General features: G+C 37.1%; 60 protein-coding genes and 1 pseudogene. 16 read left to right on the top strand and 45 right to left on the bottom strand.

What is annotated here, in order from left to right:
* Nucleotides 1–129: 129 nt before the first annotated feature.
* On the bottom strand, nt 130–621 hold the full coding sequence (locus ACXAD6_RS20335) for an ArsR/SmtB family transcription factor (protein WP_474970551.1): 492 nt from the start codon (nt 619–621) through the stop codon (nt 130–132).
* A gap of 1,240 nt (nt 622–1,861) precedes the next feature.
* Here ACXAD6_RS20335 and ACXAD6_RS20330 point away from each other — a divergent pair.
* Nucleotides 1,862–2,548, top strand: a complete 687-nt coding sequence (locus tag ACXAD6_RS20330; RefSeq protein WP_474970550.1) for a toll/interleukin-1 receptor domain-containing protein — start codon at nt 1,862–1,864, stop codon at nt 2,546–2,548.
* A gap of 210 nt (nt 2,549–2,758) precedes the next feature.
* Here the strand turns inward: ACXAD6_RS20330 and ACXAD6_RS20325 are convergent, their stop codons facing one another.
* Nucleotides 2,759–3,880, bottom strand: coding sequence for a DUF5677 domain-containing protein (locus ACXAD6_RS20325; protein WP_474970549.1), 1,122 nt, complete (start codon nt 3,878–3,880; stop codon nt 2,759–2,761).
* Between the two features lie 379 nt (nt 3,881–4,259).
* Between ACXAD6_RS20325 and ACXAD6_RS20320 the strand changes: the two genes are divergently transcribed.
* The 3 genes from ACXAD6_RS20320 (at nt 4,260) to ACXAD6_RS20310 (ending at nt 5,463) form a co-directional block, all read left to right on the top strand.
* Nucleotides 4,260–4,535, top strand: a complete 276-nt coding sequence (locus ACXAD6_RS20320; protein WP_474970548.1) for a hypothetical protein — start codon at nt 4,260–4,262, stop codon at nt 4,533–4,535.
* 316 nt (nt 4,536–4,851) lie between these two features.
* Complete coding sequence (locus ACXAD6_RS20315; protein ID WP_474970546.1) at nt 4,852–5,052, top strand: hypothetical protein; 201 nt, start codon at nt 4,852–4,854, stop codon at nt 5,050–5,052.
* A 3-nt stretch (nt 5,053–5,055) separates the two neighbouring features.
* On the top strand, nt 5,056–5,463 hold the full coding sequence (locus ACXAD6_RS20310; RefSeq protein WP_474970545.1) for a type II toxin-antitoxin system PemK/MazF family toxin: 408 nt from the start codon (nt 5,056–5,058) through the stop codon (nt 5,461–5,463).
* A gap of 121 nt (nt 5,464–5,584) precedes the next feature.
* On the opposite strand, the gene ACXAD6_RS20305 is transcribed toward ACXAD6_RS20310, so the two are convergent.
* From ACXAD6_RS20305 to ACXAD6_RS20275, 7 genes and pseudogenes are all read right to left on the bottom strand, one after another.
* Complete coding sequence (locus tag ACXAD6_RS20305; protein WP_474970544.1) at nt 5,585–5,833, bottom strand: hypothetical protein; 249 nt, start codon at nt 5,831–5,833, stop codon at nt 5,585–5,587.
* 53 nt (nt 5,834–5,886) lie between these two features.
* A complete protein-coding gene (locus tag ACXAD6_RS20300; RefSeq protein WP_474970543.1) occupies nt 5,887–6,576 on the bottom strand; it encodes a hypothetical protein in 690 nt (229 codons plus the stop codon).
* Nucleotides 6,577–6,835: 259 nt separating this feature from the next.
* Complete coding sequence (locus tag ACXAD6_RS20295; protein ID WP_474970542.1) at nt 6,836–7,486, bottom strand: hypothetical protein; 651 nt, start codon at nt 7,484–7,486, stop codon at nt 6,836–6,838.
* A gap of 185 nt (nt 7,487–7,671) precedes the next feature.
* Nucleotides 7,672–8,247 carry a recombinase family protein gene (locus ACXAD6_RS20290; protein ID WP_474970541.1) on the bottom strand — a complete coding sequence of 192 codons (576 nt, stop codon included), beginning with the start codon at nt 8,245–8,247 and terminating at the stop codon, nt 7,672–7,674.
* Between the two features lie 355 nt (nt 8,248–8,602).
* The gene (locus ACXAD6_RS20285; protein ID WP_474970540.1) at nt 8,603–9,586 is read right to left on the bottom strand and encodes a DNA/RNA non-specific endonuclease; all 984 of its coding nucleotides are present in this window, start codon (nt 9,584–9,586) and stop codon (nt 8,603–8,605) included.
* Between the two features lie 255 nt (nt 9,587–9,841).
* Nucleotides 9,842–10,285 carry a hypothetical protein gene (locus ACXAD6_RS20280; protein ID WP_474970539.1) on the bottom strand — a complete coding sequence of 148 codons (444 nt, stop codon included), beginning with the start codon at nt 10,283–10,285 and terminating at the stop codon, nt 9,842–9,844.
* A 145-nt stretch (nt 10,286–10,430) separates the two neighbouring features.
* Nucleotides 10,431–10,715 (bottom strand): annotated as a pseudogene (locus ACXAD6_RS20275) (transposase); the annotation flags it as partial.
* A gap of 421 nt (nt 10,716–11,136) precedes the next feature.
* On the opposite strand from ACXAD6_RS20275, the gene ACXAD6_RS20270 reads away from it, so the two are divergent.
* The 5 genes from ACXAD6_RS20270 to ACXAD6_RS20250 all read left to right on the top strand — a co-directional run bounded on the left by ACXAD6_RS20270 (nt 11,137) and on the right by ACXAD6_RS20250 (nt 14,987).
* Nucleotides 11,137–11,775 (top strand): hypothetical protein, encoded by a 639-nt coding sequence (locus ACXAD6_RS20270; protein WP_474970538.1) that lies wholly within the window; start codon nt 11,137–11,139, stop codon nt 11,773–11,775.
* 754 nt (nt 11,776–12,529) lie between these two features.
* On the top strand, nt 12,530–13,033 hold the full coding sequence (locus ACXAD6_RS20265; protein WP_474970537.1) for a GNAT family N-acetyltransferase: 504 nt from the start codon (nt 12,530–12,532) through the stop codon (nt 13,031–13,033).
* 236 nt (nt 13,034–13,269) lie between these two features.
* A complete protein-coding gene (locus ACXAD6_RS20260; protein WP_474970535.1) occupies nt 13,270–13,827 on the top strand; it encodes a GNAT family N-acetyltransferase in 558 nt (185 codons plus the stop codon).
* A 161-nt stretch (nt 13,828–13,988) separates the two neighbouring features.
* Nucleotides 13,989–14,459: a GNAT family N-acetyltransferase gene (locus tag ACXAD6_RS20255; RefSeq protein WP_474970533.1), complete on the top strand. Its 471-nt coding sequence runs from the start codon at nt 13,989–13,991 to the stop codon at nt 14,457–14,459.
* Nucleotides 14,460–14,531: 72 nt separating this feature from the next.
* A complete protein-coding gene (locus ACXAD6_RS20250; protein ID WP_474970532.1) occupies nt 14,532–14,987 on the top strand; it encodes a GNAT family N-acetyltransferase in 456 nt (151 codons plus the stop codon).
* Nucleotides 14,988–15,398: 411 nt separating this feature from the next.
* On the opposite strand, the gene ACXAD6_RS20245 is transcribed toward ACXAD6_RS20250, so the two are convergent.
* On the bottom strand, nt 15,399–15,557 hold the full coding sequence (locus ACXAD6_RS20245) for a YvrJ family protein (protein WP_474970531.1): 159 nt from the start codon (nt 15,555–15,557) through the stop codon (nt 15,399–15,401).
* A 246-nt stretch (nt 15,558–15,803) separates the two neighbouring features.
* Here ACXAD6_RS20245 and ACXAD6_RS20240 point away from each other — a divergent pair, with 246 nt between their 5' ends.
* The 4 genes from ACXAD6_RS20240 to ACXAD6_RS20225 all read left to right on the top strand — a co-directional run bounded on the left by ACXAD6_RS20240 (nt 15,804) and on the right by ACXAD6_RS20225 (nt 20,081).
* Nucleotides 15,804–16,421: a sigma-70 family RNA polymerase sigma factor gene (locus ACXAD6_RS20240; RefSeq protein WP_474970530.1), complete on the top strand. Its 618-nt coding sequence runs from the start codon at nt 15,804–15,806 to the stop codon at nt 16,419–16,421.
* Nucleotides 16,418–16,648, top strand: a complete 231-nt coding sequence (locus ACXAD6_RS20235; RefSeq protein WP_474970529.1) for a helix-turn-helix domain-containing protein — start codon at nt 16,418–16,420, stop codon at nt 16,646–16,648. The genes ACXAD6_RS20240 and ACXAD6_RS20235 overlap by 4 nt, the downstream gene beginning before the upstream one ends.
* 149 nt (nt 16,649–16,797) lie before the next feature.
* Nucleotides 16,798–19,377: a peptidoglycan recognition protein family protein gene (locus ACXAD6_RS20230; RefSeq protein WP_474970528.1), complete on the top strand. Its 2,580-nt coding sequence runs from the start codon at nt 16,798–16,800 to the stop codon at nt 19,375–19,377.
* A gap of 95 nt (nt 19,378–19,472) precedes the next feature.
* Nucleotides 19,473–20,081, top strand: coding sequence for a hypothetical protein (locus tag ACXAD6_RS20225; RefSeq protein ID WP_474970526.1), 609 nt, complete (start codon nt 19,473–19,475; stop codon nt 20,079–20,081).
* A 1,006-nt stretch (nt 20,082–21,087) separates the two neighbouring features.
* Here the strand turns inward: ACXAD6_RS20225 and ACXAD6_RS20220 are convergent.
* The 24 genes from ACXAD6_RS20220 to ACXAD6_RS20105 all read right to left on the bottom strand — a co-directional run bounded on the left by ACXAD6_RS20220 (nt 21,088) and on the right by ACXAD6_RS20105 (nt 43,417).
* Entirely contained in the window at nt 21,088–22,032 is a 945-nt protein-coding gene (locus tag ACXAD6_RS20220) for a DUF3991 domain-containing protein (RefSeq protein WP_474970525.1), read from the bottom strand.
* Nucleotides 22,033–22,044: 12 nt separating this feature from the next.
* Nucleotides 22,045–24,141, bottom strand: a complete 2,097-nt coding sequence (locus ACXAD6_RS20215) for an ArdC-like ssDNA-binding domain-containing protein (RefSeq protein ID WP_474970524.1) — start codon at nt 24,139–24,141, stop codon at nt 22,045–22,047.
* A 13-nt stretch (nt 24,142–24,154) separates the two neighbouring features.
* The gene (locus ACXAD6_RS20210) at nt 24,155–24,439 is read right to left on the bottom strand and encodes a hypothetical protein (protein WP_474970523.1); all 285 of its coding nucleotides are present in this window, start codon (nt 24,437–24,439) and stop codon (nt 24,155–24,157) included.
* Nucleotides 24,440–24,444: 5 nt separating this feature from the next.
* The gene (locus ACXAD6_RS20205) at nt 24,445–24,870 is read right to left on the bottom strand and encodes a hypothetical protein (protein WP_160839938.1); all 426 of its coding nucleotides are present in this window, start codon (nt 24,868–24,870) and stop codon (nt 24,445–24,447) included.
* Entirely contained in the window at nt 24,867–26,030 is a 1,164-nt protein-coding gene (gene mobP2 / locus ACXAD6_RS20200) for a MobP2 family relaxase (RefSeq protein WP_474970522.1), read from the bottom strand. The genes ACXAD6_RS20205 and mobP2 overlap by 4 nt, the downstream gene beginning before the upstream one ends.
* Nucleotides 26,030–26,287, bottom strand: a complete 258-nt coding sequence (locus tag ACXAD6_RS20195) for a hypothetical protein (protein ID WP_160839936.1) — start codon at nt 26,285–26,287, stop codon at nt 26,030–26,032. Before ACXAD6_RS20195 ends, mobP2 begins: the two co-directional genes overlap by 1 nt.
* Nucleotides 26,288–26,544: 257 nt before the next feature.
* A complete protein-coding gene (locus tag ACXAD6_RS20190) occupies nt 26,545–27,264 on the bottom strand; it encodes a hypothetical protein (RefSeq protein WP_474970520.1) in 720 nt (239 codons plus the stop codon).
* Nucleotides 27,265–27,389: 125 nt separating this feature from the next.
* Nucleotides 27,390–27,995, bottom strand: a complete 606-nt coding sequence (locus tag ACXAD6_RS20185; RefSeq protein ID WP_474970519.1) for a hypothetical protein — start codon at nt 27,993–27,995, stop codon at nt 27,390–27,392.
* Between the two features lie 18 nt (nt 27,996–28,013).
* Nucleotides 28,014–29,129, bottom strand: coding sequence for a lysozyme family protein (locus tag ACXAD6_RS20180; RefSeq protein WP_474970518.1), 1,116 nt, complete (start codon nt 29,127–29,129; stop codon nt 28,014–28,016).
* A gap of 4 nt (nt 29,130–29,133) precedes the next feature.
* Nucleotides 29,134–31,092: a VirB4 family type IV secretion system protein gene (locus ACXAD6_RS20175; protein WP_474970517.1), complete on the bottom strand. Its 1,959-nt coding sequence runs from the start codon at nt 31,090–31,092 to the stop codon at nt 29,134–29,136.
* A gap of 1 nt (nt 31,093) precedes the next feature.
* Nucleotides 31,094–31,750, bottom strand: a complete 657-nt coding sequence (locus tag ACXAD6_RS20170) for a hypothetical protein (RefSeq protein WP_160890315.1) — start codon at nt 31,748–31,750, stop codon at nt 31,094–31,096.
* On the bottom strand, nt 31,750–32,076 hold the full coding sequence (locus ACXAD6_RS20165; RefSeq protein WP_160839932.1) for a DUF5592 family protein: 327 nt from the start codon (nt 32,074–32,076) through the stop codon (nt 31,750–31,752). The genes ACXAD6_RS20170 and ACXAD6_RS20165 overlap by 1 nt, the downstream gene beginning before the upstream one ends.
* Before the next feature lie 12 nt (nt 32,077–32,088).
* Nucleotides 32,089–35,016 carry a pLS20_p028 family conjugation system transmembrane protein gene (locus ACXAD6_RS20160; protein ID WP_474970516.1) on the bottom strand — a complete coding sequence of 976 codons (2,928 nt, stop codon included), beginning with the start codon at nt 35,014–35,016 and terminating at the stop codon, nt 32,089–32,091.
* 207 nt (nt 35,017–35,223) lie between these two features.
* The gene (locus ACXAD6_RS20155; RefSeq protein WP_474970515.1) at nt 35,224–37,704 is read right to left on the bottom strand and encodes a VirD4-like conjugal transfer protein, CD1115 family; all 2,481 of its coding nucleotides are present in this window, start codon (nt 37,702–37,704) and stop codon (nt 35,224–35,226) included.
* Between the two features lie 57 nt (nt 37,705–37,761).
* Nucleotides 37,762–38,865, bottom strand: a complete 1,104-nt coding sequence (locus ACXAD6_RS20150; protein ID WP_474970514.1) for a hypothetical protein — start codon at nt 38,863–38,865, stop codon at nt 37,762–37,764.
* A gap of 67 nt (nt 38,866–38,932) precedes the next feature.
* Nucleotides 38,933–39,202, bottom strand: coding sequence for a hypothetical protein (locus ACXAD6_RS20145; protein WP_160890311.1), 270 nt, complete (start codon nt 39,200–39,202; stop codon nt 38,933–38,935).
* 20 nt (nt 39,203–39,222) lie between these two features.
* Nucleotides 39,223–39,444, bottom strand: coding sequence for a hypothetical protein (locus tag ACXAD6_RS20140; RefSeq protein ID WP_160890310.1), 222 nt, complete (start codon nt 39,442–39,444; stop codon nt 39,223–39,225).
* Between the two features lie 14 nt (nt 39,445–39,458).
* The gene (locus ACXAD6_RS20135; RefSeq protein ID WP_160890309.1) at nt 39,459–39,884 is read right to left on the bottom strand and encodes a hypothetical protein; all 426 of its coding nucleotides are present in this window, start codon (nt 39,882–39,884) and stop codon (nt 39,459–39,461) included.
* Nucleotides 39,885–40,178: 294 nt separating this feature from the next.
* Nucleotides 40,179–40,424 carry a hypothetical protein gene (locus ACXAD6_RS20130; RefSeq protein WP_337194118.1) on the bottom strand — a complete coding sequence of 82 codons (246 nt, stop codon included), beginning with the start codon at nt 40,422–40,424 and terminating at the stop codon, nt 40,179–40,181.
* Between the two features lie 26 nt (nt 40,425–40,450).
* Nucleotides 40,451–40,702: a hypothetical protein gene (locus ACXAD6_RS20125; RefSeq protein ID WP_160890308.1), complete on the bottom strand. Its 252-nt coding sequence runs from the start codon at nt 40,700–40,702 to the stop codon at nt 40,451–40,453.
* A 133-nt stretch (nt 40,703–40,835) separates the two neighbouring features.
* Nucleotides 40,836–41,747, bottom strand: coding sequence for a helix-turn-helix domain-containing protein (locus ACXAD6_RS20120; protein WP_474970513.1), 912 nt, complete (start codon nt 41,745–41,747; stop codon nt 40,836–40,838).
* A gap of 346 nt (nt 41,748–42,093) precedes the next feature.
* A complete protein-coding gene (locus tag ACXAD6_RS20115) occupies nt 42,094–42,363 on the bottom strand; it encodes a hypothetical protein (protein ID WP_160890306.1) in 270 nt (89 codons plus the stop codon).
* Between the two features lie 11 nt (nt 42,364–42,374).
* Complete coding sequence (locus ACXAD6_RS20110; RefSeq protein ID WP_160890305.1) at nt 42,375–42,620, bottom strand: hypothetical protein; 246 nt, start codon at nt 42,618–42,620, stop codon at nt 42,375–42,377.
* Nucleotides 42,617–43,417 (bottom strand): ParA family protein, encoded by an 801-nt coding sequence (locus ACXAD6_RS20105; protein ID WP_160890304.1) that lies wholly within the window; start codon nt 43,415–43,417, stop codon nt 42,617–42,619. Before ACXAD6_RS20105 ends, ACXAD6_RS20110 begins: the two co-directional genes overlap by 4 nt.
* A 502-nt stretch (nt 43,418–43,919) precedes the next feature.
* On the opposite strand from ACXAD6_RS20105, the gene ACXAD6_RS20100 reads away from it, so the two are divergent.
* The 3 genes from ACXAD6_RS20100 to ACXAD6_RS20090 all read left to right on the top strand — a co-directional run bounded on the left by ACXAD6_RS20100 (nt 43,920) and on the right by ACXAD6_RS20090 (nt 45,240).
* The gene (locus ACXAD6_RS20100) at nt 43,920–44,045 is read left to right on the top strand and encodes a hypothetical protein (RefSeq protein ID WP_272917365.1); all 126 of its coding nucleotides are present in this window, start codon (nt 43,920–43,922) and stop codon (nt 44,043–44,045) included.
* Between the two features lie 107 nt (nt 44,046–44,152).
* On the top strand, nt 44,153–44,623 hold the full coding sequence (locus ACXAD6_RS20095; protein ID WP_474970512.1) for a hypothetical protein: 471 nt from the start codon (nt 44,153–44,155) through the stop codon (nt 44,621–44,623).
* Between the two features lie 41 nt (nt 44,624–44,664).
* Nucleotides 44,665–45,240 carry a Crp/Fnr family transcriptional regulator gene (locus tag ACXAD6_RS20090; RefSeq protein WP_160890302.1) on the top strand — a complete coding sequence of 192 codons (576 nt, stop codon included), beginning with the start codon at nt 44,665–44,667 and terminating at the stop codon, nt 45,238–45,240.
* A 60-nt stretch (nt 45,241–45,300) separates the two neighbouring features.
* On the opposite strand, the gene ACXAD6_RS20085 is transcribed toward ACXAD6_RS20090, so the two are convergent.
* From ACXAD6_RS20085 to ACXAD6_RS20035, 11 genes are all read right to left on the bottom strand, one after another.
* Entirely contained in the window at nt 45,301–46,587 is a 1,287-nt protein-coding gene (locus ACXAD6_RS20085) for a helix-turn-helix transcriptional regulator (protein ID WP_160890301.1), read from the bottom strand.
* Between the two features lie 640 nt (nt 46,588–47,227).
* Nucleotides 47,228–48,199 carry a hypothetical protein gene (locus ACXAD6_RS20080; protein ID WP_474970511.1) on the bottom strand — a complete coding sequence of 324 codons (972 nt, stop codon included), beginning with the start codon at nt 48,197–48,199 and terminating at the stop codon, nt 47,228–47,230.
* A gap of 5 nt (nt 48,200–48,204) precedes the next feature.
* The gene (locus ACXAD6_RS20075) at nt 48,205–51,066 is read right to left on the bottom strand and encodes a thiopeptide-type bacteriocin biosynthesis protein (RefSeq protein WP_474970510.1); all 2,862 of its coding nucleotides are present in this window, start codon (nt 51,064–51,066) and stop codon (nt 48,205–48,207) included.
* 389 nt (nt 51,067–51,455) lie between these two features.
* Nucleotides 51,456–51,587, bottom strand: a complete 132-nt coding sequence (locus ACXAD6_RS20070; RefSeq protein WP_474970508.1) for a hypothetical protein — start codon at nt 51,585–51,587, stop codon at nt 51,456–51,458.
* A gap of 24 nt (nt 51,588–51,611) precedes the next feature.
* Nucleotides 51,612–51,743 carry a hypothetical protein gene (locus ACXAD6_RS20065; RefSeq protein ID WP_474970509.1) on the bottom strand — a complete coding sequence of 44 codons (132 nt, stop codon included), beginning with the start codon at nt 51,741–51,743 and terminating at the stop codon, nt 51,612–51,614.
* A gap of 65 nt (nt 51,744–51,808) precedes the next feature.
* Nucleotides 51,809–51,940, bottom strand: coding sequence for a hypothetical protein (locus tag ACXAD6_RS20060; protein ID WP_272917362.1), 132 nt, complete (start codon nt 51,938–51,940; stop codon nt 51,809–51,811).
* A gap of 66 nt (nt 51,941–52,006) precedes the next feature.
* The gene (locus tag ACXAD6_RS20055; protein WP_272917362.1) at nt 52,007–52,138 is read right to left on the bottom strand and encodes a hypothetical protein; all 132 of its coding nucleotides are present in this window, start codon (nt 52,136–52,138) and stop codon (nt 52,007–52,009) included.
* A 66-nt stretch (nt 52,139–52,204) separates the two neighbouring features.
* On the bottom strand, nt 52,205–52,336 hold the full coding sequence (locus ACXAD6_RS20050) for a hypothetical protein (protein WP_272917362.1): 132 nt from the start codon (nt 52,334–52,336) through the stop codon (nt 52,205–52,207).
* Nucleotides 52,337–52,402: 66 nt separating this feature from the next.
* On the bottom strand, nt 52,403–52,534 hold the full coding sequence (locus ACXAD6_RS20045) for a hypothetical protein (protein ID WP_272917362.1): 132 nt from the start codon (nt 52,532–52,534) through the stop codon (nt 52,403–52,405).
* A 66-nt stretch (nt 52,535–52,600) separates the two neighbouring features.
* On the bottom strand, nt 52,601–52,732 hold the full coding sequence (locus ACXAD6_RS20040; protein ID WP_474970508.1) for a hypothetical protein: 132 nt from the start codon (nt 52,730–52,732) through the stop codon (nt 52,601–52,603).
* A 452-nt stretch (nt 52,733–53,184) separates the two neighbouring features.
* On the bottom strand, nt 53,185–54,314 hold a 1,130-nt coding region (locus ACXAD6_RS20035), incomplete at its 5' end, for an MFS transporter (protein WP_474970507.1).

Raw genomic sequence — 54,314 nt, 5'->3', positions numbered from 1 at the left:
CGCTTCCACTCAACTCCAAAACTAGCAACATCCCTGCAACTGAGTAAATACCACTTCCAAGTCCATTTATAAAGACTCCTGATATCAATATTAAGAAGTTTCTTTCCATTACGAAGGGCTTTATTTTTTTCATTCTTCCTTCTCCTCCTCATTGAACTCTTTAATGATATATTCTACAGAATAAGGTGATTGTTCTTCAGCATCCTTTTCGTGATAAGATAAGTTACCAAACTTTAAGAAAAGATTTTCAAGTTCTTCATTTAATTGATTTAAAAGCTTGTCCGATAAATAAATGTTTGCAGATTTACCATCAATAAGCCCTGGAGTGTCCACTTTTTCAGGGTTCTTAAATGAGACAGCCTTAGACCTGTAAAATTTCTCCACTACCCCCTTGTCAGTGTTTATGCTTTCCACTTTTATGATTTCATACTTTAAAAGTTGTTGAATGTGATAGTAAACAGTTCCAGGATTTTTCCCTACTAGGTCAGCTACTTGTTTAGGTGTCATAGCTTTTTCGTAGAGAAGAGCTACTATTCTAGATCGCAAGGGATTAGATAATACTTTTTGTTGGTTCCAATTAATTTCCATGATATCTGGGTTTCTTTTAGTTTCTTGCATCATTCTTAGACCCCTTTGTTATTCGTTTGGATTCACAATTTAATTTGTAATTATAATACGATTTGTAAATGCAAATGTCAATGTATGGGGCGAAACTAAAGACGATTTTCTTATTGTGTTGCAGACGAAAATAAAAAGTTCGGGACTGCCAGAAAAACGCAGATAGCGTACGTAAAGAATTAAAAACTAACCCTACGCTTCTTATTTTCCTTGAGTTTTCGCCGTTAATAATACTCTTATGCAACATAATTTTTAATGTACGTATTCTACGTTTTACTCTCTGGACCTCGGCAATTGTGCATCATTGTAGTAAATACTACAATGATGCACAATAGGTAATGAATTATTACGTAATTCAAGAACTCACTACCCCTTTTTAATGAGCATCTTTATTTTTCGACCATATCGTAGTTGCTACTAAGTAATTACTCGAATGTAAATTTAAAACATACATGAAAGAAACGTATCTACATTAACCAAAAAGTTGCATTAAACAAATGCGGTCCTAGTCATTTATTAGTAGTAATGAATTAACCAATACAATACTACATATGGAATATAGCTCAATAATACAAAAAGTAATTAAACCAAACGATGATATCAGTTATAAGCGCCCGTACTTGATAGATCCTACTGTAAGTTCTTTTTATTTGAGAATTGGTCTTATGCAATCATGAATTGTTTATTCGAGCAGACTAATGTATCTAAGTTTTCGCTTTAATTTAAAAATATATACACAGTAAACAGATATATTAGAAGAATTGGTGTTTCTCATGTACTCTGTGTTGCATCGAAATATAATTTATCGAACTATCCCCTATTTCAATGGAACACAGAGTACGTAAAGTACTAGGATTTCCAGGGTATAGTTTACCTTTCTTTGGGATAGCGTAAGGAACGAGTAGATTTACAACGCTAAGTACCAATTTCATTTTAGGTGAGTCAGGTGAAAGTACAGTTTTGGACACTAATTTACGTGTTAATTAGTGTTGCAGCATTATCATTCTTTTACTTTGTCTTGAAACTGAGTCTTTAGCTAAAGGGCAGGTTTGTTGAAGACTCAGTTTCGAGATAATAGCCATTTTTGAAACGATTTATGTACTCATTCGTATATGGATTATGGGGTCTTATTTAATAAAACAAATAAGACGGAAATATCGAAATTAACTATAAATTAAGGAGGCAACTGATATGGGTATTGTAAAAGGATCAGTACTACTCATTCAATTAGGAGGGATTAGGCATGGCTAGATGTACGGCTCCAGTAAAGGGGCATCGAACAGCCAGTGCCAGGGCCAACTGCCCAGCGTGCGGTGGGCGTTATAGTAGTTACAGGTCGTACTCAAGCCATTCTTATTCCCCAGCCCTTAGAAGTGGAGGCGACCGAAGCAGTACCAGAAGTTCCGGGAGTAGTACAAAACCAAGTTGGTCGAGTGCAGGTTCTTCCGTCTCGTACACGACAGAAGAAGTTAGGGCTCTCACACCAGTCCGCAGTAATGTCGAGAAGTTGGCAGAGCGACCTGACCTTCGGGACGTATTCCTGTGCCATGCGTGGGACGACCGGAAAGGGATCGCCAAGGAACTCCACGATTTGCTCGAGTCGCGCGGTGTCTCCGTCTGGTTCAGCGAGAAGGACGTTGCACTCGGCGTGCCGTTACTTCGCGCAATAGATAAGGGCTTGGCGAACTCGAAAGTTGGGCTTGTGCTGGTGACTCCTTCGATGCTACGCCGCCTTCCAGCAGAGGGCATCGCCGACAAAGAACTTTCGGCACTCCTCTCTCGCGAGCGTCTCATTCCGATTGTGCATGACACAACTTATGAAGCTCTTCGCGATGTCAGTCCCTTGCTCGGATCCCGAAACGGTCTAAACACTGCAGAAGATCCAATTGAAGACGTCGCAACTAAGCTTGCAGAATTGGTCACCATCTAAGCTATTTGTCTACTCATTGGAAGTGAGGGAACGGCTCTAGCTCTTCCGATAAAGACATGAGAACCACTCCTTAGCTTTTATGATTTTGGATTCGATTCTTATAAAAACAGCGGCGATTGTCCAATAAAGGATAATCGCTCTAAATTGAGTCTTTATGATAAGTTAGACGTTTAGCCTAGGTTGTAAACTAAAATAACCTCTTTAAATAAATTATTCAATACTATCCTCTTGGATCAATTCTTTCTCTACATTACTGAATTCTTCGTAAACGTAATTACATAGCCTTTGTAAAAGTTTAATGGAGAACATTACTTGTAAATTATCGAGGATTTTCGTTTCTCCTGCATCTTGGATAATTCTTAGTAACATAGAGTTAAGTTGTTGTAATTCATAAACTGCCCATGAACCCGGTTCTGCAATACCAATATTGCTAACTCCAGCTATAGGAAGGCCTTCTTGAGAGCCAAGGGTGGAAATAATAGATTTTGGGGCAGCATGAATGTTATTGGAAGAAAGTTTATACTGTTCTCTACCCTTATCTCTTTTTACATCATTTCGTATTCTTCCGAAATTAGGGTGCTGACCCTTGTTTAACTTTAAATATGGTCTTGCCCATTCATAATCATTTAAGCTTTTTATATCAACAAATTTGTCTCCATACTTATCCAATAATGCAGGTTGTATTCCTTCAAAATGTTCCATTGCTTCAGTAATATTAATATTGTCTCCATACAGATACGACAAATATCTAGCGTCCTTAGCTTTCATTACTTCAGAGTAGTCTAAGTAAGCTTGCGCTGCTTTTTCACCATTTTTGAATATGAATTCGGAAATAACTGCTAGTTCATTTAACGAGCGATATCTAGACATCGCTCCTGTACCGTAGCCTCCTTTTATAAGGTGAATTATTTCTGAATATATTGAACAAGCTCTAACATGTTTCATTTTGAACAGTGTAGAAAGAGGCGAATCATTGGTAAGTACTTTATTGAAAACTAATTCCCCGAGTTTGATACTTAATAGGTAAATTAATTCTAAGTGGTAAAAGATGAAGCCGTAATGTTGTTCTATGTTTGCTTGAAAGGTTTGTTCTTGCACTCTATTGTCCTCTCTTAATCTATATCCAAAATACATTAAAGAATCGTCTATGTATTCCTGGTAATCACCTTTATCACTACTTATTTCTTTGAGTACTTTTCTTATATCTTCTTCAGCGGTATCTTCAGTAAATTTTAACTCACCATCTTTTTGGATTTTTTCTATAAATCTATAAAACACAATCGTTAATACATCTAAATCATCTAACTCTATTTCTTCGCCATTTTTACTCATAAAGTGTCCTCCTAAAGGAAATTATAGTTTTAAACTCTTCCATATTTATACTTCTATGGTACATTATTTGTATCATTTAGAACATGAAGGATATACGTTTCTATAATTAACCTAATAATACTTCAAAAAGGCTTTGAATAAAAAGGTATGAATTTGGATAAGGGAATTGTACTCGTAGAGCAGAAAGCCCATATTTTCTCAACCTGACTGGAAAATTATCTTAATATCGAGTATTTCGTTAACGGGGGCTTATCTGCAGTAATGATAAGTCTCTTTTTAGTGAGAAAGGATTGAGTTCCTCGCCCCTATTTGAAATAATTGGAATTATGTAAAAGCTGAATGTTTTAATCAACACGCTAGCATTAATTAAGGAGGTACTATGAAGAAAACATTATTAGCAATATCAGTAATTGTTAACCTGATTTATTTAATTAACGTATTTGTTGGTTTCGGAATCAGACTGTCTAATGTAATGAATGTTATTTTGGGATTGATATTTGTAGTAAGTATTTTGGGGGCAATATATTTCTTAGTACGATCAAAACAAAATTCGGGCTATCACCCTTACCTGTCACTTGCTGTGCTTACATTAAGTATAGCTTCCTTAGGATGGTTTGCTTTTATAAATTATTTATCTTTAATAATGGGAGGGTAGGTTTCGTATAATGTCTACATCTCGAAATCGAGTCTTTAAGTAACAGGGGCTTTATCTTAATAAACTAACTCAATAAATCGGTTCTAAGGCGTTGTAAAGGAACCGATTTATTATGTTCTAATTTGCTTAACTTTGTAAATCCGCATTTACCTAACGCCCTCCCTGTATGAAGTATTTCATATGTTTCAAACTTACCTTAACTCAGAATGAAGCTAATTTGTATTATTATGTCATTGAATTATATAACACATTAACTCATTACTACTCGTTTAACATGTGTTACAATGCATATAACTACAACTATGGAGGGATTCTTGTGAGTAATGATCATTTGACTGAAGAAGAAATGTGGAAAGAAATTCAACGATTGCGTGAAATAGAGAAAAAGCAAAGTGAACTCCTAAAAAAAATGACCGGTAAAGGTTTATATGAAACACGGATTAAACCTAATGAGGATGGAGTAGTCATTGTGGATCCAGATGATCCAGATCAAAAGAAATTATGGGATCTGGACTAAACGATGAATGATATAAACCCAAAGGATGTATACGGTGTGGAGATCGCTTTCTATGATAAAAAAACGGGGCAACTTAGCCCGAAGGCAAAGCGTCCTGTTTTAGTTGTTGATGTAGATGACGATGTAGCGATGCTAAGGACTCTGACATCTCAGATTGATAAATTTCCAGCCACACGATTTAGCGTAGGCGTGGAAAAGAATGAGACAAATGGATTAAAGAAGGATTCGGCAATTATGTGTACACAAGACAATACCTTCAATATGCCAGTCGAAGACCTAAAGAAACTTGAAAAATACGGTACTATAACAACCAGACAACTCTTGGAAACCATACAAATGTCTAACGCTTGTAACCGTAAAGGAATCCAGCTAAGGAAAAGTGTCCAACTTGGAAGACAGCAAGGTCTATAAGAACTATTATACATAAGGACAATCATACTCATATTACATACTTAAATCATGGTTTTTAGAATGCATAGATTGTCTTACATGACTCTCCATTTTAGCAATAGCTTGAGAACGTACTTCTTGATCATATCGTGTTTTTGTCTCGATAGTTATTTTCGACCGTCAAACTATCCACGAGCTTTTCTTCAGTTAACTTTCCTGTATTTTCTGCTTTCACTAACTGCTGGCGTCCCTTATGGTTGATTCTGTCAGCATTTTCCAAATGATGCTCCTGAGATTCATTCGATTTCAGATCTTTTAGCAACAGGGTTTGTTGATCAGAGTTATTATGTTCATAAATTACAGTGCCCAGTACGTCTTCACCGTTTCTCATTTAGACCAGCCTTTCTTTTGTATTGACCTTACCGAACGGCTGTATACAAACATTCACATAAAAGGTGGAGCTTCTTCTATTTCTCTAACTCTTCTTGTAGCCTCATTAAGGTGTGTTACTTCTTTAATATCAAAGTATTTTTCTTTGTTCATCACAATAACCTCTCTTTCAGCGTACAATCCTGTGGTAATAAATGCAGCACAACCTTTATCAAGTAATTCCTGTAGTGGACTTAAGTTCTCAAAAAAAAGGATGTTGTCAATTGGGACTTCCACAGCAACTTGGACTTCATTCGTATACAAGTCTTTATTGGTCGTAAAAGACGATAATGTATTTGTTCTCAACTTAGTTGGATCTTTATAGAAGGACTGTAACTCAGGATGGTTTAACCCCCTATAGAGTAGTACGTTATTTGTATTTGTAACACTTTTCAGATTGTCTTGAGTTATATTGTATAAGCGTAGGATTTCAGATTTCATTGTTGTTTCAATAAGGGAGTAACTTCTTTTGCTTTTAATTTTGCGAACAACATCCGTTCTATAACCAAATGAAACATCCAAAGGGAAATCAAAAATATCTGATATCATTTCAGTTAGTAAATACTTTGCCTCTTGTCTACTGATTTGATTATTATAAACCCATGAAGGTATTCCCTCAAAAAACCCCTTCAAACAAGGCCAATGACCAAATATTAGATAATCAAGATACGAGTTTTTAATATATAGTCGCTCATGATATTTCATGATTGTACTCATCCTCAAATATTGATGATGTCTACATTTTAACTTTAAAGCATTTTTGTTAAGCAGAGCATAAATGTCATTTCTAATTATCTAGTAAGACTGGCTTGTAAAGAATACACCCTTTATGAATCATACATTTCCCAAGTATTTATAACACAATAATACATATAGAATATAACTCAATAACACAGGAGTCGATTGAATTAAATACCGGTATTAATGATAAACCATTGCTGTTAGAGTTTGTTATCATTTCTTTCTATTTGAAAAATCGTCCTTCTTCAGTCATGAACTGTTTATACAAGCAGGCTGATGTATAAAAGTGTTGTCTTATGTTTTGGCATTCAGCATTTTCTTTAAGGAGCTTCTGAATATATTCCGGAACAGTAGTAAAAACATCAATCATATTGCTTTCATCATACGTCGGTAATTTTTCAGTAGGTCCTTGCAGAATGGCATAAGAAACTAATGCAGGTAATGGCACATAATTTTTTTCTGAGAATCTCATCATTTTTTCTTGAAGCTGCTTATTTAGATGAAGCATGAATTGCTTAGAATCAGTTTTTTTTTGCTTTCGGATTGCCATTTGCTTCTCAAAATGGTCTGAAACAATGTACCCAATTAAACGGTTTTTCTTCATTCCATAATCTTCAGCAAGACTTAGTATTTGTTCATGCACTTCATCATTAATTGTCATCACGAAGTGTTGACGTTCTAATGTGATATCATTTTCCATCTGTTTTAGGTCTGCCAAACTCGGAAGATCTTTCAATAGCTTTGACAACTCAAATAAAATAATCCCTGCTTGAGATGTACCCAAATTAGGAGCAGCTTTTTTCACTTGTTGTTTAGCTACAGAAGACAACCGAATACTTAACTTGTGAGCTTTCCCTCTATTGAGTTTAGCCATTGTAAAAAACCCCCTATAGCTTTTTAATTGTATTCTAGATTAAAATCATACACACATCAAACAGATATTGGAAGAAACTATGTTTCTTACGTGCACTGTGTTGCATCGAAATATATATTATTGAACTATCCCCTATTTCAATGCAACTGAGAACACATCAAATACCAGGATTTCCAGGGTATAGTTTACCTTTCCTTTAATTTAGCGTATAGAGTCGAACGTGGAATTCCTGTTGCTTTTACAATGTCAGCTACACTCATTCCAGTGACTTCCCTCTGATCGTACATCATCAAAGCACGCCTAATGCTTTTCGGGTCATGCCCGGGCCGACCCATGTGCTTCCCTTGTTTCTTCGCACGTTCTCGTCCTTCAGTGGTTCGCTCTACAATCAAATCCCGTTCAAACTGAGCAAATGAACCAAGAATGTTGAACATGAGTGTCTGCATACTGTTCACTTCAGTTCCGGCTTCAAAATACATGTTGTCTTTAATGAAATGGACACTGACATTTTCAGCTGCTAATGACTTGATGATTTTGTTAAGGTCCATAATCGATCTTGCTAGCCGATCAATTTTCGTGACGACGAGCACATCGCCTTCTCGGATAAATTCCATAGCTTCTTTCAACTGAGTTCGTTCTGCTGTACTCGTACCTGTTACCTTCTCGACAAAAACCTTTTCGCAACCTGCTTCCTGCAGAATTTCCTTCTGAGTTTCAATATCCTGTCCAACAGTCGAAACTCGGGCGTAACCTATTTTCATTTTCAGACCTCCGCGTCTAAAAGATTGTGTATTATATACATTTAATTATAGACTATGTTTTAGACGAAAAACAGTGAATTTTTAAGGTGTTTTCCTTTACAAAAAACACATGTCCAGAAGTCGAAAGTTTTGGATGAATTAAATAGCCTGCTCTTGTATAAGCAATTACAGAAAACAATAACTCATTAACACAATTGCACATCAGGTGCTTCAATATATGATTTAAACTTTACGCTTAGTATGAATTCTAAGTTAGGAGGCCATTTTGAATTGACTAATAATTCCTATAAGAAGAGGGACTTCCAACTATTGCAGAAGTCCCTCTTTAAACACTCAATCGTATATATCTATTGGATTACTCTCCAACCATCCCATCACCATCATTATCTCGCATATAAGGATATAACCAATGATCGTCTGTTATAGGCATACTGAACCCCGCATCTTTCGCTTCTTGTATGGTTACTTGCCCATTACCATTAGTATCAATGCTGGAAACATCACCTTGTTCTTCAGAATTAGAGACATCTGGCTCAGTTGATTCGTCACTATCTGTTAAACCTAAAGACTCATTCACTTCATCGGGATTTACATTTTCAAAAGTATCTATAACCTCATTACCGTTTATCGTATAAGAGTACTGATACTTAGAAGGTATTTGGGTGTTCGTATCTGAGTAAGAAATGACTGCTTCAAAATTAGTTGCTCCGTCTGCTTTACTTATTGCGTTTTCCATGTATGATTGGTCACCATGCCGGTTTAAAGCACTTTCTTGAGGAGTAATATTATAAGCGTTTGATACCCCTCCTAATGAGTCAGCAATAACATGTCCTTCATCTAATACATCACTTTCTACACCTGGAACTTTAGCTTCGTCAGAGAAGTATCTTCCACTCGATAGGACAGGTTCATTGCTATCATTTTGTAGAATAATCTCGTCAGCTACGACTCTCACTAATTGACCATGATCATTAGTAAATGCCCAGTACTCTCGATCCCCAAATCCTATGTCCACTACAACGTTCGATTCTCGATCACCACTTAGATCACCGCCGTCCACCTCAATGAGTTCATAACCCTCAAACTGGTCATCATTTGTTTCTGGGGATGTTTCCTCTATTGACGGCTCATCCTCCGTATTTATTGATGTATCTTTTTCCAGATCATCACCGGCTGTAGAATCAGCTTCTTCCTTTTCAGCATCTTGATTTGTATCAGTTGCAGCTTCTTCTTGTGGATACGCTTCCTCATCTATCATGGATGCATCTTCAACGTCGGTACATCCAACGATAAAGATGGTTATTAAGAGCAAGACAAAAACCTTTATTTTCTTTCGCATTTAGGACCTCCACTTTGATTTTCTTTATGTATCCTTTTTACTATATCATCTTCTAACATGTGAAACAGATCCTTCATATAGTTATCTTCAATTTAAGGCTTTAGTTAACAGAAAGGCTCTGTTTAAGTTCGTTGTTGATATTTATAGAAAAAAATAGGACTACCTTATAAGGTAGTCCTATGCAGAATGATTGTCTTATTTAAATAGCCCACAGAGAGCGCTAATTATGGGATAGTATATTTTCCTAAAAAACCTTTAAGCTACGATTATAATGGAATAAGCAAAAACAAGGATGTTAATTGACATTAACATTAACCTCTTCCAACCTCTTCCTCCTATGGCGCTAATGAATCCTAATAAAGGTAACACAAAGAGCCCTATGAACATCATTTCCCCTGGTATTGTAATGAAAGACTGATTTATAAAAACGGTTAATAAAATCAACCCATAGACAATAACGAAGAAGGAAGATATTTTGTGGTTGCTGCTATATAAATCACCAACCCACTGTTTAGCCACCTGAAGGTAAAAATCATCTTCATTACGATAATGACGCAGAGATTCAAATGCAGAAACTAAACTGCCAATAATTGAATACTTGGGTGTTTCAGGTCCTTTTGACAAGTCATCGTTCAAGTATCCTTTACTAATAAAACGCTCTCGGAACTTCTCTATTACTTTAATAGGTTCTTTGTACATATTCCTTTTTAACATTAGTCTCATTAAGAAACGAAGAAACATTAGCTGTGTGACATCAAAAACACTTCGCATTATAAAAACCTTCCTTTGCATACTATCTCACACTTTTTCTTATTTAACTATTGTGGGTAACGTTCCCAATCTACTCCGCTGATTTGCGGAGCGAATCACCCTCTATCATACATTCAATAAAATTCATCCAGGTATGGAGGTGGCGCATTCGGTATAGCGCGGTATTGGTGAGGTCGGTGAACGTTTTACGGCAAGCTTTACAACGGTAACGCTGTTTCTTCACCGTCCACCATCGTGGAGTATTTTCCAAATAGCACAATGATTACGAAGTGAGAGCATCAATTAAGTATTCTCGTAAGCGATGCTTTTCAACTGGATTCAACGTTTGAATGGCTTTAAAGATATCGGTTGCTCTCACAATCGTCCCCCCCCCACTTATATTTGATAACCTCATTATAGAACCCTTGTTTGAATTGTACAAATATCAACAAAGTTTTAATAGAGCCAACAGAAAAAAAGCACCCCAAAAACACTGTCCTCTGAGGATAGTGTTTTTGGGGTGCTTTTTTCATGTTTCTAAAAGGTGGAACTATTTTGCTTTTCGCTTGTTTTTCATTGGGATTCCATATTTCTTGCCATTATCTATTGCTTTCTTCGCTAAGTTTCGAGCTTCGCTTTTCTTCATTTAATGACACCTCTTCTCTTTGTTTTCTTACAATACATCATTACCAATGTTCTGAATATTATACATACTCCCCTCTCGTCCCCCATATATATGAAATTAAAGTTAGGACAGACAGACAGTGTCCCAGACTTAATTCCAGAAAAGAGGTGCTCCTATGAGTGGGGTAGAGGTTAGAGAAAGGAAGAATAGGAAAGCGCGATCAGACAAAAAGAGAGATATCAAACCGACAGTAAATACAGAATTGAAAAGCTGTGTGTATCGTCTTTCATTTGTCACGGATACACCTGTTAAGGATGTTATAGAAATTTTGTGTATGAAGGGATTGAACAACAGAATGGTAATCGAACACCTTTCTCAGTATTTCCGGAGAGATTATCAATTTAAAAGCACCTTTTACATAGGTTCTTTGGAGAACGAATCCCTACAGAGTAAGATTCAAACAGGTAAGAATGAACGGATCACTACTCGTTTTAACCAGAAAGATTATGAAAGAATATACCTTCTATCTATAGCACTCGACGTAACTCCATCCAAGGCTACGGCTTTACTTCTTGATGCAAGCATCAGAAACAGCAACTTGCTGAATTCCTTTGTGAAATCCTATTTGCATACTCAATTGGACAAGCAACAAATGAAGGATTTGAAGTATGTCCTGAAATATATAAATAAGAACAATCCATACAATGAAGAAGTGTCCTGGTTCACTCTGGTATCCATGATTGTTGATGATTTGAAGGAAAACACGTCCAACGTGAAACAACGTATTAGCAGATGGATAGAAAGAAACAAGTAAGAAGTTATTTAGCAATTTATACTGACCTTACTTAATTACACGCTTTTAAATCCCCAGTATGATATAAAACAAAATTACAATAACTCATTAACACATTAACATATTTTTATCTTGCATAGTCTAACCAATAATGAGTATTAGTCCATTATTGGGGGATTGTCAGGAAATGCGGATTTACAACGCTAAGATACAGTGTTGCAACACTATAATTTATTTGCTTTATCTCGAAACTGAGTCTTTCGCAAAAGGGCAGGTTAGTGGAAGACTCGAATTCGAGGTATTAGGTGGAAATGGATGATTTTTGAAACCTTAAAGCGGGCTATTCGTAATATAAATAAAGGTGGTGTGAAATATGTCTCAAGAAGTTTTATTTCTCTTAGTTATTATATCTATGGCTATATGGGTTATGGTGTCTAAAGAGGCTGTAAAACCTTCAAAAAAAATAAACCGATGGAAAATGATAACATTACTGTCAGCTGGTTCATTGTCTACTTTGTTTATAACCATTACTCTCTTTCAAAGCCTGTGGTAGTTCCAATAAAAGGTGTGTTAGTAATGGATTCACAGAGCATATCTCGAAATCAAGTCTTACAGCAACGGGGGCGATTGTTCAATAAGAACTATAGCATGTTCACTACCTGGAATAATGTTGGTAATAATTAAGATTGGATAAGAATACGAATATGACCTGTATGGTCATAGATTACAAGCTAAACAGTTTCAATTACACATTCAATAGAAGGGGAATAATTACATGCCATTTGTCAAAACTGATAGATTAACTTTAGTTACTTTCACAACCGAAATGATGAAAGCCTCTTTATTCAGTTATAGAGAGCTTGAAAGAATAACAAGTTATAATGTGCCATCTGAATATCCAATGGATGATTATAAAGAATTACTTCCTTACAAAGTTGAACGATTTAATCAGTATCCCGAAGAGAATGAGTGGGAAGGAATTATTATACATACAGAAACTAACACGATTATTGGAGATATGGGATTTAAAGGTGGACCAAACGAACATGGAGAAATGGACTTAGGATATAGTATCCTCCCAAGATATCAAGGTAATGGATACGCTACTGAAATGGTCATGTCCATGGTTCGTTGGGGGTTGAAACAACCAAAAGTTAAAAAAATTACAGCAAGCTGTTCTAATGAAAACTATGCTTCTATACGAGTATTAGAAAAAGCAGGATTTTGGCAGAGTGATAATGAGGACGATGAAATCTATTGGGAAATTGACTATATCTAAAATATGCTTAATCAACGGTATAGTTAAATTATAATGAAATTCATTAGTTTATCTCGAAATCGAGTCTTCCGCATAAGGGGGCGATTATTCAATAAGGGTAATCGTCCTCTTTTTTTTGAGAACATAAGGAGAGGTAATGATTACTCGGAAAGTATTGAAAATTATGTAAAATAGCGATATGATGTCATAATATTTATTTTTTGAAAAAATTAATGTGATGTATGGAGTGTGGTCGTATGGATGTTGAAACATATTTAATAGACATGCCTGAGTTTAATACTGAAAGATTAACACTAAGAAAGCTGGCTTTTTCAGATTTAGAAGATGTGTTTAGTTTCTGCTCTAATCCTAACGTAGCACGGCCCATGACATGGGAAGTAAATGAGTCAAAAGATGTAACTGAAGAGTTTCTATGTATGGTAATTACAGGATACGAAAAAGGTGAATCTGGTGAATGGGCGATTGAATGGAATGAAACAGGCCAAGTGATTGGTGTGGCAGCCTTTATTGATTGGAGTAATAAACATAAGTGTGTAGAATTGGGATATTTTTTATCAGAAGAGTATTGGGGAAGAGGAATTGCTCCCGAAGCACTTCAGGAGCTTGTTCGTTATGGTTTTAACGATCTAAACCTTAACAGAATTGAGGGTAGGTCCGATACAGATAATTTCGGTTCTCAAAAGGTAATGAAAAAGTTAGGCATGAAATATGAAGGCACTTTAAGAAAGAATGAGCTTATAAAGGGAGAGTTTAGAGATACAGAGGTTTATTCCATATTGGAAAGTGAGTATTGATCCTTTTAAGAGTTTATTATTATCTTGGTTTCAAATCTTCAGCTAAAGGAAGCGAGAATTGAATAGTGATAGGGGATATACAGCCTTCTCTTTATTCAAGAACTGGGCAGGATTGGTGATTCAGCTTTGATGCAAAATAAGCCTTTGAAATGAGGGGTATTATGAACTTAACCATTAAGAAAATGGATATTAATTCAGCTAGAACGTTATTGAGCTGGAGATATAAAAAGCCATATGATTTTTATAATAATGAAATAAATGATGAAGAGATAAAAGAACGACTCGATGGTTCTTATCAAGCTATTACTGACGAAAATGGTAAAGTGTTTGGTTTCTTATGTACTGGTGATACAGCTCAAATACCAGCTGGACAAAAAAATGGTGTATATAATGATAAGTTTGTAGATATGGGTCTTGGAATGAACCCTGATTATGTAGGAAAAGGATACGGGTATGATTTTTGTACATTGATAATTAACTACATAAAAGAAAACTATGCTGGAATCCCTATAAGATTATCAGTTGCAACATTTAACAAAAGAGCTATTCATTTATACGAAAAATTAGGATTCAAGAAAAAGGACAAGTTCACTACTGGCTATGCAGAGTTCATTACTATGATTAAAGAATAATTAAATGCTATTCCGTAATGGAGACTTTTCTTGTAAAGAGCTTAAGTTTTTCAAGCGAAAAGGGGGAAGCTTATGTATCAATACTATAATGGACTTGTAATTAGAGAAGGTGTAAAAGGTGTTCCAGGAAAATTTGTTGAAGAACTATTTAAGGATGCAGGCTGGGTAAGAGAGATCCCAAGATGGCAAAAGGAAAAATTCACTCTCATGTTTGAGAATTCAACTTGGGCATTTACTGTTTGGGATGAAGATAAAATGATTGGGATGGTAAGGGTGATTTCTGACCAAATCATGGCTGCTAATATCATGGATTTAGTAGTTTCTTCAAACTATCGCGGTAAAGGAATTGGACAAAAACTTGTTGAACTATGTGTACAAAAACTTCCACATGGTGATTGGTTTGCCCATACCTCTTCTAATAATTTTAATTTTTACAAAAAATGTGGTTTTGAGGTTAAAGATTTATCTCAGAATGGAACATGCGCCTATTATGGATACATACAAGCTCGAATAGATGGGCATAGGTGAATACTAATGATTTTGATTACTATCTTGGTTTCAAGTCTTCATAAAAAGGGGGCTTTAGGTTAATAAACTAAATCAGAAAATCGGTTCCTGAACGTTGTAAAGGAACCGATTTTTCATGCTCTAATTTGCTTAACGTTGTATATCTGCATTTTCCTGACGCTACCCAATTATTGATTAGACCTTATGATTGGAACAATTATTTTCCAGACAGGAAATAGTCTCTTTCTAAGGGTTCCGTTGCAGATTCATCATACATACCATCTGAAATAAGCCAAAAGCTAATATATTCTAACAGGAGGTTTTTCGTCGGATCCATAAGACATATCCTTTATGTTAGTACTATCCTTTTAAATATACTCAGTTTAAACAATAACACCAAAAAAACCCTCATATGAGATATGAGGGTTTCGTTCATTTTTTGTTAAACTCATTCTCTGAATCTAACTCGTTTATCGCTTTTGTTAAAGTATCTAATTTCTTCTCAAACCTAGTTAGAAGATAAATAGCTAAGACTATCGGGAATCCCAAGTTTCCCGTAATCATTGCCCACTCAGGAAATTCTGTCATCATAATCACTCCTCCGTATACTTTTCCTCGATGCCCTGAAACACCTGCAATTTTCTCAAGTAAAAAGTTTGACTACATAGTACACCTCTCTTTGCACATATCCCAAAGATATTTCACGGGAATTTCCACAACCACGCTTGTATATTTTGTCGAAAAAAAATAAAATAAGAACATATGTTCCTATTTTGGTTGTTGTTTTGATCCTATAGGTACCTTTTATCTATAAATAATATTTCTAGGAGGTACTTTATGTTTAAGGAGTACACAGACAAATTATCTAAATTCGAGAAACTCCTTTTCCTCCAATTCCAAAAGGACCACGAAAAACTAATCAAAAATCCATTGGTAAAAAAATTCCTTGAACAAGAAGAGCATTTTAACTTATTAATACAAAATCTCAAAGATCCCAGTGACGAGAATAGGAATATGTTGGATTCGTCTTTTCGTGAATATTATACAGGTGTAAAAGTGATTAATTATCTATCTAAAACAATCCATTGGGGGGCGGTTAACTTTGATAAGAAACAACGAAGAGAAAAAAATCGTTTCCCCTTAGTTATGGATGGAACTGTCGATGACGATGAAAGTAGCTTAGTTGAAGGGATTCCGAGCTCCGAGCCCCTTCTTGATATCCAAGTCATTGAAAATGTGCATAATTCGTTGGAAAACAAGATAGAAAATGAAAGATTAAAAATTGCTTTTTCAAAATTGACTGAACGTCAGAAGAAAGTCCTTGAGTTTGTTTATGGAAATAACCTTACATTAACAAAAACAGCTCATGAGCTAGGTATTACACAACAAGGTGCTTCTAAAATACAAAAGAAAGCCTTGGAACGATTGAGGAGAGAAATGGAGGGTGCGAAATGAAAGAATGGAAGACCTTAATTGAGAAATCCCAAAACGGTGATGAGTATAGTACGCTGAAGATTATAAAGAGAATTGAACCGAAAATAAAAAAGTCACTCAAACAAACAACTTATCAAGATAGAGAAAACCTGGAACAGGAATTGATATCAAAAACCTTAAAAGTAACACATTCTTTTGATACTAATAATGTTCCAGGGTTTTGGGAGTTTCTATCAACAAATAATTAGAGATTTTTTCGATTGATTTTAAAAGAGGTTGTGATTTTTCATTTTTAAACGCTTTACCTAATATACGAAACAGATATCTGGTTTGTGGGGTGTACAAACCGATGTCTTACACCCTTTCGTAATCAATAATATATGGAAGGATGAGAATATTGAGTATTTCAGTTGGAATAGCGTTAAGTCGAGGCGATTCAGGAGAAGACGTGAGAGAACTGCAACAAGCATTAGTAGATAACAACTTTTACCCGGATAAAGATGCTTCTAATTATGGGATCGATGGAAGCTATGGCCCGGCTACTGAAGATGCGGTACGAAGATTTCAAATTGTGCGAGGTCTTACTGTTGATGGGAAGGCTGGTCCAGAAACAATCAGCGCCCTTAAGTTGTATGAAGATGATCTTGTTAAAAATAGCATCACCGCATTAGTACCTGGAAATAACGGAGAATCAGTTCGTTTCTTACAAGAGACTCTCAAAAGTGAAGGGTTTTATACAGATGTATTAGATGGAAATTACGGTCCTAATACTGAATATGCAGTTAGACGGTACCAAACCATGCATGGTTTGACAGTAGACGGTATGGCAGGCCCAGAAACGCTCTCTTCCCTTGGAATTTATTCTGGAATTTCGGTGGGGGCACAGACTACTGGAGCTTTGCAACCTGGCGACTCAGGTGATGAAGTGAGATTCTTACAACAAATTTTATCCAATCGAGGTTATTATAATAATTCTATTGATGGTAGTTACGGACCAGCTACTGAGAATTCAGTACGTACCTATCAAACAGATAATGGTCTGACCATTGACGGTATGGCAGGCCCAGGGACCCTAACATCTCTCGGAATCTATGAGGGTAAATCCGGTGCGATCGGGGCTATGCAACCAGGTGACACCGGAGAAGAAGTGAAAATCCTCCAACGACATCTGGCCAATAATGGTTTTTACTCTGGAAGTATTGATGGTAGTTATGGCCCGGGTACCAAAAGTGCTGTACGCAATTTCCAGTCTGCTAATGGTTTGACCATTGATGGTATGGCAGGTCCGGAAACACTTTCTTCCCTTGGAATTTATAACGGTAGCTTCAGTTCTGAATTGATTAATGCTGTGCAACGAGGCGATTCAGGAGAAGATGTAAGGATTCTTCAGCAAGCGCTCGTAGATAATAACTTTTATCCAGATGTAAATGCTGCTAACTTTGGTGTTGATGGCTATTTTGGATCAAAAACGGAAGATGCCGTACGGCGTTATCAGCTCATGAAGGGATTAAGTGTTGATGGTTCGGCAGGACCAGAAACGCTCTCATCTCTTGGAATTTATGGATCCGGTTCAGGTTCTTCCCGCGGTTCAGGTTTTTATGGTGATGCTTTGTTACCTGGTGATGTAGGAGATGCTGTAAGAATTCTTCAGGAAACACTGGCTGATTTAGGGTATTATTCTGACAGTATAGATGGAAGTTATGGTCCGGCTACTGAAAGAGCCGTTCGCAGCTATCAATCTTCTAATGGATTAACTGTTGATGGTAATTCTGGGCCTAAGACACTTAGTTCCCTAGGGTTAAAAGGAAGTAATGCTGATGATATCGATATAAGCGATACTATTACAGGTGGCAACTTCGCAGATGTTTCTATAGTTGAAAAAATTATTCCCTTTTACAATTCGAACCGACCAGGAACCAAAATGAATCCCACTTATATTACTATTCATGAAACAGCTAATACGAATTCTGCAGCTACTGCAGCTATGCATGCTGAATATGTAAAACGGCACGATACACCAACATCATGGCATTATACAGTAGACTCATGGCCTGTTATTTACCAGCATTTACCTCTGGACGAGATTGGATACCACGCTGGAGATACTTATGGTAATTATAATAGTATCGGCATTGAGCTTTGTGTAAATGATATGGACAATTTTCATATAACTAGAAAGAATGCGGCTGCGTTAGTAAGTTATCTTATGAATGAATTTGATATTCCACTTTCCAATGTTGTTCCACACAATTATTGGAGTGGGAAGAACTGTCCTACTAACTTATTACCAGTATTCGAAAATTTTAAAATGCAGGTAATGGAATCATTGTCTTACATTTATGAACCTGATCCAAACCTCCGTGTCATAAAATCACCTTTTTCAGATAATATCAAAGAATATTATGACTCTGATCAAATTGGAACCATCAGCTACTCAAAAGGATATACTGTTGAACTTGGACGTATCAGTGGGGAATTAACCGGGACTATATTGCTAGGCGACCCTGATAAAGCTGAATGGGATTTAGAAGCTAACAAGGCTATAGAAGGCGCTGTAATCAGCGGGGTTATTAACCAAGCTCTAAACAAAATGTTGCAAGAGGGTTTCTTGCCTGGATTTAGGGAAGTCGCTGAAGCACGAGCAGAACTTGATAGCATTGTAGGAGATAACCTTAAAGAAATTGTGGAGCTTCGAGTAAGTGAAATGGATCTAAAAACATTAGACGAAGCTCCTTTTTTCAAAATGGATTATCTCACTATTGAAGCAATGTTCGAACAGTCTACAAATGTACATTACAAAGAAAAGCTTGTATTAGATGATGTCGACTGGGACAGGAAACAACTTCAAAAAGATGCTACAGTACTCGTCTTAGTGTGCTTGTTAGCTTTCTTCTTCTCTGTTGGGTTATCAGGAGCAGCCCTGTTGAATTTATTTAGAACAGTATCTCAGACTGTATTTCGCCAAGTATTAACGTAAAGAAAACTAAATAACTAAAAACAAAGACTCTTGTACCTCCCTAATATAATTGATATTGTGTTCTGTGAATATATTCGGGGAGGTACAAGACTATCATGAATAAAATATTGTCATTTTTCTTTACAATATCCATTATCACCTTAGTTGCTTGTAGTGAAGAGGGAAAGCAAGTAGAAGAGGAACAATCTCAACAGGAGAAGACCTCTGAGGAAGGGGAAAAAACTGAGGAACAAGATACGGGGACGCCCGGAGGGGAGTTTCAGTCTGTTGCCCATAAAGAAGATATAGATACAGTAGAAGTAGGACCTTTAACTTTAACTATTGTATCTTCAAACCTAGTAACTGGTACAGTAACAGATCCTTTCATCCTCGATAAAATTGGTGAAGAGAACATTGATTATATCAATATAGGAATGGAAATCAGTACTACAGATGAAGATATCAATTTCTCTAGTGATCATTTGAAGTTAACAACCGATACAGGGGAAAGCTTTGAATCTCCTCATGATTTTATGAGTGATAAAGTGGAAATGCAATACATTAAAGAAGATTTCACAAGATCACGTATGATTGCTTATTTATTTGATAATTCAAAAGTAGAGGATATTAAATCCGCAAATCTCCTTATAAAAGCACCTACAGACCAAGACGGACAGCCATTAGGCGAAGACGAAAATGTTGAAATCGATTTTGAGGAGAAATAAATCTTCCTAGATGGGTTGTATTACATTTTACTTATTATTGTTCTAGTTGTAGGAATAGGGTACGCTAGAAAACTAGCCGTAAAACAAACCTCTTCTGTAGTGGAGACGAAAAATAAACACAATGAAATTTTTGATGAACGAATTAAAGATATGAAAATTCAACAAGAGACACTTATAGAGTAGTTAAAGGAAATAAAAGAAATAATGGAAAAATAATACAAATAACAGAAGATTATAAAGCATTTTAAATCCAATTCCAATAAAACTGGTGCCTAAACAACTAAAGGTACCAGTTTTTTGGTTTGTTTAGACACAGGTGTGTTTTTTAAATGTAAAGTAATATAGCCGACTTCTCATTGTGGTATTAATCTAGGTCTAAATTAGGAAGTAGTTTCATACCTTTTGTTAAGGTCTGCACTTTACGATCTTATCAGACCTTAACATTGCAGTATGAACAAATACTTTCTTTTTCCTTTTGATCAGCAATTCGCAACATTGATTATTAGTAAAGAATTGACGCAAATCCACTATGAAGTGAAGACATTTCAATCGAAAGCATAAAAAATCGGTCCCTTCATAACGTTTAGGAACCGATAGAAACATTCAATTATACAATAATTCATTAACACAATTACTCAGTAATACATAATAGCAATCCCCTGCTAATAGAAAGATCTAATTTCACCTGATATTCAATGCTTTGACTGACTCTCACTTCCTATTCTATAGAACAGCAATTCTTTAATTACAAGACTCCATTCATGTATCTCAAAATCTCTAGCCTTCTTAATTACATAACCGTTTTCAAATTGATTATTTACACTATAACTAATTGTCTAAAAAAATAAAATAGTGTTAATGTTTTTTTCGATTCCAAAGCTCCTATATCTTCAAACTGTAAAATCCGGATAGAGCGTTTATATAACACCCCTTTGTATTATTGTGTTTTTGATGTATTGCGTTATTGAGCAAGCGTTCTGAATTACATATCCAAAGGGGGATTGAATTACCTTCCGTAGGATTGTTTCTTAGATGAAACCTGGACTTTATTTATAATCTTGTTCAATTCGTCATTCCAATCCTTTGTGTGAGAAGGTCTGTGGTCTTCAAAAATGTTCTTATTCAGAACCCCCTTTAGTTTATTATGAAATCTTGATGCAGCATCATCCCTGTCTACGCATGACATAATCTTATTTATTGGTTGACCACCTTGCTTCATATCCTTCATCGTTTGTACCAATGTTTTTAGTTTTAAACCACTCATACTAATCATGCGAGTTCCTTGAACTTTCTCTTTCTTAATCGACCAGTACGAAAGCATATCTATAGGGGATTCAAATAAGGCAATCTTATCCGGATTCCTCCCCACATCAATCGTAAATCCTTTGTCTTCTGCAGAGTTAGGCATGATTTGCTTGAACGTCCCGCGTTTACTATCAATATGTTTGGTTCCCTGCCGATCGCCACCGATGACCTTTCCTGATCGATCTTTCCACTTAAACACGGCATTCTCTTTCTTGTCTTGAACTAACAAATCCTTTTTGATGCACCAATCAACTATGCGACCGTCGATTCCACGTTCGTTCGTTAAATAATCCTTAATGATAGCTGTTTCATTGACCTCATAATAGTCAGGATATTGAAAGCGCTTCTTCTCTACACTCTGAGTGTTCGTTAATGAACCATATTCATGACCATTAACCCGATTCACAGCTTCCGGAAAGGACAACTCATAATACGTCATGGCGAAACTAATGGATCCAAAACCACCTTCTGAACGGCTGTTCCAATAGAACTTGTTTCCCTTAATGACTAAACTATCGTGTTCCATCACACGATAGTAAGGCTCACTGCTGTTTCCTTCCTGCTGCACATCTATGCCATTCGCATTTATGAAGTCAATTAAAGGGATCTCTTTGGCTTGGTTGATTTCATCAGAAGTTACTCTCACACCTTCTCCCCCTTACATCGTTAACCCGGAGCTTTTATGGCTGGTTTTTCTCCCTTCTTTGCTGAACGGATTATCATGGTCTACGGCTTTTCCTTGCTGCTTTTGTGCCTCCCTCGTTATATCCTTTTCCATCTTTAAAACGCTCTCCTCTGATACGTATCCTTCCTGTATGGCTTGCTTTTTCGATTCAGCGTATTGATTTTCAGCTGCCATACGGCCTACGATCTTTTCTTCTGTGAGTTCACCTGTATTCTCTTTCTGAACTAAGGATTGAAACCTTTCATATTGGCCTTTTAGATTTAACATTTGGTTTTTCAATGTCGTGTGTTGGTGTTCTTCTTGGAAAGAATCGGCTGCCTTAGATCGGATTTCGTTCAAATCATCTTCAGACAGGAGATTATGGGTTACAGCGAAGTTTTCTGCATCGTGTACTTTGTGGTTAGAAACGGACAATTGGTGATCATCAAGGTTATGCCGATGTTGGAGGTGTAGGTTTTCCTTATAAATGTGTGCAAAGGCTTGTGATACTTCTTCTTTAGAGTAAACATCATCTAAATAGCCCTTATCTGCAGGGAAGTACTCACAAAGATGCGCCTGCGATTGTCTTAAGTGATCATACATGTTCCCATAGGTTCCACCTCCTAAATCAATTCGATTTAAGGCGTGAACCGAAACACCATGATTTTTGGGAATGAGAACGTTGATTTTTGTCTTATCGTAGCCATCCTCTTTTAAGGATTCCAGGTTAGCTGTAGCCAATTGTTTGTCCATGTCTTCTACAGTCATTAAGCTTTGATCCAGGGTGGATTCACTCCATACGACATAAACAGCCGGATCATTCAATTTAGGATCGATCATCTTCACATTTGGCTTATCTCCATGCCAATTCTCTTTAAGGTTGTTGAATGATTGAATCATCGATGGTACATCCAATCCCTTTAAATCAAGCTGGTTCAAAATGTTCCTATCGTGTTCATCATGGAAGACCTCCTGGAACTCACTTAAGGAAAGGCCCTCCACCTTTTTGATTTGGCCATCTGTTACCACTTGAATGGATCCATATGCTTTCTGTAGGTCCATATCGGCTTTATCAGGCGTTTCATTGGTTTGATAACCCAAACCCCTTTCTCTCAACAAATCCTTCTCCAGATGGGTTATAAACTCATATGACGTGCTTTTCACCTCTTCCATTAAAGTCAGTTTGTCATTTATGGATTGATGGTTTCTGGTGTAATGATGGAGATAATTCAAGCTGGTATCACTGGTATCTAAATGGAAGTAGGAACAAACGGTAAAGGCCGTCAATTCTGCTTGGAATTCCTTCTCATTTTTGTTTAGCGTTTTGGAGTTCTCTGTACTGGTATTGTGAAGTTTAGCATGAGCCAGCTCATGAATAAGAGTCTTAACGTTATTCAATTCACTGTTTCTTGGATTTAATTCGATGGCTTTCCTCAGGTCATAGCTTCCATCCCTATTCGGCTGTTGGTACTCGACATACACGCCTTTCGCAGCACCAAGCTCTCCCCTGGGATGATCCATCACTTTGACGTCCATTTGCTCGGCAAGCCCTTTAAGGGAACGAACCATTTCCTTATAGTTCTCGACGTCACCTTCAAGCCATTTGTTTGGAAATATCTCAGGTAAATCCTCTGCAGTAGCGCTGGTCTGTGACACATCAAAGACATGACCGGTGGTATACGCAAGCTTTTCTTTAACGGGAATGTTGCCTTGGGTCATTCCTTCCTTCTCTTTCTTGGTTGCGTATTTCACGGGTGTTTTCACTGTCCCGGATCCGTTCGTCCTTTCCCGTTCAAAGACCTTGTATTTATAAGGAACAAGAACCTTGATTCCCTTTTCTCCTTTTTGAACAGGAAAGCCTTTATCTTTCCAGAACTTAAAGCTCCCTACAGCTTCTGCTCCAAGAAACTGCTTTTGAATTAAAATCGTGTTCCTGGCCGAGTAATTATAGAACTTGCTCATGAAAGTAAGGTAAGCTTTCATCTGTTCATCTGATTCAAAGAACTTTTCAACTTCTTTATTCCGATCTTCAGTGAGCTTTTCAATTTCCTGCTTTTTATCTTTGGTTGATTTGGTTCGTTTCTTAACCATCATTTCACTCCTTTCATTCAGCTACGCCATCATCATTAACCCCTTCATGAATATCAGCCAGAGCTTCCTCATCTAATTCGGTCATGTTAAACACATCTTCGAAGACGACCTTCTCTGCTTCCGTATCAAACGCTACATATTCAAAGTTTTCTTCCAGAAGGAGAGTCTCTACTGTTTCTGCTTCTTCTTCCGAAAGCAAAACGTGGTATTCCATCCCATTGACCAGGACGATAACCTCTTGATCTCCGTACTCCTTAATTACGCCGAATTCGTATCGAGCTATTTCTTTTTCCTTCATGTCGTTCACCCCCTTTGTTGGTAATAATCAGCCCTTTTCTGCTGCTGATGTTTGATTCTTTCCTGTACAAAGGTTTTCGCTGTATGGACCGGTTTTGATTCCATATCATCCGTTGTCAGGATATCGCTGACGTTATTTTCAATGAACAGTCCATTAAGTAATTCGATAATGACCTGTGTATTTCGATCTGTATTGTTTGTTCCAAGCAGTACACGCTTAACTTCCTTCTTCACTTCTTTCGACACATTTTCACTGATCGACTGAATCATCTCTTGCTGCATCTGTGTTTGATCCTTAATCTGTTTGTGTTCCTCAATGATTAAGTTTATCGTTCGGTTATCGTAAGGAATGTTGTTCTTTTCTGCATAATCCTCAAGGTAATCACAGGATTCTTTCGTCAGCCTTAACCTTCTTACTACATCATCACTCACAACGATCCCTCTCTTTCTATATCTCTTTGCAAACGCTCATAAGCAGCTTGGTTCTTATTGTTATTAAGTTCACTGTATATCAAGCGATCAACGCCATATTTCATCTGATGAAAAGCGTAATTCTTCTTCACTTGCTTCATTTTTGGTGTGTACTTTTGATTGCCCTTACCAAATTCCGTAAGCTTCTTATCGTAGTCGATCATTTCTTTCAAGAATGCGTTGCCCATTCTCTTATAAAGATCATCGATTTTATTCTGCTTATAGTCCTTATAACGATGATGATCCCCTTCCCCATAAGCTTTCCTTAATACCTCGACTTCTTTATCAAGCCTGTCTTCAAAGTTCTGGTATTCCGCCTTATAATTCTTCTCCATATAGTCCTTGATGAGTTGGTTCAACTTAGGCTTGATATGATTGATTTTTTCGTATCCATAGTTCCAGTACCTTCGGTTTTCCGGGAGAGCACGATAAATCTCCAAAAAGTCCTTTTTGAACGTACGATTAAAAGTCCCGAAGGTCTTGTGCTGCTTTTTGTCATTCACGATTTTATTTCTAATAATATCGTTGATTTTCTCATGTTCCTTTGATCTATCCATGATCTTATTCACAAACACAGATTTCATATTTTCTAATGTTTTAAGCTTACGTTTTCCCCTCGCATTTCCATCTGGTGATAATTCCACAGTGGCTAAATGAATGTGGACGTTGTCCGTATTGTAATGAATAGCACCAGACCATACAGGATTATTATTGATGTTTCCCTTATGGAGCATATCCTTCATTGCGAGCCTAGTTATATCTTTCAATCGGTTTTCATCTAATGAGCCTGTTCTTCGATCCAACATCCCGTGATCTTCCAGCCATTGATTATCAAAAGATACAACGTCCTGCCATAAAATACTTCCTCGTTCTTGAGATAACTTAAAAGCCTCCTTCAGCCTGTCCTTTTTATCCTCACTAAGTTCGCTGTTTTCAGAAGTAAATAGCGAGGTGGCCTTTCGCTCATCACTCATATAATTGTTGTACATGGAAAAGTCCGTAGTGTCCTTGGCCTCATCACGATCCATGTAATTCACGTAGTCATTAAAACGCTTTTGGTTCCCCTTAATGAATCTGGACTTAATAATCACGGAGGCTTTTTCATAAGTGGACAGAGACATTACTCTTCCTCCTCTTCCAACAACGTGTTTAACACGACAGTACTCTTATCTAATTGCTGACCGACCATACGAAGGATTTCTGTGTTTTTTTCTAACGTATTTTTTAACTCCATTTCCCTGCTGTTCAGTTCACGTATGAGAACATGATTTTCTAAAAGATCTTTCAAATATTGCTGCCTGGAAAGTTTGCTTCTCTTCGCTTTTTCATCGATTTCTTTAACCAGAGATGGGTTTAGATCTCTTATCTTCACTTCCATAAGACTCCTCCTCTCACAAAACGTAACACAAAATATGGAAATTACCCACCAAACCTAGAAAAAAAGAGCATAAGGAAAACATGACCCCACTTGGCGTGTGGTGTTAGGCAGAGCCTAACGTTTGGATGGGTACATAAAATCTGAAGTATTGCACAGTTTGTGCATAGTGTCTTTTCTAAGATTGCATAGTTTGTGCATACCTTAAGTCAAAGAAAGCAGCTAATTCTGAATAAAAATTAGCTGCTTTTCTCTTCCATTTAATTGGTCATTTCCAGTATTTTTTCTCGTTCTTTTTGCTTGGCTTTCTCAATTTTTTCTTGATACACATCCAGGTCCATTTCCAGATTACTGTTCTCTTTTTCCAGCTCTCCAATGTCGATTTCAAGTGAATTTATATCGTTATCTGTATCAAGTTTTTCTTCATCCGTTTGGTACACTTTTTCCTCTTTTAGGGTGCGTATTCTTTGATTTAACTCATTAATTTTAGTTTCATTTTCTTCAATCATTTCTTTAGTTTCAGATACACTTTTCTCAATATTATCGATGATCAAATGGGTGGTATAAGTGATGTATTCACTGTCTTCTTTTTCAACAATATCCTCTTTATTGATTTCCCTGTGATCAGCATAAAGAGTCTTAAGAAGCTCTTCCTCACCTTTATCACCTTCACTATATCCTGTCCCGATTAAATCCAAAGCCACTTGCGTATATTCTTTAGATAATCCATTGATCCGTACGATATAATGATCTTCAAATCGGAAAATGGTTTCGGTTTTCAGTTCGCTTTCATCACTTCGTTGAAAGGAGGTAAACTTCAGATTTTCATAATCAGAATCTAGGTTTTTTGTATCAATGACAATTTCCATTCTGTTCTTATCTTGATCGTAAATCCACTTGATAATTTCAATATCTTGAGTGGATGATACTTCGATGTTTTCATTTACGGGGGAAGATAAGACCTCCACTTTCTCCTTCATGATAAAACCTGACGTTAGAAAGAAAGCCAACCCGGCGAAGACAAAGGTAATGACCGTCACATAGATCCGGCTGGATTTTCTCCTCAAGTTCACTTTATCCTTATTGAACATCTTTTCACCTCCCTTTACACACTATTGTCTTCTTCTTCCTGAAGAGCTTCTGTATCTGCGAACAAATCCTCAATATTGGTTGCAATCCATTGCTCATCCTGACGCTCGAAAGTTACGCGTAGAAACATGTGGGATTCATCTTTTTTACCACTTTCTACGTAATTGATTTCATGTTTGATTTCCATCAGGACATCAACTTCCTGTTGATTCATGTCCATATTTTCGATGTAATATTTATCGCTGAGAATCCGAGATTCCATACTGGTTTGGTTGTATTCATCTGATGGAAAGTATCGTTCCTGCAGCTCTTCATCCATTACATTCTTAGCTTCGTCTTTTCTCTCCTGATATCCGTCTACTTTTTGAACATAAACCAAATCTACAAACAAGTTCGCTTGATTCAGAAGATCTTCAAAAGTCTGTTCCCTTGCCGTGTTGGATATGTTTTTCTCGTTTTCCTTCAGGATCTCGTTCTCTTCAACGAGCCTTTCATTTTCGTCTACGATGGCTGCATACTTCTCTTCGTTCTGTCCATTTGCATAAAAAAAGTACCCGTTCATGGCTAGTAAAAAGACCAGCACGACAATGGATACATTCTTAAACAATTTTGAGCTGTTCATAGCCATTTCTCCTTATGATCAGAATCCTAATACGTCCTTAGGGTTTTGATGTCCTCCCCATGTTTCCGTCTTCGTTTCCAAGTGTAGATGAGGACCTGTAGAACGTCCTGTTGTCCCGCAAACTCCTACTCTTTCCCCGGCCTGGATCCTCGCACCTTCAGATACATCGATACTGGATAGATGGGCATAATGAGAGTACAGGTTCTCTTCATGTTTTACGATCACCACATTTCCGTACGTACCTGCACTTTGGTTATAAACCACCACCCCATCACCCACTGTGTATATAGGTGTCACACCACCTATACAGTCAAAATCAATGCCATTGTGCATGGAATATTCGCCGGTCGTTGGATGATATCTCATGCCGTAATCACTGGTTATTTCAGCACTTCCTTGAATGGGTTTAACAAACTCCCCATTAAAGGATGGAGATATGTCGGCAATCGCATCACTGGACACCGGATGATAATACTTCAAGACAGCATCCACGTATAGAACATCCCCATAACACGCCCCCGAAGGAACGGAATCCCCACGAATACAACTATAGTTCCCGGTATGCTTTAACTCTTCATACATCATTTGTGAAAATGACACGGCTAGCTTCTTCGTATATTCACCACCACGGTCCATCACATAACCGATAAATCCTCCTCCAAAGTTGTAAGATTGGAGAGTTAATTTGATGTCCCCATCAGCTTGATTCAACACGCTTTTGTAATACTTAACCCCTTGCTTTATTGACTCATTCGGATTCGTTATGCATCCAATATAGCCACATTTACTTTCGCTCGCCTGGAAAGGATCATCCCCTTTCCCTCCGGATTCCTGCATCATCATAGCGAGCAGTATATCGACGTGGCTTTCTATTCCATAGTCTTCGGCGTACATTTCAACTTCATCACGGTAGCCCTCTACGGTATCATTCAAAGGATAAGTACCTGGAGGGAGAGAAACATATTGTCCGGGTTCATCCGTTTCTCCACCACCTCCGATGATACTTTGGAAAACTCCGGCCACAAATATGAACAAGACAAAGCCTCCGACAACCACCAACAGAATGATTAATCTTGTTTTAAGTGTTGCTAGATTGGCCCCCATTCTTACCGCATTTTTTGCAAAGTTCCCCAAGGTGTCACGCACCCCCTCCAAACAAATTCAGCTCTTCTTGTGAGACATCAACGTTCATTTTGATGTTCTTCACAGACGATATGGAGAGTAAGACTTGTCCTGTCTGCAGGAAAGGAATTTGATTCAGCTCACTTTCGTTCAGCTGGCCAACAAAAACCTCTTTCAGCTTGTTTAAAGACTCACTGTCCTGTTCTCCGATGAATTTGTACTGCGTTAAGCTGAACAGCTTCTTCACTTCTTCAGCACTGCTCTGATCTGCATTTTCAGGTACGAAGTCCGTAATCAGATGACTTGCAAAGAAGATTCCACCGAAATACTTCCTGGCTTCACGCATGAAGCGCTGAAGGTACTGAACACCATGTTCCGAACCTTTCCTTGTATTGATGATGTGGTGAGCTTCATCAATCAGAATCAGGTACCTCACAGCATCTTCAAAGTCCAACCGATGCTTGTTGAAGGCCTGAAATTGAGGTTGTCCATTGTTCAGCATTCCGTCCCACAGCATGTTCATGACGTTAAACAATTGCGCCTGAAAGATTTCCGGCTTGAGTTCAGACAGGTTTCTTAAAGGGAAAGAAACGAAATACTCATTATCAAAGTTCTCAATGCTGGAGTGGCCATCAAAAAGGTGCGCGTAGTTCTGTACCAAGTTGGATATATTCAGCTCAATATGCTCCAGCCGTTCCCTTTTGACACTTCCCAGATTTTCATAGACTCGTTGACTCTCTACGTCTTCATACAGTTGAGATCGAAGGTACGCTAGAAAATCACTGAAGGTTGGATATTCCTCTGCTTTTCGATCAGTGATGTGATTCGTTTCATTGGCGTCGGTCCAAAGGCCATGTTCAACGTACAGATTCCTCAAAAGGTTCTCATACTCCTTAATTTCTGCGTTTGTCGTGTCCGGATTAAGGAAACGGTAAAACACACTCATCTTACTTAGGTGCTGGGTAAAGGACAATCTCTCATTGGCCGTCCCGTCATCATTAGAAGCTGTTTTATACACTTGCAAAGGGTTGATGATCCCATGTGACCCATCCAGAGCGATAACTTTACCACCTAAAACACGAGTGAGCTCTTCAAACTCCCCAGTGATATCTAAAATCCTTACCTTATGGCCTTTCACAGCGTTATCCAAAGCTACTTTCTTCAATAGCGTGGATTTACCGGACCCCATTTTTCCAATCATAAGAGCGTTGTAGAACTTTCTTTTCTGGTCTTTATGGAATAAGTCGAAGATTACGTTACCGTTCGTATCCGTGGTCCCGTAATGCGTACCAAAAGGGTCATTCAAGGCTGTGAAGTGGAAAGGAAACCCTGCAGCTAAAGATAAGGAAGGGATTTCCACACCTTTCCGTTTGTTCGGATACTTCTGTTGGGTTGTATAACTGGTGAACATGCCTTCCCATTCATACTCCTGTTCATTCAGAAAAACACTGCCCCTGAAGTTCAAGGATTCCAACGTATCGATGACTTCCTTCACCGATCGTTCCAACTCATCAATCGTTTTTGCACTGACAAACAAACGCAGGATGATGCGTTTCAGCACTTCTCCCTGACGTACCTCGTTATATATATCCTGCAGCTCATCATAGCTTTGAGAGGCTTCAATCAAGTCGGAAGTATCTTTGGCATTCTCCCCCCTCACCTTTTGCTCTGCCATGCTTTTATTGATGTTATCCATGACTTCTTTACGATTCGGAGTGCTGATATCCAGACTTGCTACTACGTTTGGCATGTTCATAATCTGCTCTAGCCAGAAGTCCGTCACAATGGTTTGAAAGTCGTATACATGGATACTAGTTTCATAGCCATCTCCTTTACGGATATAGGCTTCATCAAACTTGATTCCACCTTGACTTTGAATCTCAGACAATAGATATGGGTTGTAACCATACGCCTCTTTTTCATCTTTTTCTTCGACATTAGACGGTTTGATTTTGTTTATAATCGCCTGCAGCATGTTACATCTCCCCTCCTGCCGTCTTGTTCTTAGAGTTCAAATTAAACAGCTTATAAAGGATGTTGATTTTCTTTTCATCACTCAGTTTAACGACTGGTAACACCATATTGACCAGGCGATCGATATTGTTGATTCGTGAGTGTAAAGTGTACTCATCATCAGCATAGATGAACATGTAGTACTCCCGATTCGTCCGTTCCTTTTCTATAAATTGAAGTTCTTTAAGCTTTTGTTCGAGAAAGAACCTGTATTCCTTCTTCGTTGTTTTATCAAGCTTTTGTAATATGTGGCGCTGCTGAGTGCTCGTATCTACCGGGAAATTCAACGGGATGATTTTGATGTCGTTCAAATACCACTGATAGAAATAAGCCAATGTGTAGATGTTCTTCTCTTTATCAGCGTTATTCAGAGCATAAATGTCCTTTGAGGTCAGCTGTACGATATCAAAATACCCTTCTTCATGATTGAGTTGGAAGTACCCATTAGCTGTAATATCAATTAATGGCGACAGCTCTGCAAAACTGGACTTAATTTTCACTTTTCTACTCTTTTTATCCTTTTGCTCCTGGATATTCGATTCATCAAAAACGGTTGTCCTTTTCTGTTTAGGTGAACGATCCAGTCGGTTTTTGGTTTGTTTTTCATCAAATAAAGCCATCAATCTTCACCTACAATCTCGTTATTTTCATCAGTCTCATCCACTTCGTAATCGATTGCTACATAGGTGTCTTTTCTTCTCCTTAACGAAAGGTATATCGCTTCATACATTCTCTTTTTAGGGTTGGTTGCAGGCCTGACAATCATCAAACCTGCAACAATGATCATGAAACCGTAAAACAACCAGGTGAAGGAAGAGTGAACAACGTTGCTTAATACAAACGTTAGAAGGAGTAACCCAACTAATATCGCAAGATCAGTCAGGTACAAGGCTTTATTAATCTTAAGCTCACTGGTAACGTTTTTCGGGATCCTGTAGTTAGCCACATTCACACTCCCTTATTCCTTGAATTTTTTCACTTGTTTTTTGAAGTTCCGTCTTACAGCTTTTCCGGTATTTCTTCCGATTTGATAGCTTTGTTTCGTGTTTTGAACGGTTTGACTGTCGTTTACTCTTCGATGCACCTTATCTCTTACGACTTGCCCTATGTGCCTTTCTTCAACGACTTCATGATTGTTATCATTAATCACTTCGCCTTGACCTGAATCAGAACTTATATCCTTCGTAACGTGTGTAGTATTGCTTCTTGACTGCTCTATAGTGGATGAGCCACTACCACTAGATGAACCACCTCTGTTTGGTGTAGAACCTCCAGCCCCTCTATCTGAAGAATTTAGAGTTTGAGGAGAAGGTGAAGTTCCTTTTCTTTCAGTGGTGTTTGTAGATGATCTTTGTTGTGATACAGGACCTGTTTTAGCTTCCTCACCGTTCGTATAGCTTTCAGATGCCGGAGACGGCCCTTGTGAAGATCCTCCACCGGTTGCCGTTCCTCTTGTGGCCGGACGTGGCGCCGTCTGATCTACTTGAGATCCTCCAGACACGTTTGATGTCGAGGACGATCCTTCCTGGGCTGCTGGCCTTTGGGAAGATTCCCCACCGGTTGCCGTTCCTCTTGTGGCCGGACGTGGCGCCGTCTGATCTACTTGAGATCCTCCAGACACGTTTGATGTCGAGGACGATCCTTCCTGGGCTGCTGGCCTTTGGGAAGATTCCCCACCGGTTGCCGTTCCTCCTGTGGCCGGACGTGGCGCCGTCTGATCCACTTGAGATCCTCCAGACACGTTTGATGTCGAGGACGATCCTTCCTGGGCTGCTGGACCTTGGGAAGATTCCCCTCTGGTTGTCGTTCCCCCTGTGGCCGGACGTGGCGCCGTCTGATCTACTTGAGATCCTCCAGACACGTTTGATGTCGAGGACGATCCTTCCTGGGCTGCTGGACCTTGGGAAGATTCCCCTCTGGTTGTCGTTCCCCCTGTGGCCGGACGTGGCGCTGTCTGATCTACTTGAGCTCCTCCGGACACGTTTGGTGTCGAGGACGATCCTTCCTGGGCTGCTGGACCTTGGGAAGATTCCCCTCTGGTTGTCGTTCCCCCTGTGGCCGGACGTGGCGCTGTCTGATCTACTTGAGCTCCTCCGGACACGTTTGGTGTCGAAGACGTTGCATGGCCCATAGCACCATTTGAACTAATAGAAGAAGCTGATTCTGTTTCACTTGCGTCAGGGCTGTCACCAGGTGCACTTGCTACTCGTTGCCCTTCTGAATCACTCACTGAAGATAAGTTTTCGTTACTGGTTCCACCAACTTCAGAAGGAGGTTTATTGCCTTGTTGAGCTGATTGGCCATCGGAATTCTTACCTTTTGCTTTATTGGATTGTCCACCTGCATAACCTTTTTGTTTCATCTCATCATGAAGAGAGGTTGGAGAATTACTTCCTTTCCCTCCGTTCCCCTCTTCGCTCTCACTTTCATTCATTTCATCATGAATGGATGGAGCGTGTTCACCAGTTTGACTACTCTCTTCCATTCCGGCAGCCACTTCGTTCTCTGAACCTGTAGTGTTTTGTTCATTCATGCCTTGATGCTCTTGACCATTTTCATGGTTAGATTGATTGGGTTGGGACGTTGATTGATTGGTTTCAGATTCATTGCTTGGCGAGTCTTTGCTCATCAACCCTCCAACAACACCACTTGCTCCTCCGGCAGCCACGGCTGATTTACTCCCAACCGATCCAATAGCATTCTTAGTCTTATTCGCAACATTTCCAGCACTCATGGCAGCACCTCCGGCACCCTTGGCTAACGCATATGTTCCTGCCAAGGCTCCCCATCCAGACTTGAGTCCTGCATCAATTCCAAAGAGCCTTTCAACTATGTTAGGCCCATCCACAACTGCAGCTGCAAATCCAATCATGGCAATCAAGTACACAAACCCATCAAACGTTTCTCCAATCCATTCTGTTCCGATGATGTAGACTTTCATGCTTAAGAAAACCATGATGGTAACCAGGAATATATTTAAGATGTTTTGAATAACCTGCTTCATTTTCTGCCCACTGTGCATATCCGTTGGTGCTACAAAACCTGCAAGTACATAATTAAACGCCAACTCAAAGAAGAGCTTGGCAAGCTTTACAGCGATTGTTACTAATACAAAGCCCATAACTAAAAGTGTTCCGATCATATTGATCCAATCCACCGTGTAACGGTAGTAATACTCTTGAGTAATGTCTGAAATCCAGTTCCCGTCCTCCAGTTCAATCACTTTCCTCGAACCATCACCAAGAGTCTCGATTTTATTACCTAGTATTTTTTCACCTTTAGATGTTAGCTCTTTTTCGGCATTAATTTGACTCCCACTCGTCAGATAAGAGTTGATATTAATATCCGTAGCGTATTCAGATTGAATATTGTTATTATTTTCAAGGTCAGGAGATTCCCAGCCATCTAAATCATAAAGAGAGATATCAATGATGTTATCCGTAATTACTTTAGAAGCAATTTGCCCTCCATCGCTACCCGAATAATTAATGGCGTTAATGGCTTCATTAGTAAATCGATCAGCCTTCTGCATGCCAGACCCTAAAAGTACAATAATAATCAAAGCCATAACTAAATTCGTAAACACACCTTCTCGATTGAATTTCTTCTGGAAAATCATCAAGTAACCGATGTATAAAATGTTAAAGGCAAATAAGATAACCAGGACCGGTTGAAATCGATCTATAAACTCCACAAATTCAGGATGGTTATAAAATAGTTTCAACCCTAATATGGTGTCTGTAATATTCTCTAAAGCTTCTACAATCCACGCTAAACCTTTAACACACATCCACAATATCCAACGAAACATGTCCTGCATGATTGTTCCTTTTGTAAGATATTCGCCAAATTCTAATAGCTTTTCCAGAACTTCCTCATCACTCATTTCACTCCCCCTTTCTCTTAGTTTTCGTACAGGAAGTCGTCTATTGAGGAACTAACGGTTTCATCGAATTGATCGACAAGGATCTGATACTTCCTGGTTCCAGGGTCCAAATGTATCTTGCAGTACCCATCATCTAGTTGAACAATCAACTCGTTTTCCTCTAAGTGTTCTTCATGTTTCTCAATGACATCCAATACGTTTATTTCTTTATGAAGTCGATATAGGTTGTTTTTCAACGGCTTCAGCTCCTTCTTCGCTGTCCATCTCCCTTAGTTTCTCAACCTTGTCGAAGATGACATTATAAGTATTAGTTGCTAACTTATTCGAATCTTTAAGTTCTTCTAGGAGATTCAAAAATCGGGATACATCCATGTTAAACAGGTCATCTTCAGTAATATCTGTCTCAGTAAGAACGTTGTTCTTCATAAACGGGAAGATATTGTCTTGACCCATAAGTTGGCCAATACTTTTCTCTTGTGACTTTGTAGTCATTAAATCGTCCCCATTACCTTCCGAATCATCTAAGGAGTCGTCTTCAACTCCTTGAACATCCTCAGGCTCTTTATAGAATAAATAAAGCACTTTACGAAGATCTAAATCATCATGCTTACAAGGGATGTTGAGGTCATTGATAGAAATTGACGTGTCGAAATCATCAGAAAGGTATTGATATCGATACTTCATCTGCGTTTCTCCTGTATTGTAGATTGGATATGCGGTAATTTTATTACGTCTCTTATCCTGTCTCTTTATCCCTCGAACGACGACCATTTCTCCTTCTTCCAATTGAAAAAGTTCGGTTGCATTCAATAATCTGCGCCCATCTGTTCCTTCAGTTTTATTCTTATCGAAGGATAAGGTGCTGCCACTTCTACTCTGTGAGGTAATCGTTTTTTCTCCCAGTTTTTTCGATATTTCTTCAGCTGTATCATTATTTGTAGTCAATATATAAATTGTATTAGCACAGTTTCCATCAATGGTTTCCCATTGCTTTTCATACTTCTGTTTTAGTTGAGAATACGCTTGAATGACTAAGTTGAACTTGATGTTTCTTCCAAGACAAACCGTAATCATGGATCCCATATCATCAATGGTTGGCATGTTACCAAATTCATCGAGTATAAAGACTACATCTCGGATACACTTTCCACCTTTAGTGTTACTGGCTGTACGAGCTAACTCGGTATAGAGCTGTTTAACATAAAGAGAAGCAATAACGTGCAGTGACGAATCATAATCAGGTGTAATCATGAATAAAGCTGTCGGTTTTTCAAACTGTTCTAGCCGTTTAAGTACTATCCTGTCTTTTCCTTCACCGTTATCTTCTATGGTCCTATAAGTGACTAGGCCGTCACCTCCGTTAATGTCCATCACTTCAATTTTCAAATTGATGGAACTTTCTTCAACTTCAAGGTGAACATGATCTCCTATCTTAAGGTGTTCATCATGGTTAATCGAGAACAACCCTTTATCATTGGTCCGAATAGATGACTTTCCATTCGGAAAGTGGATATTTACTCGGCTTAGAGGTCTGGTTACTCCCGAAACAATCTTTCCGAATCCAATCTTCTTCATCTCAAAGCTGTTCATAGAGGTCATTTTTGCAATCGGAGTTAACGTGAAGATACTCATTTTGTCAAAAGCATTCGCAAATATACCGGCTACTGTCTGGCCAGCTCCACTCGCAAATTTAACGGTGGCATACTGCAATCTTGCCGGATGTTGTTCTGGAAGACTCTCAAAAAATTTATCAAGACCTGTTTTTATGTCACCTGTAATCTCATTAACTTCCTTCTCACTAGCAAGGGTGTTCAGCGTGCTTGCCACCGTGTACATTGTGACCTTTTCTTTATTGTGAGGAATGTTCTTCTCACATAACCCAAGGATTAAGGCCGTACATAAGGCACTTGCACTATCCTGCCAGAATTTATCTTTAGCACTAGGATCACTGTAAAGCATATTACTTATCGTTTTGGTGTACTGCTCAGCCTTAGTCATATCTCCCTCTTCGTAAGCATCAATGACTAGCTGGAGTAGCTGATATGACATGGATTGAAGAGGATTGTCCAAGTTAAGGACTTCTACGTGATAACCTCTTCTCTCTAACGTTTCTTTAGAGCTTGCAAAAAGCTCTCCCTTTGGATCATTAAGCACCATAGAAGCTTTTTTCTCAGCTCTTGAATAGATATCAATCATGGGGAAAATACCCATTTCACCTTTACCTGAACGAGTGGTACCAATCCAAAGATTATTGACTGGTGAATCATCAATGAAGACTTTATCCTTGTACCTGGAAATAGGAACTCCACCTTTACCCTCATAAGTCTTTTTCTTTTCAGGTACGGTTCGATATTGTTCTTTCAACTCCTTTAGAGTTGTAAACCTGCTTGTTCCCTTGGTCCCACTAGTTTCTAAATCCTTAAAATTTGTTCGCAACTTATAATACATCGTGCCTCCTAAGATGAGCGCTACGGATACTAAACCGAAGTATATGTTTGTCGGTAATATACTAAAATTAAGGATTAAAGCACTTATTGAAAACTCCAGTTCAGACACTTTCAAAAATGAGTCACTGCTTAAAACGTCCTGTACATTGATAACAATTAAATTAAGTACTGTATTGGCTAGAAAAAACATGCAGGCTACGCCGATGACAGCAATGGATATGTGAACACTTCGCTTCTTCACTGTTGGATCACCCCTCACTCAACAAAATAAAAAGACACTCAGGTTGAGTGTCTAACGTCAAATTTGATCTATTTCAGTTTGTAATTCTTCCTTCTCCTCTTCCAGATCATCTTTTTTGTCATCTTTTGCTTCATCCATTTCTTTGTTGATGTCAGCAATCGCTTGATTCAACTGTTCGTATTGAGCAATCTTTTCACTCAATTCATCACTGTTGTTATTTTCTAATTCAGCTTTAGCTTCCTCCACGTTTCCGGTTTTCAGAAAAGCATAGGTTTTTTTCTCACTTCTTTGGGTCGTCATTTCTACATTTTGAATGGATAAGACCTTATTAAAGTCTTCTTCAGCATAAGCGATATCAAATTTCGCTTCATTGGTTGGATAACCTTCATCAAACTCTTTTAATACATCAACACTTTTATTATTGGAAAGGAATGTAGCAGCTAATTTAGGATCCCCACCATAGAGATCTACTAACTCACTAAACTTCTTTTCATCAGCTAAGTACCCTGCGTATATACGCTTTTCATTCGACTTTAAATTGCTTAACTTCTTCGCAGATAAATACTCGTTTAAGGTTTTTTCCTCCCCTAAAAGGGCATTTTGATACTTATCAATAACGTCTGTTTGCTTTTCCTTCTCAGCCGATAATGCTTGGTATTCGTTATTGAATGCAGAAATCTGAATAAAGAAAAATGCCAAAATCCCTATAGAGGACAACGCAAAAAGTGCTCCAAGGCCGTAGATTGTCCGCCTCTGCCACCTCTTAAGACGAGACACCTTGGATTTATCTAATTTACCAAAAATCTCACTGTCCAAGTCCTCTTCTTTCTTAAGATCTTCTTCCACTAACTCCTCAAGTTCGGCCATTAAAGCTAAGCGTTTCTTTTCCTTTTCTTTACTAGTCTTTATTACCGGAAGCTTTTTCTTAATATGGACAAATAGGTTGGGAGCAAAATAAGAACCGAACTTAAAAGTTCCAGAGTATATAGCTTCACCATTGTTTTCTTCTTCAAGTAAATAAAATTCCCCATAAATCTCTTGTTTCTTCTCACGCATTTCCATTTCCAGCTCTTGCGAGAGCTTAACAGCTTGTGGAAAGGGTATTTTTTCAAATTTAACGATCTTAGAGTTTTCCAATTGAGTAAACACTACATATAGCATTCCATCAACCTCCACAAACATAATAAAGCCACACTGTTTAAAGTGTGGCTTTACATGTATTTAGATATTAATTGCTGAATTTTATATTGCTGTCAATTCCGGTGGCGATACCATAAGCCCCCATGACTACAATGAGCCCTACGGCTCCCCCTAGGAACCATCCTACCGAGCGACCACGGCCTCTGTCACCACCGAACATTAAGAAATACCCACCGATACAAAATGCTATAGCCGCACCAATTAGACCTAACCTCTGCGCCCATCCAAGGATCGATTCTCCTGTTGAAATAAGGCCGTTCATACCATCGGCAGCCATCAACATAAAATTATTGAACATGATCTTCTCTCCCTTGTATGTTATTTTTCAGTCTCTGAAGCGATAAGTGGACCATCTTCATTTGAAGGATACTCTTGGGACTTCTTATCGCCTTGCATCTTCATGTAATCCATTAAATTTTCATCAATATACTCAGCATGCTTGTCATGTAACCATTCGTTGTAGCTCTCTCCGTATGCTTCCATGATTTGCTTTGCAATATCTTTCTTTTCTTTTCGTTCTTTAGTCGATACTTTGGCCATATCACGATTCTCCTTTATTTATGATCTTGAATGAATTGTTTTAGAGTTTCATGATTTCCTTCTTTCATAAGTTCTTCTGTTACCTCTAACTCACTGACCGGTTGGCCGTCTTCAATATATGCAACCTTCTCATCTGGAAGATACAATTCTATTAGACCACTATCCTCATTAAACTGTTCATGGACTTCATCAGGTGAATCTAAATCGTTATAGTAAATCAATGTTTCTCCCTCTTCTTGAAAAACCTCTTCAATTACGGAAATGTAATTACGTTCTTCAGCGTGGAAGTCACTTAATATATAAGCAAAGCCTGTAAAATCATCCTGAGTAATTGTCTCTTTAAAGTCCGCATACTCCATTTTGTTTAAAGGTTCACTTCCGCAGCCAGCAAGAATAACTGCTGTCATTAGTAGGAGAAACAAGCTTTTGGTTATTTTCATAGTAAGCACCACCCTTTTTTGGGTTATTTTAACACAAGGAGAGTGGCTTCTCCGTTTACTTTATGGCTGGAAGTAAGAACCCTAGGGCAACGTGTCAGTTGAATAACTGCTTGCCAATGCACGACGTTTTTGGCTATGTACGAAGAACCAGTATGACAGCGCTTCACTTTTTAAGTGACAAGTTTTTGGAATCGAACCTTGCTAACCCCTTCATTGTTGACTCCCCCATACACGCTGGATATGTGGAAGCACCCATATGTAATTTTCTATATATTGAAAGGCTAAAAAGCCTGTTCAATCAGCTTTTTTCTTAACATAAGTATATAACTCATCATTTGTATGCTTTCTTTTGGCTATTACGTTTTTATGATGGTTTACAGCTGTACGCACACGATAATATATATCTGCTACAGGTTGTATGTTTCCATTTTCCTTGTTAATGGCAAGTGAGCCCTTTAATTCGTATATTTCATTGTCAAAGGTTTTTACTGAATTAGCTTTACATGACAGATCAACATGTGAAAGTCTTTTCTTACTCACTATTCATCACCTCGGAAATTTTTACTCTATGTGATAATTTCACTCTTATCTACATATTGGAATCCTTTAATGTGTTTAAATTGGATTTTCCTTGTATCATTTTCCTCTTCTCTCAAAATAAGGAAATAATTCTTAAAAATAAACAAACGTTTCGCCTGTATTTTTCTACTAGAATCATAGACCACAAAAACAATCGGTTTCGATAATCTACCGGTTTCTTCGTCATACTTAATATCCAATTTATTCAAAGCTTGATAAAATTTGGTAACTACATCCATCAACAACTACCCCCATTGTACATGTTAAATACTGGAAACTCAATCCGTTTTACAGAAAAGTATTTCAAATTTCAGTAAATTAGACTGTGCTTCTAGGTTATCACACATACAATAGAGGCATAAGGGTTGATATTTACTGCATATCCTCATTTAACCAGTCGTAGTAAAGTGATGAGTTTTCTTTTGCGTTTGATCTTTCTAATTTAGAAAAGTATTTTCCAAGATTGTCTGCAATCGTAATAAACAGATAGTTTTCAAGGTTTTTTATACTAGAATCCGTTTTAATCCTTCTAATAGCAGCCATTAAGCTCTCGTGGAATATTTCTTCATGATCCTCGATAAGAATTAGCTGATCAGTCTCTTTAGCGACTTTATCTTTAGCTCTTAACAGAACTCCATACCAATCATACATTTCTTGAAAGGTATTGGTGAATGTCGAAAGTATTTCATGAATGGAATCGGGAATTTTTCCTCTTAAGCTATTTTTAAGTAACTCATCCCGTTTTTTCTGTTTACTAGATTCAGCATTCTTACTTTCCGTATCTTGTAATGTATCTTTATATGTATTGTTAAAACTATTACTGTTAAAACTATTACTGTTAGTACCCTTATTTTCCGTGCTTGGATTTTCCGTACTCGAATTTTTAGGGTATGGATTTTCCGTACCCGAATTTTTAGGGTATGGCTCTTTTTCTTTGTTTCCTTGGGTATCTGGCTTTACCGGAACAGCTAGTATCGAGTAGATGTTTTTATCAAACCTGGATCCTTCTTGCCTTTGTCTCTTAATTGTGATGTATCCACCATCAACTAAATACTTTCTCCACTTATAATAAGTATCTTGGGTCATACCTAATTCTGCACACTGTAAACTAATGGACGGGAAGGCCGTTCTTTCTCCATTTTTATCTACAGCTGCAAATGAACACATATATGCATAGATAAGTTTGGATTGTTTCGGAAGCTTTTTATCCCTCATTACTTTCTGTGCTATCATGCCATAACCATTTTCGTAAATTGTACCTTCAAATTGGATTACTGAATCCATAAAAATAACCTCCCAAACCCCGCAAAAAGGCACAGGGGGACTGAGAGGTTTTATATATGGAAAATAGCATATAGGTAAGCAGATTTACATGGATTTCATTGTAAATCAGTTTACTTTCCAAATATTATCCTATATAATCAAAGATAGAAAAATACTCTCAAGCCCCTGTGGTTTATATAATTGCTGTCTGTTTGGCGATGGAAAGCAATTATATAGATTGCAGGGCATTTTTTTGTAATTTAAAATTCATTTGTGTAAAGCATATTATGTTGATAGTTTACCATAGATTAGAAAAAATTGTAACGTTGTGAAAGGAATAAAGAACCAACAGGGAAGGCTCTCCTCCTTACCCAAACCAGTGTATAACCCATCCAGTGAGGGATAAAAAGACGACTATTCCAGCTAATAGAAGTAGTATGGAAAAAAGGAAATAAGCAATCTTGATAACTACTGTGCCTACTAGGACTATTCCGACCAAGGCAAGAATTATCAACAGTATGCTTTTGATATTCGTTACGATTAAGTATAGTGCCAAGCCTAATAATCCTAAAAGAACAGTTTTCATTATCAAGGACATCACTTTATTAGAAGTGGTGTCTTTTTTTGCTACATCCATTCCTCACACTCCTAATTGTCTGTTTCCTCACTTTCACCTTCATACTTCTGTTTGTACAGCTTCAAGGACTCAGAGATCACTTCTACAATGGTTTTCTCCTGATGGAAGGCCAGACGCCTGTATTCTTTAAAGTCTTCCGGATAGATACGGACAGACTTATATTGCTGCTTTTGAGCTTTCTGCTTTGTGAACGGGTTTTCTTTTTTCGGCTTATTGTCATTGTCACCGAAGATATCCTTAAATCCTTTGTTTGTCATTTCTCATCCATCCTTTTTAGAAATTCTTTAACGACTTTTTCATACATCTTCAGCGTCTTCTTATCATGAAAATCACGGTTATTACTAGAAGTGATGCCGTTAATACGGAACCTTTTCACTCGTTCCCTTTCGTATATATGAGACTTGAATACAAGGTCCTTTATATTCAAATCTTCAGACAGGGACTTTTCAAGAATGTATTCGTCGATTTTACTTCTTTTGTTTACGAGGTATGGGAGAACCCCTAAGACTTCAAGATCTGGATTGAATTGCTTCATTCCTTTGATGTAATCGTTGAAGTCGATGGCACCAGCAAGAGAATCGGGTTCTGATTGCATGATGATTAAGGAATAGTTGGACGCTACTAAAGCGTTGTTTGTATTTTCTGAGATGGTTGGTGGAACATCTATAATCACAAAATCGTAATTATCTTTCAACTCACCTAACAGATAATCAAAGTAGTAATGCTTGTTTCCTGCATGGCCTTTGTTCTTTTGATTCAGTAAGTCACCGAACTTAACCAGGTCCACTGCACTTGGCAGAAGATCGAGGTTCGCACTCATGGATAGGACAGCTTTGCTTAAGTCTTCCATTTCCATAGCTTCATAAATACTCACAAAATTATTTAATGATACTTCAAACGTATTGGCTAAAAAGCTGGTACTATTCGCTTGAGGATCCAAGTCCACCAAGAGGGTTTTATAACCTTGTTCTTGGAGGATGTAGGCAAACATTACCGAGGAGGTAGTCTTCCCTACGCCTCCTTTGAAGTTGCCAAAAGTAATTACCTGCGCCATTATAACGTTCCTCCTCCACATGCAAATGAATGCAATAACACAATAATTCATTAATGCAAAATAGTGTAGAATTAAGGGATCTAACTAATGAATTTAAAATTATTCGTCTAATTTAAGTATTCGAAACATAAACATGTTAATCCTGTTCTAAATTCTAGCCTTATCAGATCTGCTACAAGAGCAAAATCCTTCATTAATCTACTACGTAAGTAATTGGTTAGCTTGTCTTCATGATACCATTGAGAAACCGATTTTACAATAACACAATTTCACAATAACTCATTTGTAGATGTCGAATTGTACTATGTTGCACAGTTTGAGTATGGTTTGCTGTTTGTAGGGTTATATCTTTGTCGTTTGAATGGAATACATATTTTTTAGTTAAAAAAGTGGTGGGATATATCATTTGAAGTGTATTTACTTTTAACTAAATTAACCTCTTCTGTTTAATCGTTAATTGTAAGTACAATTATCTTAAGAACTAATTAAAGGAGATGTACAAATGAAAAAGCTCACTCTAATTGTATTGCTTTGTTTATTTTGTCTAGGAGGGGTAGATAGAGAGTTTACAGCTGATGAATTGCAACCAGGACCATATGGTGATGTTCCTGAAGAAGAAACTGCATGAGGGATTTAAAGTCTCAACTAAATTTGAATGTATTGATTACGCAAGCAGCGAATAACTATCCCGTTTCAATCCCCTGTCCAATTCTTAAACATACCGATTGTTATTATGTGGATTTGCAGAAACCTGCTTATATTGTTGATAAAGATGTATTAGGTCAAATCATATATGAATTATTAAATAAGCTTGATTTAACTCAATGTTGTACTCCTATCGTTATTGCTCTTAGAGACAGTACAGTTAATCGAATGGAAAGTAAAGGGGTATATGTTTTAGACAGTACTAATAATCAATTTATTTACTTATTTGGGGCAAAAGATCAAGAGAAATTTTTTGAAGAGATTAATCAAATTAGAATGGATTTACAAATAGATACCCCTTTACTTCTTAGTTATATAAGTGATTTTGTATTTGAAACAGATTTTAAACGAAGGTACACAACTGAATTAGATTGTTTATTAGACCTTCATGGAAATCTTTATGGAAAGCATACATTTTTAGATGGTTCTCAAGAAGTCGAATTAACGCTACTAGATAAAACGTTTAGACTTAACTTACTTCACTGGATTACTAAGAAATGATGTGATGAAAAATGATAAGTAACTATAGGGAAACTGCTCTAATGAAAAGTAAAATCATTAACGTAGAACCAGAGTATATTTATTATTTGAGTGAAGGGACTGCTCAGTTATGGGAACTACATAGTGATGGTACAGAAATATTAATCAGTGTACTGAAGGCTGATGACGCTATAAGGTTAAAGAACGTTAATTTTAATAGTGTATATGAGTTTAGGGCAGTCAAAGAAGATGCATTTTTCTTAGTTTACAAATGGGATCCGGTTAACTCTCTAGAAGAAAAATACTTTTTACTTAATAAAGTAACAACGACATTAATGAGAACGGAATTATTAAACCTTATTAAGCGAAAAAAGTTTGTAAGAGATCGTTTAATTTCTTTGCTCCAATACTTAGTTTATGAGCATGGTGAAGGATGGAAAAATAACTACTCTGTGATTCAGCTTTTGTTGACTCATGAGGAAATTGCTAGTCTGATTCTTTCAACGCGTACCACTGTAACTAGGATTTTAAATGAGCTTAAGAAAGAAAACCTAATAACATATCTTCACGGACATATCTGTTTAAGGGAAGACTTCATTGAAAATTCTGATAATTATGAAAGTTCTGGCGTTGTTTAACGAACCATTTCTTCTCTATCAACCGACATGGATTGGATTGATCACTTTCGTACTTCTATTTCATGAATTATTGAGTGCCAGCAAATAATATTCTGAAGATTTTTTATAAAACCTCAATTCATGATAATAACCAGCTAATTCTTTAGACATTTTTTTTATCAAAGGGGGATATTTTTCTATCTCAGCACATTTTATAGCATATTTCATGCACTTTTCATAATTTAAATAATCCCCCCTCTTTTTATAAACCATAGCCTTTATTGCATGTAATTCAATTTCTATATGAGGTAATTTGTGTTTTTCTACTATAGCGAAAGCCTCATTTAAAAGGTTTTTAACAGATAGCCATTCCTTTTTGTGTAGTTTGATTTCTATTAGGCCTTTAAAGATATAGGCCTTGTGAACATCATTATCTGTATTGTTAGAGCTCATAGTATAATATGTAATTGCTTTATCAAATTCTTCCATTTTTTGGTAGACTCTTCCTGCGTTATATGTAATCATAGTGGATAAAGCAAGCTTATTCGTTGATTGTAATCTATCTAAATAGCTTTCTGCTTCATTGAGCATTTCAAGAGAAACATCATATTTTGAAAGCATATGATATTGTACCCCCATGGATACTAGTACGTTAACCAAGTTTTCTAAATCATTTTCCCTTTGAAATATGTCGTAAGCTTTTTTGCAGTAGTAGAGAGCTGCTGTTGTATCTTCATATATCCGTTGTTTAACTAGACTGATGTTATAAAATAATTTGGCGCTGTCTATACTTTTTTTATCAGGTATTAAAGTTTCAGAAATTGAATAATGGTAGTCCGATTTATTGAAGTCTTGTTTAGTGTAGAAATACTTACCTAAAGCGCTGTGTAGTCGATAATAAATTGCCTGTTCTTTTGGATCTGTTAATTCTAGAGCGTTTGTAGCATCAATTAATTTGAAGTACGAACCATAAATCGTATCTGCTTCATTCATTGCTTTTTTTCTTACTGAGTTTTCTAACAACGAGGTGAAGACTCTAATAAGTAACTGAGGAGGAATGAACTCTATCAATGCCATCTTTAGTAAAGCTTCCTCGTTTTTAGAAAGGCTACTATTTTCTTCTTCAATTTTAGACAGAATTGTTTTTATTTCTTTTTGAAAATTATCATTATTTTGATTATTGAACATTTCAAAATTCACATTAAGTTTAAGCGATACTTTTTTTAAAAATTGATTAGATGGGTTTGTTTTTCCATTTTCTATTCTACTCAAGTATGGGACTGAACATATTCCTTCAACTAGTTCAGACTGTGACATTTGTCTATGTATTCTCAAATGTCTTATCCTTTCTCCTACACTAATACTCATAGTCCTCCCCCCTTTTTCGGAAACTGAATATTCTGTCTTTTTTTAAGGTAACTATGGATAGTTGTATAAACAACAATATACTTAAGGACTTGTGTTGTGATTTGAAAGTAATGGTTCTTATTTAATGCATTATAGCATACCTAGATAATTATCACCTCCATTAGTACGACGGGTAATAAGATTTCCAAGTGGAATAGTACTCCTTTTCTAAACATAAAGAAACCGAAGAATGCATGCGATATCATGTAATTCAAATCATTGTTCGTTAATTAATATTCTACGAGCGAATGCCATGAATGAAAAAGGTGTGAATAAGCTCCACATTTTGGTCTTGTTGGAATGAACATCCCATTAGATGGTTGTAGGAGCTCGTGAGGTATTAGAAAGTCATCTTTTATAAACTAACAAAGCGATCACCATTTGGTGATCGCTTTGTTAGTTTGGTATTTCGACGATTGAAGGAACCAATTTAGGGTGTTTTTCATTTGTTGATGATATCCATCAAGGGTCCTTCTATCGATAGGATTTCAACAAGGCATGAGACACAATACTACATTGATGCATTCCGCAAAAAAGACAGGCTGCTCAGCCTGCCCTCCTCGTATCTAAATAAGGTTATTCAATTCAAATTTCTAACTTCTTATTGCATTGCATAGTCGTTCAATTCTCTTTCTGGATAAGTTAGCCTTGAAATTACATAATTCATATAAAACCTATCTAAATTACTTAAACCTAGAAGTAGGAGTTTTTTGTATAACGCATTAGTTACCCATCTATTTGCAATTACAACATCATTGTAAAGGAAATAGTGGGTATTATCTTCAGAGAACGTCGCTTTATGTCTTTGGGATGCAGATTCTAACTTTTGGTTGAGTTGTTCTCGTCTAAAAGGCATATAGAAGTTCAGTTCCTTTTTTCTAACAAGAGGTCTGATTTGATGGAAGAATTCCATTAGATCCTTAGTTAAAGGAGTTTGTCCTAAATTGAAATTTAATAATCCCTCTTCAAAATCCTTCTCATATTTACGTCTGAATTCTCGCTCAACCCTTTCTTTTTCTTTCGTATTTAAGCGATTAATAAAGGCGATATAATGGGAAAGATGGCAATTATAAGCTAGGCCATCTAGGTATCCTCTTTCTTCATACTCTTCTAACGAACTATGAAATTTCATGACTTCTTCGATGACTTGGTATAATGAATTTTCCTTGAAATATTCGTTGCAATAATACGAATCAAAAATATGATTCGTTTGTCTAAATAAATTATCCTCCAAATCCTTAGAAAAAATGGAATTCTCTATATTAACGATAACTTTATCTTTGTGTATCGGATTAAATGGCATCGAACTATCCAGTATACGGGCAGTAGACTCATATTTATGGATAAATTCTGAGTCATCATAATTTGTTAATGATTCAGAAACGCCTTTCTCTAATTCACTGACGAATGGTTGTAAAGTGGTAACGTCAAGTTCACCTCTCAGATGTAGGTGATAACCATTTTCCCAGCCTTTATCGACTATGAAGTTGTGGTTAGTTATGAGTTTTGTGATTGTACTTCTTAATCCTTCTGAAGGATCTACTACAAAACACTTAATACTATAATTGTCCATAACAGTTAAACAACCCCTCTTAGGTAATAGCTTATGTTAGAAAATGCAAACCGCATATATTGACTAGCTTCTTCTTCTAAGTCTCTCTTAAAAGGAAAGTGTCTATTCATTGACATGTGAATGATGCTTCGAATCAGATAGAAGAGTTCTTCTTTACTTATGCCAGCTTTATTGATTGAGCTAAGAACCTCCTTCGATAAACTCTTATGTTTAGATGAGAGTTCATCGAATTCCTTTTCGTAATCCTGCAATGATTGTAATACTATTTTTCGAAATTCATTGCGACGTTTAGAAAAAGGCTTAACGTACTTCGGATTTTTTGAGATGCTGTTTTCAAGGTACTCATAAAGTAAATCTGTATCGTCACCCAGCAACCCGTACAAAGCATAACTAGAAAGATAGAGTGCGCGTTCGATTTCATTATAATTTGAATAAAGAGACTTGATTTTTCCAATGGATGTTGTGTCAACGGAGAATAGTTTATAAACCTTTTCATAAACATCTTTTCCTCCATATCTGTTGATCTCAGGATGAAATAGTGTTTTTTTATAATCGTAAAGATCTCCAGAGGTAATCAAATCTACTAACCTCTTTTCTAGCTCAATATCGTTCTTATAGTCCTTTTTGTATCGTAATCGAATATGTTCTCTGTTGTTCTCATCAATGAAATTTACTATGAACAAATTTTCTAAGGTCACACCATCTTCGTTAAGTTTTAAAATAAACTGTTCAATCTTCTCTCTCTTTCCATTCCTATAGTATAAATAATAAGAACTAACGTTAGGATCCGTCTCATCCAAAAAGGTTCTAGATACTTCAAGTGCTTTTTTTAAATGTTTGTGTTCATGTTCTTCGTTTGTACAAAGATCGCTGCTAGAAGAATAAATCCAGTCACATACATCATTATTTTCGGCGTTTTCTAGTTCTGGAGCCTCCATTAGTACTAATTCATAGCTTTCTCCTACATTACGTTTGCAGCTTTCCAAAAAACTAATAGCTGAATTGTTGTTATTAGGTACAGGCAAGGAACGGTCTCCTTCTAGAAGGTATATATACTTAAGTTTGTTTAGTTCATACTTGTCGATTATTTGGTTTATCTTGTTGAGGCGTTCTTCTTCAGTACTGTCTAGGTTGAATTTGATGTTTACTCTTGCTGGAGATAAAATGAAATCTTCGTATTCTATTCGTGGAATGAATTCTAAATAAGAGAAACTGTCAACTGGGAAGTCACTAGGGTATTCAAAGCAATACCTATAGAACTCATTTAGAAAGACCGCAGCAGGATGCTCATTAAAGTTTCTATAGCCAAATAGGTGAGTTGATACCGGGTAAACGGTCTCATCTTTATATGTTAAGTAGAAACGATTATTGTGTGCTGTTACGTTTATTTCATTTAAAGGAATTCGATTAACTGTATTATCAGTTCTTCCTGTGCAATCAATAAAGGTACTAGACTCACTTTTATGTGTTAATCCTAGGTCTTTAAAGTAGTTACTGACATAATTCACTTCAGAAAAGTTAGGTTGGCTAATTGGTGTTTCTTTTTCCGATAATGAAAAACGACCGGTGAATGAATGACGTGGAAATGAGAAAGCGTTTGGTGGTAAAAGTAATTGATCTTCACATGATACTAATTTACAATCATATGAAGTTGGAATTCGATCTTCCCCTTCATCTCCGTAAATTCTTTTAAGATTTGAAAAGTCATTTGATGATAGCTTTAGTTTATCTTCGTCCAAAAAATTGAATTGCATAATTCTGTTTAAAAGGTACTCTTCGATTTTTTTGTTCGTATTGTTTACTGGTGAGTATTTAGGTAAGCCAATTCCTATATCCCTATCTATCATCTGGAGTAAAGGAACTTTGGTAAAAGAGCCATACTTACCTACGAAGATATTATGATATTCCTTCCAATCAAAAGCTTGATGTTTATTGAAAAATTGCATAATCTTTAATGACTCATCTACATTAACATTATTTGTAACTTCTTTTTTCTCGTTCATTGTGTCATAAATGTAGAGATCTACAATTAAATAGGAAGAACTCTTACATAGTGATGCCATTTTTTTCGTTAAATCTTTGTATATTTCAATTCCTTCGCCAATCTCAGCAGCTCTATACCTTTCTAAACCAACCTGTATATCATCTAATTTTGATATAAGTACTTCATCTTCATTACAACACTGCTTTAATTTTCGGATGAAGGCTTCAGAATCCCTATTAATTGAGTAGCTGGACAATTCCGTTTTGATAACATCCTTTTTGATAAGGTCCTCCACCACACCTAATACCAATTTCTTGTGAGCTTCTTCGTTGTACTCCTCTAAAATTCTTTTTAAAGAAGTAGGGTTTTTCAAAGATTCAAATAAAATGTCCAAAAAATCTGAATCATTAACATAAACGTATGATTTGTTGCCTTTCATAGACTTTTCCAAAATGTATTGTCGGTCTTTCTTGTATAATGTAGGGTTTAATACGACTTTAATATCGGAATTCATGGTCAATGAATTCTCTAATTTTTGCATGAGTTTGTATTCCCATTCTAAAGAGATCTCAGCTTTTTTAAATTGCTTCTTATCATTAAATGCGTCTTCTTGATCTAAGCAAATTCCAGAATTCAGACGATTAGGTTGTGGCCTTGCTGCCATTCTTAACAAGTACTTTACTAGGGAATTTCTGGTCTTATCATCTATTTTTTTGTTGTTAGTTACTATCTTTTTCAACTTATTATACAAAGATTCACTATTGAGTAGAATTCTTTCTAAAAAACCAGTATCTTGAATTATTTCATACAAGTAGGAATCTTCGTTTTCAGTAAATAAATGCTTTGTAACATTAAATTTCATAGCAGTTTTACGTTTAATCATCTTTATCCCTCCGTATTATGCTTTTGAAAATTTTAAGTCGTTAATATGTACTGGGGGTTTATTTTAAGAATAAACTGCTCTCCTAATCAGTGTTGTATTTTATAATACAATGAAGAATATATACATTAGACAAACAGGATCTTAAGGTGTGCAGGCGTGGAATTTAGCAATCGAGAGGTGCTTTCTAGTAGTGATAAAGGCTGGCGCGCTTCGAGAGGAGTGCTACGTTTCTGCCTAAATATGTGATAGGTCAGTTCATAACAGAGATAAAAGAAATAGACGTTAAGTAAAGAAGCAAAAAAGCTCTACCATCTGAAGGAGATAGTCGAGCTTTTTTGCCAATATTGCAGCGACTGCTGCTATTAGTTTTCTAAGTAAAGTCACAGCCCTTATTTAGTAACAATGATGACAGAACCAACATAAGAAGCTTCCATCTCTTGCATAACTGGAGATGCATCAACGTTGTAGTCTTCTAGCTCGACCTTGATATCGTGTGCCGTGACACTCTTTTTGTTTTCCATGAGAAAACCTCCTCTCAAAGTAGCTTATCGGTCAATTGTAATAACAGAACCCATCCAAGAAGCTTCCATCTCTTGCATAACTGGAGATGCATCAACGTTGTAGTCCTCTAGCTCGACCTTGATATCGTGTGCTGTGACACTTTTTTCGTTTTCCATGAGTTATCCACCTCTCAAAGTAGCATGGCAATCAACTCTACAGCTATTCTGTAGAATCATGTTCCTTACTTAGTAACGATGATGACAGAACCAACGTAGGAAGCCTCCATCTCTTGCATAACTGGAGATGCATCAACGTTGTAGTCCTCTAGTTCAACTTTGATATCGTGTGCTGCGACACTCTTTTTGTTTTCCATGAGTATAGCCTCCTCTCGAAGTAGTGTAGCGATCAACTCTACAGCCATTCTGTAGAGTCATGTTCCTTACTTAGTAACGATGATGACAGAACCAACGTAGGAAGCCTCCATCTCTTGCATAACTGGAGATGCATCAACGTTGTAGTCCTCTAGTTCAACTTTGATATCGTGTGCTGCGACACTCTTTTTGTTTTCCATGAGTATAGCCTCCTCTCGAAGTAGTGTAGCGATCAACTCTACAGCCATTCTGTAGAGTCATGTTCCTTACTTAGTAACGATGATGACAGAACCAACGTAGGAAGCCTCCATCTCTTGCATAACTGGAGATGCATCAACGTTGTAGTCCTCTAGTTCAACTTTGATATCGTGTGCTGCGACACTCTTTTTGTTTTCCATGAGTATAGCCTCCTCTCGAAGTAGTGTAGCGATCAACTCTACAGCCATTCTGTAGAGTCATGTTCCTTACTTAGTAACGATGATGACAGAACCAACGTAGGAAGCTTCCATCTCTTGCATAACTGGAGATGCATCAACGTTGTAGTCCTCTAGTTCAACTTTGATATCGTGTGCTGCGACACTCTTTTTGTTTTCCATGAGTATAGCCTCCTCTCGAAGTAGTGTAGCGATCAACTCTACAGCCATTCTGTAGAGTCATGTTCCTTACTTAGTAACGATGATGACAGAACCAACGTAGGAAGCCTCCATCTCTTGCATAACTGGAGATGCATCAACGTTGTAGTCCTCTAGTTCAACTTTGATATCGTGTGCTGTGACACTCTTTTTGTTTTCCATGAGAAAACCCCCTTTCTAACTCCCTCGAGTTTTTCTAATCAAAATGATATAGGGTTTCTTTAGTGTGGGGTGTATTTTAAAATACATTGAAGTTTGAATTTTCAATCTTATGAACGGGTGCCTTGTATCGCAAGAAAGAAGACTTATTTTAAAAGAGGCAGAAAAGAAGGTAGTAAGTTTAATTTTGAATAACTCAAAATTTCAGGAGAACCTTCAGGATATTTTTGTAAAAAAAAGACTCTGACCATCAATTTTAGATGATCAGAGCTTTTTTATGGATAACCCGTATAGGATTTGAACCTATGTCTTCGCCTATAAAGGGCGACGTCTTAAACCACTTGACTAACGGGTCAATAACTATAATAACGGAGTCGTATTTATTTATCAAGTCTGATATTTCAGAAAAATTAAAATGTTAATTCGTATAAGCCTGTCGAAGTAATCATTGAGTATCAGGCTTTAGCTTTATAATCAGTAAATAGATTTATATGGTCTATACTAGGGAGTTTACGTAAAACCGAGCTGCTCAACCAAAAAATGCTGAAAAGGACCATTGAAATACCGCAAACCATTATAGATACTGAAGGGGCGAATGTCTCACCTAGAAAACCGCCGATTAAAGAGCCTACAGGCATCCCTAAAGAAGCTGCACTAGTTATGACAGTAATGACTCTCCCTACATACGCTGTTTCTACTTGCTGCTGTATAGATGAGAAGACGAGTATATTTATAATCCCAATAGATATTGCTCCTAAGCAGAATAAAATCATCGATGCCATCAATGGTAATGTTGAAGCTCCCATCCACATAATACCTGTCCCAATAAAAGTAAAGATAATTAGCTTGCCAAAGTTGATTTTCTTTACTCTTGGAGAAAGGATCGCACCTATCATTATACCTAGAGACATTGCAGCTAAATAAAACCCATATACAGCTTCTAGACCATCGCCTTTTTCAAGTGAAAATGCTGGTAAATTAGTTGTCATAATCACCATAGCGATATTGATAAATACTAAAGAAGCAAGCATTTTAGTCACTAATGAATTTTTTATGTAGTTGAATCCTGCTCTAAGGTCTACAAAGTAGAAGTTAACTGCAGACCCAATAGACTGAGGCTTTTCATTCTGAAAGTCAGGCTGTTGGAAAGTGAACAATGAATATATTATAGATACTAATACTAGGCAGGTAGCAGTAATGATAATGGCCGGAATCGTGCCAACAAGTGTAATGATAATGCCTGCTCCCGCGATAAAAGCAATATCCATGGATTCACGAATTGTTTGCAGATAAGAATTTGCCTCAACAACATTATCTTTACCTACAATGATTGGTAAAATCGTTGATTCAATTGGATAAGTATATTGTGTGAATAAAGCAGTGATAAATAATAAACCAATTACGTACCAAACATTTAAGCCAGTTGTGTAATGTAATAAAGGTATTGTGAATAGAATGAGCGCTTTAATAAAGTTGCTATATACTAAGCCATTTTTGTATTTGGCGTAATTGGCTAAGGGGGCAATTAAAAAAGCCAATACATTTGCTGATGATATTGCAAAAAATGCAAATCCTGAATATAGGA

This window comes from Halobacillus sp. ABH2_015 (assembly GCF_056158945.1).
This window is presented reverse-complemented; position numbering and strand designations above follow the sequence as displayed.

What these genes read in the sequence shown, in the direction of transcription:
- ACXAD6_RS20335 (WP_474970551.1), bottom strand. Translation starts at nt 621, where the DNA reads ATGATGCAAGAAACTAAAAGAAACCCAGATATCATGGAAATTAATTGG.
- ACXAD6_RS20330 (WP_474970550.1), top strand. Translation starts at nt 1,862, where the DNA reads ATGGCTAGATGTACGGCTCCAGTAAAGGGGCATCGAACAGCCAGTGCC.
- ACXAD6_RS20325 (WP_474970549.1), bottom strand. Translation starts at nt 3,880, where the DNA reads ATGAGTAAAAATGGCGAAGAAATAGAGTTAGATGATTTAGATGTATTA.
- ACXAD6_RS20320 (WP_474970548.1), top strand. Translation starts at nt 4,260, where the DNA reads ATGAAGAAAACATTATTAGCAATATCAGTAATTGTTAACCTGATTTAT.
- ACXAD6_RS20310 (WP_474970545.1), top strand. Translation starts at nt 5,056, where the DNA reads ATGAATGATATAAACCCAAAGGATGTATACGGTGTGGAGATCGCTTTC.
- ACXAD6_RS20305 (WP_474970544.1), bottom strand. Translation starts at nt 5,833, where the DNA reads ATGAGAAACGGTGAAGACGTACTGGGCACTGTAATTTATGAACATAAT.
- ACXAD6_RS20300 (WP_474970543.1), bottom strand. Translation starts at nt 6,576, where the DNA reads ATGAAATATCATGAGCGACTATATATTAAAAACTCGTATCTTGATTAT.
- ACXAD6_RS20295 (WP_474970542.1), bottom strand. Translation starts at nt 7,486, where the DNA reads ATGGCTAAACTCAATAGAGGGAAAGCTCACAAGTTAAGTATTCGGTTG.
- ACXAD6_RS20290 (WP_474970541.1), bottom strand. Translation starts at nt 8,247, where the DNA reads ATGAAAATAGGTTACGCCCGAGTTTCGACTGTTGGACAGGATATTGAA.
- ACXAD6_RS20285 (WP_474970540.1), bottom strand. Translation starts at nt 9,586, where the DNA reads ATGCGAAAGAAAATAAAGGTTTTTGTCTTGCTCTTAATAACCATCTTT.
- ACXAD6_RS20280 (WP_474970539.1), bottom strand. Translation starts at nt 10,285, where the DNA reads ATGTACAAAGAACCTATTAAAGTAATAGAGAAGTTCCGAGAGCGTTTT.
- ACXAD6_RS20270 (WP_474970538.1), top strand. Translation starts at nt 11,137, where the DNA reads ATGAGTGGGGTAGAGGTTAGAGAAAGGAAGAATAGGAAAGCGCGATCA.
- ACXAD6_RS20265 (WP_474970537.1), top strand. Translation starts at nt 12,530, where the DNA reads ATGCCATTTGTCAAAACTGATAGATTAACTTTAGTTACTTTCACAACC.
- ACXAD6_RS20260 (WP_474970535.1), top strand. Translation starts at nt 13,270, where the DNA reads ATGGATGTTGAAACATATTTAATAGACATGCCTGAGTTTAATACTGAA.
- ACXAD6_RS20255 (WP_474970533.1), top strand. Translation starts at nt 13,989, where the DNA reads ATGAACTTAACCATTAAGAAAATGGATATTAATTCAGCTAGAACGTTA.
- ACXAD6_RS20250 (WP_474970532.1), top strand. Translation starts at nt 14,532, where the DNA reads ATGTATCAATACTATAATGGACTTGTAATTAGAGAAGGTGTAAAAGGT.
- ACXAD6_RS20245 (WP_474970531.1), bottom strand. Translation starts at nt 15,557, where the DNA reads ATGATGACAGAATTTCCTGAGTGGGCAATGATTACGGGAAACTTGGGA.
- ACXAD6_RS20240 (WP_474970530.1), top strand. Translation starts at nt 15,804, where the DNA reads ATGTTTAAGGAGTACACAGACAAATTATCTAAATTCGAGAAACTCCTT.
- ACXAD6_RS20235 (WP_474970529.1), top strand. Translation starts at nt 16,418, where the DNA reads ATGAAAGAATGGAAGACCTTAATTGAGAAATCCCAAAACGGTGATGAG.
- ACXAD6_RS20225 (WP_474970526.1), top strand. Translation starts at nt 19,473, where the DNA reads ATGAATAAAATATTGTCATTTTTCTTTACAATATCCATTATCACCTTA.
- ACXAD6_RS20215 (WP_474970524.1), bottom strand. Translation starts at nt 24,141, where the DNA reads ATGGTTAAGAAACGAACCAAATCAACCAAAGATAAAAAGCAGGAAATT.
- ACXAD6_RS20210 (WP_474970523.1), bottom strand. Translation starts at nt 24,439, where the DNA reads ATGAAGGAAAAAGAAATAGCTCGATACGAATTCGGCGTAATTAAGGAG.
- mobP2 (WP_474970522.1), bottom strand. Translation starts at nt 26,030, where the DNA reads ATGTCTCTGTCCACTTATGAAAAAGCCTCCGTGATTATTAAGTCCAGA.
- ACXAD6_RS20195 (WP_160839936.1), bottom strand. Translation starts at nt 26,287, where the DNA reads ATGGAAGTGAAGATAAGAGATCTAAACCCATCTCTGGTTAAAGAAATC.
- ACXAD6_RS20190 (WP_474970520.1), bottom strand. Translation starts at nt 27,264, where the DNA reads ATGAAGGAGAAAGTGGAGGTCTTATCTTCCCCCGTAAATGAAAACATC.
- ACXAD6_RS20185 (WP_474970519.1), bottom strand. Translation starts at nt 27,995, where the DNA reads ATGAACAGCTCAAAATTGTTTAAGAATGTATCCATTGTCGTGCTGGTC.
- ACXAD6_RS20175 (WP_474970517.1), bottom strand. Translation starts at nt 31,092, where the DNA reads ATGCTGCAGGCGATTATAAACAAAATCAAACCGTCTAATGTCGAAGAA.
- ACXAD6_RS20170 (WP_160890315.1), bottom strand. Translation starts at nt 31,750, where the DNA reads ATGGCTTTATTTGATGAAAAACAAACCAAAAACCGACTGGATCGTTCA.
- ACXAD6_RS20160 (WP_474970516.1), bottom strand. Translation starts at nt 35,016, where the DNA reads ATGAGTGATGAGGAAGTTCTGGAAAAGCTATTAGAATTTGGCGAATAT.
- ACXAD6_RS20150 (WP_474970514.1), bottom strand. Translation starts at nt 38,865, where the DNA reads ATGCTATATGTAGTGTTTACTCAATTGGAAAACTCTAAGATCGTTAAA.
- ACXAD6_RS20145 (WP_160890311.1), bottom strand. Translation starts at nt 39,202, where the DNA reads ATGTTCAATAATTTTATGTTGATGGCTGCCGATGGTATGAACGGCCTT.
- ACXAD6_RS20140 (WP_160890310.1), bottom strand. Translation starts at nt 39,444, where the DNA reads ATGGCCAAAGTATCGACTAAAGAACGAAAAGAAAAGAAAGATATTGCA.
- ACXAD6_RS20135 (WP_160890309.1), bottom strand. Translation starts at nt 39,884, where the DNA reads ATGAAAATAACCAAAAGCTTGTTTCTCCTACTAATGACAGCAGTTATT.
- ACXAD6_RS20125 (WP_160890308.1), bottom strand. Translation starts at nt 40,702, where the DNA reads ATGGATGTAGTTACCAAATTTTATCAAGCTTTGAATAAATTGGATATT.
- ACXAD6_RS20120 (WP_474970513.1), bottom strand. Translation starts at nt 41,747, where the DNA reads ATGGATTCAGTAATCCAATTTGAAGGTACAATTTACGAAAATGGTTAT.
- ACXAD6_RS20115 (WP_160890306.1), bottom strand. Translation starts at nt 42,363, where the DNA reads ATGGATGTAGCAAAAAAAGACACCACTTCTAATAAAGTGATGTCCTTG.
- ACXAD6_RS20110 (WP_160890305.1), bottom strand. Translation starts at nt 42,620, where the DNA reads ATGACAAACAAAGGATTTAAGGATATCTTCGGTGACAATGACAATAAG.
- ACXAD6_RS20105 (WP_160890304.1), bottom strand. Translation starts at nt 43,417, where the DNA reads ATGGCGCAGGTAATTACTTTTGGCAACTTCAAAGGAGGCGTAGGGAAG.
- ACXAD6_RS20100 (WP_272917365.1), top strand. Translation starts at nt 43,920, where the DNA reads ATGAAAAAGCTCACTCTAATTGTATTGCTTTGTTTATTTTGTCTAGGA.
- ACXAD6_RS20090 (WP_160890302.1), top strand. Translation starts at nt 44,665, where the DNA reads ATGAAAAGTAAAATCATTAACGTAGAACCAGAGTATATTTATTATTTG.
- ACXAD6_RS20085 (WP_160890301.1), bottom strand. Translation starts at nt 46,587, where the DNA reads ATGAGTATTAGTGTAGGAGAAAGGATAAGACATTTGAGAATACATAGA.
- ACXAD6_RS20080 (WP_474970511.1), bottom strand. Translation starts at nt 48,199, where the DNA reads ATGGACAATTATAGTATTAAGTGTTTTGTAGTAGATCCTTCAGAAGGA.
- ACXAD6_RS20075 (WP_474970510.1), bottom strand. Translation starts at nt 51,066, where the DNA reads ATGATTAAACGTAAAACTGCTATGAAATTTAATGTTACAAAGCATTTA.
- ACXAD6_RS20070 (WP_474970508.1), bottom strand. Translation starts at nt 51,587, where the DNA reads ATGGAAAACAAAAAGAGTGTCACGGCACACGATATCAAGGTCGAGCTA.
- ACXAD6_RS20065 (WP_474970509.1), bottom strand. Translation starts at nt 51,743, where the DNA reads ATGGAAAACGAAAAAAGTGTCACAGCACACGATATCAAGGTCGAGCTA.
- ACXAD6_RS20060 (WP_272917362.1), bottom strand. Translation starts at nt 51,940, where the DNA reads ATGGAAAACAAAAAGAGTGTCGCAGCACACGATATCAAAGTTGAACTA.
- ACXAD6_RS20055 (WP_272917362.1), bottom strand. Translation starts at nt 52,138, where the DNA reads ATGGAAAACAAAAAGAGTGTCGCAGCACACGATATCAAAGTTGAACTA.
- ACXAD6_RS20050 (WP_272917362.1), bottom strand. Translation starts at nt 52,336, where the DNA reads ATGGAAAACAAAAAGAGTGTCGCAGCACACGATATCAAAGTTGAACTA.
- ACXAD6_RS20045 (WP_272917362.1), bottom strand. Translation starts at nt 52,534, where the DNA reads ATGGAAAACAAAAAGAGTGTCGCAGCACACGATATCAAAGTTGAACTA.
- ACXAD6_RS20040 (WP_474970508.1), bottom strand. Translation starts at nt 52,732, where the DNA reads ATGGAAAACAAAAAGAGTGTCACAGCACACGATATCAAAGTTGAACTA.